The organism is Brevibacterium sp. AGC70, from assembly GCF_057334195.1.
The window spans coordinates 190,685-234,948 of record NZ_JBHFIH010000017.1 but is presented as its reverse complement, the minus strand read 5'-3'; the positions used below and the strand labels follow the sequence as shown (position 1 = coordinate 234,948).

At 63.9% G+C, this 44,264-nt stretch carries 38 protein-coding genes, 1 pseudogene and 1 riboswitch; of the genes and pseudogenes, 18 read left to right on the top strand and 21 right to left on the bottom strand.

The window, feature by feature from the left end; translation table 11 throughout:
• On the bottom strand, nucleotides 1-642 hold a 642-nt coding region (locus ACE03M_RS15340; RefSeq protein WP_485934890.1), incomplete at its 3' end, for an MFS transporter.
• A 66-nt stretch (nucleotides 643-708) separates the two neighbouring features.
• Nucleotides 709-1,185 carry a MarR family winged helix-turn-helix transcriptional regulator gene (locus ACE03M_RS15335; RefSeq protein WP_485934552.1) on the bottom strand — a complete coding sequence of 159 codons (477 nt, stop codon included), beginning with the start codon at nucleotides 1,183-1,185 and terminating at the stop codon, nucleotides 709-711.
• 174 nt (nucleotides 1,186-1,359) lie between these two features.
• Nucleotides 1,360-1,488, top strand: a riboswitch (FMN riboswitch).
• 114 nt (nucleotides 1,489-1,602) lie between these two features.
• Between ACE03M_RS15335 and ribD the strand changes: the two genes are divergently transcribed.
• The 5 genes from ribD (at nucleotide 1,603) to ACE03M_RS15310 (ending at nucleotide 6,789) form a co-directional block, all read left to right on the top strand.
• Nucleotides 1,603-2,673: a bifunctional diaminohydroxyphosphoribosylaminopyrimidine deaminase/5-amino-6-(5-phosphoribosylamino)uracil reductase RibD gene (gene ribD / locus ACE03M_RS15330; RefSeq protein ID WP_485934889.1), complete on the top strand. Its 1,071-nt coding sequence runs from the start codon at nucleotides 1,603-1,605 to the stop codon at nucleotides 2,671-2,673.
• Nucleotides 2,674-2,715: 42 nt separating this feature from the next.
• Nucleotides 2,716-3,507 carry a riboflavin synthase gene (locus ACE03M_RS15325; RefSeq protein ID WP_485934888.1) on the top strand — a complete coding sequence of 264 codons (792 nt, stop codon included), beginning with the start codon at nucleotides 2,716-2,718 and terminating at the stop codon, nucleotides 3,505-3,507.
• A complete protein-coding gene (gene ribB / locus ACE03M_RS15320; RefSeq protein ID WP_485934886.1) occupies nucleotides 3,500-4,822 on the top strand; it encodes a 3,4-dihydroxy-2-butanone-4-phosphate synthase in 1,323 nt (440 codons plus the stop codon). The genes ACE03M_RS15325 and ribB overlap by 8 nt, the downstream gene beginning before the upstream one ends.
• A gap of 75 nt (nucleotides 4,823-4,897) precedes the next feature.
• Nucleotides 4,898-5,368, top strand: coding sequence for a 6,7-dimethyl-8-ribityllumazine synthase (gene ribH / locus ACE03M_RS15315; protein ID WP_485934885.1), 471 nt, complete (start codon nucleotides 4,898-4,900; stop codon nucleotides 5,366-5,368).
• A gap of 521 nt (nucleotides 5,369-5,889) precedes the next feature.
• Nucleotides 5,890-6,789, top strand: coding sequence for a hypothetical protein (locus tag ACE03M_RS15310; RefSeq protein WP_485934884.1), 900 nt, complete (start codon nucleotides 5,890-5,892; stop codon nucleotides 6,787-6,789).
• A 157-nt stretch (nucleotides 6,790-6,946) separates the two neighbouring features.
• Here the strand turns inward: ACE03M_RS15310 and poxB are convergent, their stop codons facing one another.
• The 6 genes from poxB to ACE03M_RS15280 all read right to left on the bottom strand — a co-directional run bounded on the left by poxB (nucleotide 6,947) and on the right by ACE03M_RS15280 (nucleotide 17,029).
• A complete protein-coding gene (gene poxB / locus ACE03M_RS15305) occupies nucleotides 6,947-8,662 on the bottom strand; it encodes a ubiquinone-dependent pyruvate dehydrogenase (protein ID WP_485934882.1) in 1,716 nt (571 codons plus the stop codon).
• Between the two features lie 186 nt (nucleotides 8,663-8,848).
• The gene (locus tag ACE03M_RS15300; RefSeq protein WP_485934881.1) at nucleotides 8,849-10,012 is read right to left on the bottom strand and encodes an MFS transporter; all 1,164 of its coding nucleotides are present in this window, start codon (nucleotides 10,010-10,012) and stop codon (nucleotides 8,849-8,851) included.
• Nucleotides 10,009-11,346, bottom strand: coding sequence for a Wadjet anti-phage system protein JetD domain-containing protein (locus ACE03M_RS15295; protein ID WP_485934879.1), 1,338 nt, complete (start codon nucleotides 11,344-11,346; stop codon nucleotides 10,009-10,011). Before ACE03M_RS15295 ends, ACE03M_RS15300 begins: the two co-directional genes overlap by 4 nt.
• A 15-nt stretch (nucleotides 11,347-11,361) precedes the next feature.
• Nucleotides 11,362-14,829, bottom strand: a complete 3,468-nt coding sequence (locus ACE03M_RS15290; RefSeq protein ID WP_485934878.1) for an ATP-binding protein — start codon at nucleotides 14,827-14,829, stop codon at nucleotides 11,362-11,364.
• Nucleotides 14,826-15,569 (bottom strand): DUF4194 domain-containing protein, encoded by a 744-nt coding sequence (locus ACE03M_RS15285; RefSeq protein WP_485934877.1) that lies wholly within the window; start codon nucleotides 15,567-15,569, stop codon nucleotides 14,826-14,828. The genes ACE03M_RS15290 and ACE03M_RS15285 overlap by 4 nt, the downstream gene beginning before the upstream one ends.
• Nucleotides 15,566-17,029 carry a DUF3375 domain-containing protein gene (locus tag ACE03M_RS15280; RefSeq protein WP_485934875.1) on the bottom strand — a complete coding sequence of 488 codons (1,464 nt, stop codon included), beginning with the start codon at nucleotides 17,027-17,029 and terminating at the stop codon, nucleotides 15,566-15,568. The genes ACE03M_RS15285 and ACE03M_RS15280 overlap by 4 nt, the downstream gene beginning before the upstream one ends.
• Nucleotides 17,030-17,264: 235 nt before the next feature.
• On the opposite strand from ACE03M_RS15280, the gene ACE03M_RS15275 reads away from it, so the two are divergent.
• Nucleotides 17,265-18,326 (top strand): phosphatase PAP2 family protein, encoded by a 1,062-nt coding sequence (locus ACE03M_RS15275; protein ID WP_260847917.1) that lies wholly within the window; start codon nucleotides 17,265-17,267, stop codon nucleotides 18,324-18,326.
• A 22-nt stretch (nucleotides 18,327-18,348) separates the two neighbouring features.
• Here the strand turns inward: ACE03M_RS15275 and ACE03M_RS15270 are convergent, their stop codons facing one another.
• Nucleotides 18,349-18,777 (bottom strand): MmcQ/YjbR family DNA-binding protein, encoded by a 429-nt coding sequence (locus ACE03M_RS15270; RefSeq protein WP_143920885.1) that lies wholly within the window; start codon nucleotides 18,775-18,777, stop codon nucleotides 18,349-18,351.
• Between the two features lie 83 nt (nucleotides 18,778-18,860).
• Between ACE03M_RS15270 and ACE03M_RS15265 the strand changes: the two genes are divergently transcribed.
• Entirely contained in the window at nucleotides 18,861-19,850 is a 990-nt protein-coding gene (locus ACE03M_RS15265) for an asparaginase domain-containing protein (protein WP_485934873.1), read from the top strand.
• A gap of 3 nt (nucleotides 19,851-19,853) precedes the next feature.
• Here ACE03M_RS15265 and ACE03M_RS15260 read toward each other — a convergent pair whose 3' ends face one another.
• Nucleotides 19,854-20,876, bottom strand: a complete 1,023-nt coding sequence (locus ACE03M_RS15260; protein ID WP_143920887.1) for an Lrp/AsnC family transcriptional regulator — start codon at nucleotides 20,874-20,876, stop codon at nucleotides 19,854-19,856.
• Between the two features lie 189 nt (nucleotides 20,877-21,065).
• On the opposite strand from ACE03M_RS15260, the gene ACE03M_RS15255 reads away from it, so the two are divergent.
• Together ACE03M_RS15255 and ACE03M_RS15250 are read left to right on the top strand one after the other, a co-directional pair.
• Nucleotides 21,066-22,388: an Nramp family divalent metal transporter gene (locus tag ACE03M_RS15255; protein WP_485934872.1), complete on the top strand. Its 1,323-nt coding sequence runs from the start codon at nucleotides 21,066-21,068 to the stop codon at nucleotides 22,386-22,388.
• Nucleotides 22,388-23,830 (top strand): amidase, encoded by a 1,443-nt coding sequence (locus tag ACE03M_RS15250; RefSeq protein ID WP_485934870.1) that lies wholly within the window; start codon nucleotides 22,388-22,390, stop codon nucleotides 23,828-23,830. Before ACE03M_RS15255 ends, ACE03M_RS15250 begins: the two co-directional genes overlap by 1 nt.
• A 5-nt stretch (nucleotides 23,831-23,835) precedes the next feature.
• Here ACE03M_RS15250 and ACE03M_RS15245 read toward each other — a convergent pair.
• Nucleotides 23,836-24,144: pseudogene (locus tag ACE03M_RS15245) on the bottom strand (substrate-binding domain-containing protein); the annotation flags it as partial.
• An 8-nt stretch (nucleotides 24,145-24,152) separates the two neighbouring features.
• Here ACE03M_RS15245 and ACE03M_RS15240 point away from each other — a divergent pair.
• Nucleotides 24,153-24,413, top strand: coding sequence for an FGGY-family carbohydrate kinase (locus ACE03M_RS15240; protein ID WP_485934868.1), 261 nt, complete (start codon nucleotides 24,153-24,155; stop codon nucleotides 24,411-24,413).
• Nucleotides 24,414-24,544: 131 nt separating this feature from the next.
• Here ACE03M_RS15240 and ACE03M_RS15235 read toward each other — a convergent pair whose 3' ends face one another.
• On the bottom strand, nucleotides 24,545-25,567 hold the full coding sequence (locus ACE03M_RS15235; RefSeq protein ID WP_485934867.1) for an NADP-dependent oxidoreductase: 1,023 nt from the start codon (nucleotides 25,565-25,567) through the stop codon (nucleotides 24,545-24,547).
• Nucleotides 25,568-25,644: 77 nt separating this feature from the next.
• On the bottom strand, nucleotides 25,645-26,445 hold the full coding sequence (locus ACE03M_RS15230) for a DUF402 domain-containing protein (RefSeq protein ID WP_485934865.1): 801 nt from the start codon (nucleotides 26,443-26,445) through the stop codon (nucleotides 25,645-25,647).
• A gap of 105 nt (nucleotides 26,446-26,550) precedes the next feature.
• Here ACE03M_RS15230 and ACE03M_RS15225 point away from each other — a divergent pair, with 105 nt between their 5' ends.
• Nucleotides 26,551-27,498 carry an amidohydrolase family protein gene (locus ACE03M_RS15225; RefSeq protein WP_143920896.1) on the top strand — a complete coding sequence of 316 codons (948 nt, stop codon included), beginning with the start codon at nucleotides 26,551-26,553 and terminating at the stop codon, nucleotides 27,496-27,498.
• A 36-nt stretch (nucleotides 27,499-27,534) separates the two neighbouring features.
• Here the strand turns inward: ACE03M_RS15225 and ACE03M_RS15220 are convergent, their stop codons facing one another.
• The 6 genes from ACE03M_RS15220 to ACE03M_RS15195 form a co-directional block, all read right to left on the bottom strand.
• Nucleotides 27,535-28,074, bottom strand: a complete 540-nt coding sequence (locus ACE03M_RS15220; RefSeq protein ID WP_143920897.1) for a DUF421 domain-containing protein — start codon at nucleotides 28,072-28,074, stop codon at nucleotides 27,535-27,537.
• Between the two features lie 42 nt (nucleotides 28,075-28,116).
• Nucleotides 28,117-28,902, bottom strand: coding sequence for an SDR family oxidoreductase (locus ACE03M_RS15215; RefSeq protein ID WP_143920898.1), 786 nt, complete (start codon nucleotides 28,900-28,902; stop codon nucleotides 28,117-28,119).
• Nucleotides 28,903-29,017: 115 nt separating this feature from the next.
• On the bottom strand, nucleotides 29,018-30,001 hold the full coding sequence (locus ACE03M_RS15210) for a hypothetical protein (protein WP_143920899.1): 984 nt from the start codon (nucleotides 29,999-30,001) through the stop codon (nucleotides 29,018-29,020).
• Between the two features lies 1 nt (nucleotide 30,002).
• On the bottom strand, nucleotides 30,003-30,647 hold the full coding sequence (locus tag ACE03M_RS15205; protein WP_009881760.1) for a response regulator transcription factor: 645 nt from the start codon (nucleotides 30,645-30,647) through the stop codon (nucleotides 30,003-30,005).
• Nucleotides 30,635-32,659, bottom strand: a complete 2,025-nt coding sequence (locus ACE03M_RS15200; RefSeq protein ID WP_485934862.1) for a histidine kinase — start codon at nucleotides 32,657-32,659, stop codon at nucleotides 30,635-30,637. The genes ACE03M_RS15205 and ACE03M_RS15200 overlap by 13 nt, the downstream gene beginning before the upstream one ends.
• Nucleotides 32,660-32,871: 212 nt before the next feature.
• Nucleotides 32,872-34,149 (bottom strand): trans-sulfuration enzyme family protein, encoded by a 1,278-nt coding sequence (locus tag ACE03M_RS15195; protein WP_485934861.1) that lies wholly within the window; start codon nucleotides 34,147-34,149, stop codon nucleotides 32,872-32,874.
• Between the two features lie 217 nt (nucleotides 34,150-34,366).
• Here ACE03M_RS15195 and ACE03M_RS15190 point away from each other — a divergent pair, with 217 nt between their 5' ends.
• Both ACE03M_RS15190 and ACE03M_RS15185 read left to right on the top strand, forming a co-directional pair.
• Nucleotides 34,367-34,735, top strand: a complete 369-nt coding sequence (locus ACE03M_RS15190) for an ArsR/SmtB family transcription factor (RefSeq protein WP_143920902.1) — start codon at nucleotides 34,367-34,369, stop codon at nucleotides 34,733-34,735.
• The gene (locus tag ACE03M_RS15185) at nucleotides 34,732-35,223 is read left to right on the top strand and encodes an SRPBCC domain-containing protein (protein WP_485934859.1); all 492 of its coding nucleotides are present in this window, start codon (nucleotides 34,732-34,734) and stop codon (nucleotides 35,221-35,223) included. The genes ACE03M_RS15190 and ACE03M_RS15185 overlap by 4 nt, the downstream gene beginning before the upstream one ends.
• 30 nt (nucleotides 35,224-35,253) lie before the next feature.
• Here the strand turns inward: ACE03M_RS15185 and ACE03M_RS15180 are convergent, their stop codons facing one another.
• Nucleotides 35,254-36,786 carry an acyltransferase family protein gene (locus ACE03M_RS15180; RefSeq protein ID WP_485934857.1) on the bottom strand — a complete coding sequence of 511 codons (1,533 nt, stop codon included), beginning with the start codon at nucleotides 36,784-36,786 and terminating at the stop codon, nucleotides 35,254-35,256.
• Between the two features lie 292 nt (nucleotides 36,787-37,078).
• Between ACE03M_RS15180 and ACE03M_RS15175 the strand changes: the two genes are divergently transcribed.
• The gene (locus ACE03M_RS15175; protein WP_485934855.1) at nucleotides 37,079-38,113 is read left to right on the top strand and encodes an NAD(P)H-dependent flavin oxidoreductase; all 1,035 of its coding nucleotides are present in this window, start codon (nucleotides 37,079-37,081) and stop codon (nucleotides 38,111-38,113) included.
• Nucleotides 38,114-38,166: 53 nt separating this feature from the next.
• Here the strand turns inward: ACE03M_RS15175 and ACE03M_RS15170 are convergent, their stop codons facing one another.
• Nucleotides 38,167-38,928: a response regulator gene (locus ACE03M_RS15170; protein ID WP_260847921.1), complete on the bottom strand. Its 762-nt coding sequence runs from the start codon at nucleotides 38,926-38,928 to the stop codon at nucleotides 38,167-38,169.
• 168 nt (nucleotides 38,929-39,096) lie between these two features.
• On the opposite strand from ACE03M_RS15170, the gene ACE03M_RS15165 reads away from it, so the two are divergent.
• The 4 genes from ACE03M_RS15165 to ACE03M_RS15150 all read left to right on the top strand — a co-directional run bounded on the left by ACE03M_RS15165 (nucleotide 39,097) and on the right by ACE03M_RS15150 (nucleotide 44,219).
• Nucleotides 39,097-40,026 (top strand): hypothetical protein, encoded by a 930-nt coding sequence (locus ACE03M_RS15165; protein WP_485934853.1) that lies wholly within the window; start codon nucleotides 39,097-39,099, stop codon nucleotides 40,024-40,026.
• A complete protein-coding gene (locus ACE03M_RS15160; protein WP_485934851.1) occupies nucleotides 40,023-42,077 on the top strand; it encodes a sensor histidine kinase in 2,055 nt (684 codons plus the stop codon). Before ACE03M_RS15165 ends, ACE03M_RS15160 begins: the two co-directional genes overlap by 4 nt.
• A gap of 106 nt (nucleotides 42,078-42,183) precedes the next feature.
• A complete protein-coding gene (locus ACE03M_RS15155; protein ID WP_485934850.1) occupies nucleotides 42,184-43,554 on the top strand; it encodes a sensor histidine kinase in 1,371 nt (456 codons plus the stop codon).
• On the top strand, nucleotides 43,551-44,219 hold the full coding sequence (locus ACE03M_RS15150; RefSeq protein ID WP_143920909.1) for a response regulator: 669 nt from the start codon (nucleotides 43,551-43,553) through the stop codon (nucleotides 44,217-44,219). Before ACE03M_RS15155 ends, ACE03M_RS15150 begins: the two co-directional genes overlap by 4 nt.
• Nucleotides 44,220-44,264: the final 45 nt, after the last annotated feature.

Here is a 44,264-nt window from a genome sequence, read left to right as displayed (position 1 = left end):
CGGCTCGGGCGAGGTCTTGATGCCGGTGTCGGTCTTCCCGCCGGGCAGCAGGATCACGATGGCGATGAAGCCGATGGCCATGAGGACAGCGGTGCCGAAGAACGGTCCGCGCCAGGAGATTCCGCCCAGCAGGCCACCCAGCAGAGGTCCGGTCGCAATGCCGATGCCCAGAGCCGCCTCGTAGAGGATGATCGCCTTGTCGGCGCCACCGGAGGCAGCACCGACGATGGTTGAGAGCGCGGTGGAGATGAAGAGGGCGTTGCCCAGCCCCCAACCGGCTCGGAACCCGATGATCTGGTCGACGCTGCCAGAGAAACCGGCCAGGGCAGAGAACGCGACGATGAGGATGAGGCCGATGAGCAACGTGGTCTTCGCACCAATCCGGGAGGACACGAAGCTCGTGAAGAACATCATGCCGCCGGTGATGAACAGGTAGCTGGTGAACAGCAGCATCGACTGCGACGGGGATGCGTGCAGTTCGGCGGAGATCGCGGGCAGAATCGGGTCGACCAGACCGATACCCATGAACGCGATGACCGCGGCGAACGCGACTGCCCATACTGCTCGTGGTTGACGCAGAATAGATGGTTCCGCGCCCTCCCCATCCTTCGTCTGTGGTTCGTTACCTGGTGACACGCTCATTGCTGTTCCTGCGCACCCTTTCGTCGATATTTCGTGTTTCGCTGTTGTTGGCCTGATGTGTGTTCGTCAGCCGGTGTGCGTCTCGTCTTGTTGGACTTCGTCAACATCCACGGGATGCTGTTCCTGCAGATACTTCGAGACCAGTCCCAGCGCCCGATGGACGCTGAGCCTGTCGTCGGGAGTCAGAGCCTCGAAGTAGGGCTCCATCCGCTCGACCAAGATGGTGCGGTTCTCGGCCAATCGTGCACTGCCCGCCTCCGTCAGTGAGAACTGTGAGGCCCGCCTGTCACTCGGGCTGACTTCGCGAAGGACGTATCCGGCCTCTTCGAGTCGGCCCAGGACTTTGGTCGCAGCAGGCTGCGAGCACAGGTATCCCTGCGCGAAATGCCCCACCCGGACAGGCTGATACTGCTCGACCACGCTGAGCGCACGCAATGCGACAAGGTCACTTTCATTGCCGACAACTCGCCTCATCGCTCTGGTCAGACGCGAGGAGACAACGACAAGGTCAGTGACGAGCTCCGCAGAATCAACATCATCCATAACTCCTTTATATACCTTAGTTATGCAATTCCACAAGGACTGCATAGCAGCGACGGTGCCGCCGCCCACGACCGCACCCGCGATGCTGGCCCGGCAGAACTGCGGCAGGGCACCTGCGCTTCTCATGTGACGGACATCATGGCCACCTCGGCGAGGGGCATGCTAATCTGTGGTCACATGTTCCGGGGACGGTGAAAATCCGTACCGGCGGTGATAGTCCGCGAGCCGACTGCATTCGTGCAGGAGGTTGACTTGGTGAAATTCCGAGACCGACAGTCAGAGTCTGGATGGGAGGAGCATGGCGACCGCGGTCGCTGTGATTCGGTGCATCCCAGTGCACTGTCGCACACGTCCGCACGCTCTGATAGTTGCACCCGCAATATCCTCCCTCCCGGCATCAGTTCGGGAGGTTTTTTCATGCACGCGGGGTTCACCGATCTCGAAACGACCGCGATGTCCGCTGCCCTGCAGGCCGCGCGAAACGGTCACCGGGGCGCGAATCCTCTCGTTGGAGCCGCAATTCTGACGAGGGACTCGCAGATCGTCGTCGGCCATCATGCAGGCGCAGGCAGTCCCCACGCCGAGGTGGACGCCATCACCACGGCCATCGACCTCGGCGTCGACCTCGCCGCATCCACCCTGTTCGTGACCCTGGAGCCATGCAATCACACCGGCCGGACCGGGCCGTGCGCCCAGGCGATCATCGAGGCCGGCATCCCCGACGTCGTCTTCGCACTGCCCGATTCCAACGGCGTCGCCGCCGGTGGTGGGGCCACCCTCGCCGAGGCGGGGGTCCGGGTCCGCTCGGGCCTTGGCCGTGACGAGTCCTCGGCTCTCAACGCCAGGTGGCGTCGTGCCGTCGATGCCGAGCGTCCCTTCGTCACAGTGAAGATCGCGCAGAGTCTTGATGGCATGGTCGCGGCCTCCGATGGTACCAGCCAGTGGATCACCTCGGCACAATCGCGAGAGCATTCACATGAGTTTCGGTCCCGAGTCGACGGGATCCTCGTCGGCACCGGAACGGTCCTGGCCGATGACCCCCGACTCAATGCCAGGGGACCAAGCGGTGAACCGCTGGAAACCCAGCCGATGCCCATCGTCCTCGGGCTGACCTCCCTGCCGCCGGAATCTTTCCTCGCACTCAATCCCGACACGATTCACCTTCGCACACGCAACATCACTGCAGCACTGGGCGAACTGCATGCCCGCGGTCTGCGCCACATCCTTGTTGAGGGTGGGCCCAGCGTGCTCGGCGCCTTCTTCGCCGCCGGTGCAGTCGACGAAGTCTTCTGCTATCAGGCTCCACTGCTGGTGGGCGCGGGGAAATCCAGCTTATCGGGCCTGGGCACGTCGACGCTGAGTGAGGCGGTCGGTCTGGTTCCCGACGAGACCGCCGAACCTGCAGTCGCGCAACTTGGACCCGACGTACTTCTCCACTTCGTCACCGGCGACACCAGTTTCGGCACCACTGACAACTACACCATCTGACGCACCATCTATTCACTGATCGCACACTCACTCGGAGGGCACATGTTCACCGGCATCATCGAAGAGCTCGGCATCGTCGCGGCCATCGACCGCAGGGACGATTCGGCTGTCATCACCATCGACGCCAAGGGACTCGTCTACGACCTCGGCCTCGGCGGGTCACTGGCCGTCAACGGCGTGTGCCTGACCTCGGTCAGGGACGAAGCATCCTCACCGCCCGACGGTGCGCCTTCCGAGTCGCCGGGTGCCTTCACCGGCGAGGTGCAGGGACCCTTCACCGCCGAGGTGATGGGCGAGACCCTGCGACTGACCGGGCTGGGAGCCTTGCGCACCGGGGACCGGGTCAACTTGGAGAGGTGCACACCCGCCTCGGGGCGCTTCGATGGGCATGTGGTGCAGGGACATGTCGACGGGTGCGGTGAACTGCTGAGCCGCGACGACTTCGATGAGTGGTCGACATTACGCATCGGCATCCCGAACTCTCTGGCTCCCTACACCGCCACCAAGGGTTCCATCGCCCTCAACGGCGTCTCACTGACGCTGACAGCCGTATCAGAACCCAGCGAGACCAGCGCCTGGGTCGAGGTCGGACTCATCCCGGCCACGTTGACTCACACCACGTTCGGCGATCTGGCCCCCGGCGACCCGGTCAACGTCGAGGTGGACGTGCTCGCGAAATACACCGCCCGCCTGCTCTCGTTCCGCACAGAGGTCACCGCTCCTGCGGACCCTGACGCATCTGCCACATCAGCGACATCAGCGACATCAGCCGAGACAACCACTCTCCTCAACTCAACTGACAGCAGCACTCGACAAGGAGCCGACAATGCCTGATACCGACCCAACCGCTGCGCGGCTCGATCCGATCGAGGACGCGATCGCTGCGTTCGCTGCGGGCCAGCCCATCGTCGTCGTCGATGATGAGGACCGCGAGAACGAGGGTGACCTCATCATGGCAGCCGAGTTCGCCGAGGCAGCCACTATGGGCTTCTTCGTCCGTTACACCTCTGGAGTCATCTGTGCACCCATGGATGCCGAGCGTGCCGCCGCACTCGAACTGCCGCCCATGGTCTCTGCGAACGAAGACCCGAAGGGAACCGCCTACACGATCAGTTGCGACGCGGTCGGCGTGACCACCGGAATCAGTGCCGCCGAGCGTGCCCTGACCGGACGCCACCTTGCTGCGGCAGCCCCCGATCCGGCATCGATCACACGCCCCGGGCACGTGTTCCCGCTCATCGCAAAGTCCGGTGGAGTCCGTGAACGCCCAGGCCACACCGAGGCTGGAGTCGAGTTCGCACGGCTGGCCGGGGCTACTCCTGTGGCGATGATCGGCGAAGTCGTCCATGACGACGGTTCGATGATGCGCTTTGACTCCCTCCGCGAGTTCGCCGATGCCCACAAGCTGGTCATGGTCTCGATCGAAGGACTCATTGACTACCTCAACGAGACCGATACGAACCCGCGAGCGATCGAAGCATCAGCAGAAGTTCCGCTGCCGACCAAGCACGGGAGCTTCAGAGCACGTGCATTCACGATCGACGGTCACGACCACCTCGGCGTGTTCTCCCGGATCGAGTCTGCCGCTGTTGCCGACGAACCGAGGGCTCAGGAGTCGTCACCGCGCGGGCCTGCACCTCTGGTTCGGGTGCATTCGGAGTGCCTGACCGGGGATGTGTTCGGATCTCACCGCTGCGACTGCGGGGAGCAGCTGGATCTGGCACTGCAGCGCATCTCCGACGAGGGTGGTGCCGTGATCTATATGACCGGTCACGAGGGCCGCGGAATCGGGTTGAGCAACAAACTCCGCGCCTACGCCCTGCAGGATCGGGGGCTGGACACTGTGGATGCAAACCGTGAGCTCGGCTTCCACGACGATGACCGTGACTACCGTGCAGCCGCGGAGATCCTGGGCTCCATCGGCCTGACTCGCATCCGTCTGCTGACGAACAACCCGGACAAGACCCGGGCGCTCGAAGCCCTGGGAATCACGATCGAGGCCGTCGTTCCGCTTGAGATCCCCGCGCGGCCGGAGAACTCGAACTACCTGAACACCAAGCGTGAGCGCATGCACCACAAGCTGACTCTGCCCTCTGTGGTCGGCAGTGCTTCTGCCTCGGCGACCATCGCTGAGAAGCACCACTGCTGAGCGGCCGCTTCAAACACTCCCACTTCTGACCACTGACTCTTCCGGCCACCAGGGCCGGCACGAAAGGACTTACCCATGGCACATTCCGGAGCACCCGACCTCGCCGTCTCCGCGGCCGATTCTCGAGTCGCCATCATCGCAGCATCATGGCACACACAGATCATGGACGGCCTGGTCGACGGCGCCCAGCGGGCGGCCACCGAGGCTGGAGCCCAAGCCACCCTGGTGCGAGTCCCCGGCAGCTTCGAGCTGCCCATCGCCGCAGCCCGACTGGCACCGCACTTCGACGCGGTCGTCGCCCTCGGCGTCGTCATCCGTGGCGGCACCCCACACTTCGACTATGTGTGCCAAGCAGCCACCGACGGCCTCAACCGCGTTGCCATCGACTCCCGCAAACCAGTCGGCTTCGGGGTGCTCACCTGCGATACCGAGCAGCAGGGACTCGACCGTGCCGGACTCGAAGGCTCTCAGGAAGACAAAGGCCACGAGGCCATGACCGCAGCGCTGGTCACCGCGCAGGCTCTGGCGGAGTATCCGATCGTGTGAAATGTGAATCGTCCGATCGCCGCGGCGAATGTGAGCGCGGCTAGTCAGACCGCAGTGAGCGCGACACGGGCTTCCTGCGCCAACAGGACACGGGCTTCCTGCGCCAACGGTTGGTAAGTTCGTCGCGATCCTGAGCTCGGGCCCCCCACGAACCTACCAACCGTTTCAGCAAGAGTCCGCAGGTATGTCGGGATTACGTCTCGTTGGACATGCGAAAGTCGACTCATGCGCTTTGCAGTGTGGATGAACCCCGAGCTTTGGAACGTTATGAGACCGAGAGGTTCGTGCTGGGGCAGCAAGCAACAGCTACGATCACAGGAATACCGCTCAGGGGCAACGGAAATCGCTGCTCGAACCGAGTGCGAATCTGTCCACAGCTGGACCTGACTTAGACGTAGTTCCCCTGGGGATGCCGGGTCGTTATCCCCAACGCTCCTGAGCCACTTGGAAAGCGTGCCGTTGGCCGCCCGATACTGATCAGCATGTCGTATTGGCGCTCGAAACCGATGACTTTCAGGCAGATGCCGACCCCATTCACCCGCGCCGATTTGGCCGCTCGGAAGATCACTTCGTATGCGTTGCAGCATGATCCGCGCTATATCCAGATGGTCCATGGCGTTTGGATCGACAGTACCGAGGACATCGTGGCTCCCACACCGGTCTGGGCAGGAGCCGAGTGGCAGAGAGTTGCGACGCAGCTGCGAGGCTTTCGTCTGCGACGCCCTGACGTGGCCGGCACATTCTGGACCGCTGCTCGCCTGTATGGTTTGCCGATGCCGAATCGAATCCGGGACCAGGATCTTCACGTTGCCGGAGACACAGCCTGCACCCGAGTCAATATGCGGCAGGTCATTCTTCATCGACATCGTCAGCTCAAGCAGATCGACTTCTTCGACCTGCAATTGGTCACGGTTCCACACCTACTCGTCGAACTCGGCTCTCACCTCAGTCTGCTCGAACTCGTGCAATTCGGCGATGCGGTGGTGTCGAAGCGATTCGGCGGTCCGAAGACCACTGTCGAATCGCTTCACACCGAACTCTCCACTCGTCGCCAAGTCCGCAGCCGCCGAAGGATAGAGAAGGCGTTTTCGCTCATTCGCCTGACCGTTGACTCCCCTCGTGAGACCTGGCTACGGCTATGGCTCATCGACAACGGCTTTCCCGAACCTGTAGTTCATCCGCGGGTTCTCTGCAGGATCAAGAATGTGATCCTGCAGCCCGATCTGGGATATCCAGAGCTCAAGCTGGCAAACGAATATGAGGGAGACCATCATCGATCGTCAGAGGGACAGTTCAACACTGACATCGAACGGCAACAACTGTTGGAAGCCGAAGGGTGGACCGTCCTCCGAGTCACGAAGAAGACAGATATGGCGACCTTTGGGAAGCTCCTCGACACCCACCTGAACAATCCTGCCTGAATCTGCAGCTGGCGGCAGCTGAACTGGCGGCAGCTGAAGAGGTAAACGGTTGGTAAGTTCTTCTCGATCCAGAGCTCCGGGTCGCGAAGAACTTACCAACCGTTGACGCGGACAGGCTTCAGCGACAGCTCGGCAGCCCGACAGTGCCCAGCGACCCTCAGAACAGCTGGCGGATGTTCGTGCGCGCCAGGTCGATGAGTTCGTCGCCCTTGCCGGAGAGCACCGTGCGGACGGCGTAGAGCGCGAAGCCCTTGGCCTGTTCGGCAGTGATCGTCGGCGGCATGGACAGTTCCTGGCGTTCAGTGACGACGTCGAGGACGGCCGCACCGTCGTAGGCGAGGAATTCCTTGACGACCTTCGGCAGGTCCTTTGACTTCTCGACGCGGAAGCCCTTGATGCCGACCGCCTCGGCGATGGTGGAGAAGTCGGGGTTCGAGAGCTCGGTACCGAAGGTGACGAATCCGGCGGCCTTCATCTCCAACTCCACGAAGTTCAACGAGGAGTTGTTGTAGACGACAGTCTTGACCGGCAGCTTGTTCTGCGTCAGGGTGATGAGCTCGCCCAACAGCATGGCAAGGCCACCGTCGCCGGCGAGCGCGATCGTCTGCCGATCCGGATGAGAGGCCTGCACGCCGACGCTCTGAGATAACGCATTGGCCATGGAGCCGTGGCTGAAGGACCCGATCAGCCGGCGTTTGCCGTTCATGGTCAGATACCTGGCAGCCCAGACCACAGGTGAGCCGACGTCGGGGATGAACACGGCGTCCTCATCGGCCATCTCGTCGATGAGGCGAGTCAGGTACTGCGGGTGGATCGTCCGCTTCGACGGGGTGGCGAGTTCATCGAGGTCCTTGCGGGTCTTGCCGTAGTGCTTGGTCATCGACTTCAGATGCGCGCTGCTGCGGCTCGGTTTGATCAGCGGCAGGAGCTCGCCGACAGTGTCGGCCACTGTGCCCACCAGTCCGATGTCGACGCGTGTGCGGCGTCCGATCTGTGAACCTCTGATATCGGCCTGGATGACTGTCGCGTCATCGGGATAGAACTGCTGATACGGCAGGTCAGTGCCCAGCATGAGCAGGGTGTCGCAGTCTTTGAGCGCATGGTAGCCGGAGGAGAATCCGAGCAGCCCGGTCATGCCCACGTCGTAGGGGTTGTCGTATTCGATGAACTCCTTGCCGCGCAGCGAGTGCACGATCGGTGCCTGGAGCTTGGCAGCGATGGCGATGAGTTCGTCATGAGCGCCCTGCGTTCCAGCGCCGGCGAGGATCGTGACCTTCTTGCTTTTATTCAGCGCCTTCGCAGCCGCTTCAAGCTGGGATTCGGCAGGGATCACACGGGGCGCATAGGACCGCACCACCTCGGCGGCGGCAGAGATATCGGTCAGCCCGACGTCACCGGGGATGACGAGAACGGCAACACCGCGCTTCTCGATGGCCTCGCGCATGGCGATGCGCAGCAGGCGCGGCATCTGCTCCGCGGTCGCCACGTGTTCGACGTAGACGCTGCATTCGCGGAACAGCTCGGTCGGGTGGGTTTCCTGGAAATAGTTGGAGCCGATCTCATCGCTGGGGATGTGAGCGGCGATGGCAAGGACCGGCACCCGGGAGCGCTGGGCGTCGTAGAGTCCGTTGATGAGGTGGAGGTTTCCCGGTCCGCAGCTGCCTGCGCAGACGGCGAGTTCACCGGTCAGTGCGGCCTCGCCGCTGGCGGCGAAGGATGCCGCCTCTTCATGGCGGACGTGGACCCATTCGAGCTGAGGGTTGACGCGCAGGGCATCGGTGAAGCCGTTGAGCGAATCTCCTGGGATCCCGTAGACCCGCTTGACTCCGCTGGCCACGAGCGTATCGACAATGTTTCCGGCGACGGTGGGCATAGGATTCCTTCCGTTGGAACACATGGAGCTCTCACAGCTCCTGGGTGGACCTCCATCAGCATCCCAGTCAGAGTGCTGACACAGGCTGGTACCGCGGTTTCAGTCTATCCCCGAGGTCAGCGGTCGGGCATGTGAAGTCAGAGACAGCGGACATGTGCACGGGCGTCGTTGACGTCCGCGCCGAATTCACGTCCGCGCCGACAGCACCGTCGCCCCGGTCAGCAACGCAGCCATCACGATCGCCATCATCGGATAGCCCCCGACGACCCCGGCCAGCGCGGGACCGGCGACCGGGGCCAGCGCGGTGCCGACGGTGATGGGTGCGACGAATACCCCGTTGATCGCACCGAAGTTGGTGGTCCCCCACCTGTCGGCGACGGCTGTCGCCTGCAGCAAGGTGATGCATCCGCGCACGCCGCCGGTGAGCATGCCGATGCCGATGAGCAGCCAGATCGGGCCAGAGACGAACGCCAGCAGCCAGAGCCCGATCGCTCCGCAGGCGAACAGCAATATGGTTCTGGCCCGCGAGGTGGTGTGGCGTTCGAGTGCGGGGTAGAAGAACCGGCCGGCGACCTGCCCGAATCCGACGGTCCCAAGAGCGATTGCGGCGAGCGAGTACCCGGCTCCACGCTCGATGATGAGGGGAATGATGTTGATCGTGACGGCGAAGAGGGTGAAGGTCGCTAGCGCGACGGCGAGTTGGAGGAGGACGAACTTCGGGGATCGAGTGATGCTGCGGATCTCCGCGCGCGACGGCACCGTCGAATTCCGGGACATGTCATCAGTCCACCCGCGGTTGAGGAAGAACCAGTGCATCGGCAGAGCCGTCACTGCCAGGATGCCGGCAAGGATGACATAGGCCGGTCGCCAACCCCACGAGTCGATGAGCCAGGCGATGATCGGGGCGAACACCGTCGAGGCGAGGCCGCCGACCAGCGTGATCGTTGTCAGTGGCTTGGTTCGCTCAGCTCCGTACCAGCGGGTGACGACAGCGAAAGCCGGCGGATAGAGGGTGGCAGCCTGGGCGAATCCGGCCAGCACCCACGCGAAGAAGAAGACGAGGAGATTCGGTGCTGCTGCCACGAGCAGCAGCGCGACGATGCCGATGAGAGTGCCGATGCTCATGAGTGTTCTGGGTCCGTGAGCGTCGAGCAGCTTTCCGACGCGGACACCGGCGAGCGCGGAGACGATGAGCCCTAGGGTCAGTGCCGCAGTCACGGTGGTGTGGCTCCAGCCCATATCGGCAGAGATCGGAGTCACCGCCACCGGCAGCGAGTAGTAGAGCAGTCCCCAGCTGGCCAATTCGGCAATGCAGAGGGCGGCCAGCCCTCCGCGGGGCCGGTCGGTCATCCTTGTGCCTTTCGTGGGGCTGCGGGTTCGCTCGCCGAGGTTGTCGGCTCCCCTTGCGAGGCCGAAGACTTATTCGACGCGTCTGCAGACTCCCCCGCCGAGGCGGCCGTTTCCTTCAGTGCGGCGAGCGCGGTGACCCACGGAATGCGCTCCTGCTCGAGTCGAACGTCGCCCTCGGCACGCAGGCGGGCGAGCGCCCGCGTCTCCGTCCCAGTCAGCTCCGGGAACACTCCTGTGTGGGGTTTCGGCTCCTGGACCCACAGGTCCTTGTGGTCGATGAGAGTGCCCTCGGCCATGAGCGTCGAGTTCACGTGCGGCAGGTGCTTGCGCAGCCGAGAGAGGATCGCGAAGCCGTGCGAGTCGAGATCGCCCCAGTAGATGACTCGCGCTCCGTGCACCCAGGCCAGACGGGCGACGTTGTCCACCGCGTAGCCCGATCCGTGCACAGCCACAGCATCGGCCCAATCGGGCATCGCGAGCACAGATTCCAGGTTCTCGAACACGAAGACCAGCCGTGGCGCAATTGCCAGCTCACTTAATTGGGGCACCGGCGCGGTGACGTCGCTCAACCCCGAGGGAATGAGCTCCGGGTCGAGGATGCGCAGCCGAATCCGAGGTTCGGCGTCAAGGACGTCGACGGCTTCGGGTCGCCCAGTTGCCTCCAGCAATGCTGTGACTAAGGACCTGTGGGTCTCGAACCATTTCGAGTCGACCCCGCGCATGGGCAGTTGCCGTGGCCGCAGGGTTCCCACGGGATTGTCGTGCAGCCAGTCGACGACGTCGAGGAGTGTGGCGAACTCGGCCTGGGCCAACCCGAGGATCCGTTTCGCGTGTGCTCTGATAGCCGAGACGAGAGGATCCACGCGCGCCGAGGTGGCCGCGTTATTCGCCACGACGTCCTTGACGCGCGCCGAGGCGGCCGCGTGCTGGTCGTCGAACCGTGACCGGATCGTCGCGGTCCGGTCCCGCAGCCGACGCCACCATCGGGCCTCGTCGCCGCCGACGAAGTTCGCCACCGCGTCCGGTGTCCGCAGACGAAGGCGGAGCGGGATCTGTTGGCGGCCGACCCGCGCCCAGGAGCGTTCAGCCCAGTCAATATTCGGGCTATTGAGGTTCTCCGGCTTCGAGTCACTGGCTTCGGGGGCGGCGATCTTCCGCCAGGTCCCGGCCCATTCCATGGCGACTGCCTGGTCCTCGAGCACCTGTTTCTCAGTGGGTGGGTGCAGGGCGATCTCGACTACCACCGGGTCGGACTGCGTGGCCCAGGTCGACATCGACGAGCGCAGGCGGGTACGCGCCTTCGCCCGCGCCTCGGCAACGGAGAGCATCGTCATCGACACCTCACCCGGTCAGCTCTCATCGTCGCTCTCACCTGTGCTGGTGCTAGCGCCGTTAGGCACTTCATCAGCGACGGCAGCCCCTTCCTCGCCGACGGCTTCACTGCTCGATTCTTCCCTGACTTCGGTGTCCCAGACCATGGTCGAGGCCACGGTCTTCTGTCGGCTCGGGTTCTCGATCGAGGTCGCCGCTCCGACATAGGGTTCGATGGTCTGCAGGAGTTTCTGCGGGGTGGCCAGGACCATGTGGAACCCGAACTCGATGAAGATGTTCAGAGCCATGCGCGTGTACCTGGTGTCGGCCTTGTCGAAGGCCTCATCGAGGATGATCGTGCCGTACTTCGAGATCGCCTCATCGGGGTCGGCCAGCTGGTAACGCAGGGCGGCCGCGAGACAGAAGATGACGAGTTTCTGCTGCTGGCCACCGGACATGGCCGCGCCCGAATCATAGGTGGCATGTGCTCGCCCATGGTCGTCGATCTCCTCGGCCAGGAAGGTTACGTGCAGACGGGTGTCGAGGCATTGGTTCTTCCACACCTTGTCCACGTGCTCGCTCGAGGAGAACCGACGCATCACCTCGGCGAGGGTGTCGTATTTGTCCTCCGCCGTGGTCATATCCTCTTCACCCCAGGTGCCGCCGGCGACCCTGCGGAGGTCGGCGATGAAGGCGTTGACGGTTTCACTGCGCCGAGTCTTGACCTTCAGTCGCAGATAACGGCCTTCATCGAACTGGGACCGCAGGAGCGAGGAGTTGATCGGTGCGACCCGGTCCTCGATCTCACGTGGGGCGGCATGGATCTCGTTGAGGAGTTCGCCGATGAGGTCGCGGGAGCGCTCACTCAGCAGGTCCCGGAACCTGTTCTCATGATCGGGCAGTCCGTTGGCCAGGATCTCGTCGAGCATCATCAGGTAGTCGTGTCGGTCGGCGACATCGGCGGTGAGATCGGAGGCAACCGAGGACCACGCGGCCTTGAACTCAGCGGCCAGCCTGGTCACGGCCTGACCGGCTTCGCTCGCCACGGACTGTGCTCTGTCCTTCTCCGACTGCAGAGTCTGAGATACCTGCTGGCCGATTTCGGGCAGAGATTCGCGCTTGATGCTGCGCTGAATACGCGTGAATCGGGCCTCGAGCTGCTCGGCAATCGTCGGATCCACTTCTGGGATGTGTCCGGCGCTGACGTCATCCTCGAGACGGCTGAGACCTGCCCGCAGACCGGTGATCTCTTCGTTCGCCCGACGCAGGGCATAGTCGCAGTCGCGGGTGGCGACCTCGGCTGATTCCTTCGCCGCACGGGCTTCGCGTTCGGCTCCGATCGCCTGCTGCAGGTCACCGTCTGCGTCCTCGAGTTCGCGCAGCGCCTTCTCCAGGGTGGCGATCGTCTCCTTGGCCCCGGCCAGGTCCACATCTCGCCAGGACTGTTCACGGATACCGGCGAGGATGCCCTTCCGTCGGTGAGCCTGTGCGGTCTCCGCGTTCGCGGTCTCGACGATGGCCTGCGCCTCGGCCAGGTCCGCCTGGGCGTCTTTCAGTGCTGTGATGAGTGCTTCGAGTTTGTTCTCCCGGTCACCGAGCACCCACTGGCTGCGATCGTCGATGCGACGCCGGTCATCCTTCTCATAGCGAGTCCGTGAGGTCTTGACCTGGCCCTTCATAGTCACAGCACGAGGATGGTCATCGAGTTCGTCGGGGCGCTCGACACAGGCGAAGTCGAAGCGTTCGGACAAGGTGGAATGCACCCACTCCCCGAATCCGGTTTCGGCGACAGTGACTTTGTTGACCAGGGACTTCGTGCTGTTGACGGGTCGTGGTTTCGCGGCGTGCGCGGGGATCTCCTCAAATACGAGTCGCCCCTTGATCCGATGGGAGTCGACCCAGGACCGGACCGCACCGAGGTTCTCGCTGCGCACGAGGACCGTGAGAGCCAGCGGACGCAGCACACGTTCGATCGCCCCGGTCCAGGCAAACTGGTCGGGGTCGACTTCGATGAGTTCGGCGGCGAAAGGCAGCGCCTTCTCGCTCAGCCCGGTGCCTTCTGCCAGTTCCTGACGGATCTGGAGCAGGTTGCCCGGCACGGTCGAACCGGAACGACGCAGGGAGTCGATCTCGGCTTCAAGGTCCCTGACACGTGCCCGAGCCTTCGAGAAGCGGTCGTGGTCGGCATGGCTGGGTCCCGCGGCTTGTGTCTCGTCATCGAGGGTGGAGGCGATCCTGGCCTGGAGTTCGGCGAATTCAGTCGCCGAGGTGGGCACCTGCTCGATGTCTGCCTGCTTCAGCTGTCGCTCCAGGCTGGCCCACCGGTCGGCGATGGCCCTGCGTTCGGTCTCGGCCGTGTCGATGCGCTGTTGCAGGTGTTCGGCTTCCGAACCGCCGAGGTCGAGGGTGGCCCGACGGGCAAGGTCGTATTCGTCGACGGCAGCGTCGTAGTCCTTCTTGGCCCGGTCTGCCGCGACTTCGATTTCGACGAGCTCCCTGCGCTGGGATGAGAGATCTGAGCGGATGAGGTCGAGTTCGCGCCGCTTCTGGAACGGCAGCAGGGCATCGTTGAGGGCGATCGACTTCGCTGCGGACTCGTGGGCGAAGTCGTATCGGTTCGAGGCCTCGCGGAGTTGCAGAAGGTGGTCGCGTTGACGGCGCAGTTCGACCACGTGGTCGTGGGCGTCCTTGAGGTCTCCGAACTGGTTGACCGCGGTCTCTGCCAGGTCGAAGGTGACCGGCGGTTCGAGCATGTGGTCGCGGAAGAGGCGGTCGAGACTGTCGAGACTTTTGGCCGATTGGGTCTTGTGCAGCAGCTGCAGCGCCGATTCGCTGGCCATTCCGAAGACCTTGCGCATCCGGGCGTAGAACCTGGCGTGTGAACCGTTTGAGGTGATGAGTGCTTCAGGATGCTCGGTCTTGAGCTTTCGGGTCTCGAGACCGGACCGCGCGTACTGCTGCAGGTCGGCGAGGTCGAGGCCTGCCCGTTCGAGGATGCAGACATCGGACAGGTCGGTCATCTTCGTGCCCGAGCCCTTGATGAAGAAGAGCCTGGCCAGCGACAGCGGACGGTCCGTGCCATTGTCGTAGCGGAGGATGATGCCGCTCCACGTGGCACGCGGACGCAGGTACTTGCTCACGACACGGTCCTCATCGGAATCCGCCGTGCGGGTCCACGCGCCGCGGACATAGCTGACGAGACTGCGCTGATCGACCCGACTGCCCGCAGTCTGGGCTGCGACGTTGAAGCGCAGCCACTTGTCCGGGGTGAGCACGGCGGCGATGCCGTCGAGCAGTGAGGACTTACCCGAGCCCGAAGGTCCGGTGATCAGGTGGCCTTTGTGGGAGACAGGGATGCGGTGGATGTCCGCGTCGAAGGTGCCCCAGTTCGCGATCTGTATCTCGGACAGCCTCCACTGGCTGCCGACGTCGGGACGATCGGTGCCGCGGGCGCGGGCCTGGTCAGCGATGAGCGCGGCATCGAGCGGGAAGAGGGCTTCGGTCACGCGTCGTCCTCCTCGGAGTCGTCGGTGCCGAGTCCGGAATCAGGATCGGAACCTTCGGGTTCGTCAGGATCGTCGGTCGCATGGGAACTGAGCCCCGCCTCGGCGATGGAGCCCTTGGCCTCTCCCGAGGCGATGCGTTCGTAGACGTCGATGAGCTCACGCACCTGGTCCTCGTCGATGAGGAACTTCACCATCGGCGAGATTTCGAAACGCTCCTCGCCTGCCTTGTGAAGGACGCGCAGACGGTTGCTCATCCGGCTCCAGGCACCATTGAGATTGCGCTGGAAAGTCGACTCGTCGCCTGTGCAATAGATCGCGAGGCGTTCGTAGACCTCCTCGCGATCGACGATCACACGCCGCTCGCCGGGTGCGGCCAGCAGCAGCTGCCGCAGGACGAGAAGCATGGCGGTATCGAGGAAGGTCAGCCGCTCGCTGCGCACCGCAGCGGGCACGTCGATCTCCTCGGAGACGACCTTGCGGGTGAAGGCGAATTCATCGAGCTTGTCGATGACGAGCTCCAAGAACAGGTCGTGCAGCCGTGATCGCACAATGGACTCGTCGGCGACCAGAGCCGACCACAGCTGCGGACTCTGTGCGCCGGAGACATAGGGGCCCTTGAGCAGTTCGAGCAGAACCCTGCGGGTGCGCTCACCCAAGGTGCCTGTGTCCTGGAACCACAGCCCACTCGGATTCTGGGCGGACTCCTCAGACTCGATAGGTGCGTCTGCGGAATCGTTCATAGTGTGATGCCTTCGGTGAAGTAGTGGCGGCGGATCGTGGCGCTGCGTCCAATTCCGTCGACCCCGGCCCATTCGAGTCGGTCTCGCGCTTCGGAATCGATGTGTCCATAGGTGCTGGCCAGCGACAGGAGACCGACGACGCTCGCCAGGCCCTGTGAGGCCGGGAACTGGTCGAGCACCTCGGCGACGGAGATCTGCTCGGCTCCGTGGATGGCCTGATTGACGTTGTCGGAGAGTTCGGAGAAGTCGATCTCGGATTCCCTTGCGACGGCGATGAGTTCAGCGAAGTCGACCTCGGTCTCGGTCGCCTCGCCCAGTTCGGCGCCGGCATCGAACTCGGTGGGGTCGTGGAGGATGACCTCCCCGACGCTGGCCAATGCGACGCTCGAAAGCTCGAGATCCACGCCGAGGTTGTCGTAGGGTTTGCGGACCTGTGAGACCGGGGCTGCCGCGGCCAAGGCATCCCGGATCAGGGTGCGCATGACGCGATCGCGTTGGAATTCGTGGGAGTGGACGTAGCGGCGCAGACCGCGGGCGAATTCGGACAGGATGTCGGAGACTTCGCGTGAGCCGTCCTTCATCTGCCGCATGAGGGTGCGCAGTGAGCGGCGGGTCTCGGCCGTCAGCGTGGCTGAGAAGTCGCGGTCGAGGATCGCTGCGATATCTTCGTCGAAGGCCGAGGCCTGCTCGGGATCGCGGACGAGTTGAGAGAAGGCGGAGAAGGTTCTGCCCTCATCAGAGGATTCGATGAGGTCGACTCCGCGGAACACCTCGTCAAGCACCTGGGACTGTGAGTCCTCGGCGGCGAGGATCGAGATCCGCAGGTCCTGGTTGAGCTCTTCGAAGCGGGCGCGAACACGTGCGAAGTCGGCGGGCAGACCCTGCGCCTGTTGGAGGATGTCGCCGACGCGCTCATTCGCCCGGCGCCGATCGAGGACGATCGAGCGGGGGTCTCCGCGGCGGACGCGGGCGATCTCAGCATCGATGCGGTCACGTTCGGCTCGCAGGGATTCCAACCGACGGGAGCTGTCCGGGTCGGTGTCGATGGCCAGCTGCCGCACCGATTGGGCGAGGCTGACCAGTCGTGATTCAGTCGCAGTCTGCGGTGGAGTCCGCAGCTGTTCGAGCATTCGGATGGCCTCGAACCCCGCCGCGGAGAGTTCGTAGGTCTCGCCCCTCGCCGAGGTGGCCGGTCGGCGGACGAGGATCTCCGCCCGACGCCAATCGTCGCAGTAGGCCTTGGCTGTCCGCGTGGACAGCTCGAAGTGGTCGCGCAGCTCCTCGAGGTCCGAGTCGATGGACTCGTGCAGGTCTTCAGTGGAGATTCGGGTGCCGGGCTTGCCAAGGTGAGTGCCCAGTGTCGCTGCCATAACCGGGAGATGATCGGCCCGCAGCATGCGCATGGTGGCATTCGTTTCAAGCAGTCGCCGGTAGGCGAACGCGGAGCTGAGGGCGGACATATCACCCATTCTCTGCGCCGGTGGGGCCCGTTGCCAATTTCGGGTGCACGGACCACGATGATCGAAGCTTGCACGCCTCTCGCATCGCGCACGATTCGTCGTCGGGCGGCGCACAGGTCGTATTCGGACTGCGCACAAGTAGTCGATTATTGGGTCATTATTCATGTTTTGTTCAGCTCGTGACACCGGCCACTGGATTCGGCATAACGATACCGAATTGTTATACCGTGTGCCGATGACTCGGATACGACGATGGCCCTACACCTTCGCCATGCTGCTCTCTATTGTTGTCGCCATGGTTGCCCTTGCTTCTTCGATCTACCTCGGTCGGCCGCTCCGGGACCCGGACGGCTTCCTCGGACCCGCCTACATCCGGATGCCGTTGTTGGCGCTGCTGTTCTTCGGCGTGGGCATCGTCGTGGATGCGGTGAGGACGAGCGGTTGGAAGCATCTGCCCAGCGGGATGCTCGAAGTCGTGAGAAACGAGTGGAGTCTCCGTCGTATCCTGTGCATCACCGCGGGCATGATGAGTTTCTACATCTGCTATCTCAGCTACCGAAACCTCAAGAGTGACCTTCCGACCTACCGGGAGGGAGTTCTCTACGACCAAGAGCTTTCGCATTCCGATCTGTGGTTCAGCGGGGGAATCAATCCCGCTGTGTTCCTGCACGATCTGTTCGGCACCGGGTTCATGGCCGAAGTGTTCTCTGTCGTCTATCTCGCCTATCTCCCGCTGATCCCCATCAGCCTCGGGGCAGTGCTCATCCTCAATCGCAACCTCGCCATCGGTGCCTGGTATGCCACAACGCTGTGTCTCAACTGGGTGCTGGGCACGGTCAGCTACTACATCATGCCTGCTCTTGGGCCTGCATTTGCCCGGCCTGAACTCTACCGCGGCCTGGCCGATACCGGGGTCACCGAGTTGCAGCAGTCACTGATCTCCACTCGTCTTGATGTTCTTGCCGACCCGGTCGGCAGCGGACAGATTCAAGGCGTGGCGGCGTTCGCCTCGTTGCACGTCTCCGTGACATTCGCAGCGGCCCTGTTCATGATGCACACCCGGCAGAAGCCTGTGATACAGACGCTGATGTGGATCTTCTTCGGGGCCACGGTAATCGCCACACTCTACTTCGGCTGGCACTACATCCTCGATGACATCGCCGGCATCGTGATCGGCTGGGCCGCCGTCACTCTGGGTGCTTGGGTCACTGGGAACCGGAGAAAGCGACCTCAGCAGAGCGCAGAACCGGGCGCCGTCGAACATCGCGAGGAAACGGCACTCGTCGACGCCGCCTGACGGATGCGGGGCGCTGACCGATTCATGTCGCGTCCCTCCCACCGAAGGTCTTCGGGTCGACGGGTCGGTCCTTCTTCGGCAGCTTCGCCACAACGAGGCAGTAGGACTCGAGGACGAGATCATGGAGCAGGTCAGCGTCGAGGATGTTTCCCGCCGCACCGTCTGGGCTCTCGCTTTCGGCCGTGCCAGCACCCGCCACGGTGATCCAGTGCTTCTTGCTCATGTGATATCCGGGAGTGATCTCCGCATAGGCATCACTGAGCACCTCCCCGTCCAGCGGATCGATCTTGAGATTCATGCTGGGCACACCGCGCAGCTCGAAGGTCATCATGAACATCTTTCCGCGCACCTTGTACACGGTGTTCTCCGGCCCGAACGGGTGGTCGATCTCCACCGACGGATACTGGATCGCCTGGTCATGAGCGAGTGCGAGCACGGTGTCAGGGTCCATGCCTGGAGATTAGCAAAGGGCCATGACACCGAACCCGCTCACCAGCGCCGAACCTGCAGAGCAGTGCCGATAGAATCTTGCCCATGTCGCAGAATGCTCCCCACCTCCTTGTCGCCGCCCTCGGCGGAACCATCGCATCGACCTCGAACCAGTCGGGAGGCGTGGCCCCGGCCCTGAGCGGAGCCGAGATCGCCGCAGCCGCCGGCTTCGACCAGATCTGGCCGGACCTGCAGGCTGACTTCACCCAGGTGTCACAGGTCTCGAGCGCCAATGTCACCCTCGATATGCTCTTCGAGGTCCGAGAACTGGCCCGCGCGACCGTGGCCGACGGCATCGTGCTCACTCAGGGCACCGACACTCTTGAGGAGAGCGCCTTCGCCCTCTGGTTGCTCAATGACTCCGCTACTCACATCGCAGCCACCGGAGCCATGCGCAACCCGACTCTGCCTGGCGCCGATGGACCGGCAAACGTGCGCGCCGCCGCGCTGACGGCGCTCTCTCCGTTGAGCGGTGGACTGCCCTCAAGTCTGGTCTTCAACGACGAGATCCATGACCCGCGTTTCGTCCGCAAGTCCCACGTGACCTCGACAGCAGCATTTTCCTCCGGCCCGGTCCTCGGCGCGATCGGGTGGATCAGCGAGGACACAGTCCGCCTCCCCCACGCGCCCGCCGCGAGTGTCTCCCCGTTCGCAGGACTGCCCCGTCCGGACACGGTTGCGAAGGTCGCCCTCGCCGAGGTGGGGATGGGCGAACCCGGGGAGACACTGACCCAGCTCCTCGGCTCCGGTTTCTCCGGTGTCGTCATCGCCGGTGTCGGTGGCGGCCATGTCCCTGAACATCTGGTGCCGGCGGTGACCCGCCTCGGCGAAGAAATGCCCGTGATCTTGGCATCGCGGCCAGGCTCGGGCGCGAGCCTGACCCGCACCTACGGCTACCCCGGAGGCGAGATCGGGTTGCTCGAATCTGGCCTCATCCCGGCCGGGATCCTCGACGCCCGCAAGGCCCGCATCGTCCTCAGCCTGGCGCTGAGCTTCAACCTCGACCCCGCCGAGGTGTTCGCCTTCTTCTCTTGAGCCTCAGACCTCGAATTGGATGCGGGAACGCTTTGCCGATCTCAGCACGACCGCGGTCTCGACGCGATCGACGTGCTTCATCATCGGATGGTTCGCGAGCACGGTTCGCAGGTCGGCCCGTGAAGCGACGTCGAGTTGGATGAGGATGTCGAACCGGCCGGTTGTGAGCATCGCATTGCGAATCCTCGCTTCGGCTGCCACCATCTGACTCACCTGAGTCAGATGGCGCGGCGTCACCGACAGACGCATGACTACCGTCATCGGCAGCCCGACGCGACGTGGTGCGAACACTGCACGGATCGCTATCTGGCCGCCGGCGACGAGTTTGGACATTCTCCTCCGCACGGTCGATTCCGAGACGCCCGTGGTCCGGCTGAGGTCGACGAACGTCGCGCGTCCGGACCGAGTGAGCTCGGCGCAGAGCTTCTCGTCGACCGTATCGAGTCCTGGTACGTTCGGCCGCACCTCATAGGCTGGGGTGACGAACTCGTTCTGCTCGGCCAGGTTCTCCGACTCCGCTGGTGCGAGGACCCCCGGATCCCAGTCCTTGGCTACTCTCAGGTAGTCGAGCGAAGGATTCGTCCGCACTCTTCGCGCACCGGGAATGGCCTGCAGTTCGTCGATGACGACCTCAGCAAGACCGATGTCGGGAACCGTGACTTCGCCGACGAGGTCCGATCGTCCGGTGGTGAGATGGAGCCAGCTGACATCCGGTCGATTCGCGAGCGCCTTGGCCGCCATCCTTACCGATCCCCGCTCTGTTTCGACCTCGACGATGGTACCGGGTGCTCCGGCAGATACGGCCACCACGCGCACAAGACCGCGATCGATCATCTCCTGCCCCCGTCGCGCGACGGACCTCTCGTGCAATCCCAGTGCTTCGGCGATCTGCGGCCAAGAAGCGCGGGGGTGTATCTGCAGAGCGGCAAGGATTCGCGCCGAGTCCGGGTCATCGATCGGCTGGAGGGACCGACGGCCGAGCGGATGACGAACTTCCGCCACCGGGTCCTGCGATGTGGGCGACATAAGTCATCATTCTGTCAGATTCCACCACTGGCTCCCACAGTCATGTCGAATATCGGCCACTGACCTACGGTGGGGACACAACTTTCCGTCGCAAGGAGAACTCGCACTCCACCGGCGCGGGTGCGTCGATGGCACCGGTGCGGCAGGAGCATCTCAGTAACACCACCGATCTCAGCAAAGGAGCAGATCATGAGTTCAGGGACGACACCGATCACCGGCGCCGAGGTGCCGACGAAGTCACGAGTAAGCGAACCTCCGCGAACCTGGGCGGGCAAGATCCGCATGATCGGACCCGGCATCGTGCTCGCTATGGCCAGTGTCGGTGCCGGTGACATGGTCACGACGCTCAATTCCTCCTCCCAGTTCGGACTGGGTCTGATCTGGGTCTTCGTCGTCGGTCTCATCCTCAAATACGGCCTGACCGAGGCCATCGCTCGGTTGCAGCTCACAGGCAGTCGCACCTTCCTCTCCCACCTCACGGACCTCGGCGGACGTTTCCTGCCTGCAGTGTTCCTCGGCATCGTCTTGCTCGTCGGGTTCTTCTACGGCTCCGGACTCACCGCCATCACGACGCTGACCATGCAGGCGCTCATTCCGGGTCTGCCGTATTGGCCGACCTTCGTCGTCATCGTGGCCTCGGCTGTGGTCCTCATCGGGATCGGTCGCTACAACATCGTCGAGTCCTCAATGCTCGGGTTCGGCGTCCTCATGTTCTTCGGCATGATCTGGATTGCGGTCGCCTCGGCGAAGGTGGACGGAGCCTCCCAGGCAGCTGTGGAGACGATCGCGCCCACTCTCCCTGCCGGCTCTTTCATCACAGTCCTCTCACTCATCGGCGGTGTCGGCGGTGCTGTCGGAATCATCGCCTACGCCTACTGGATTCGGGAGAAGGGATGGAACGGGCCGCAGTGGAAACCCGTCGTCCGGATCGACACAATCTCCAGCTACATCTTCATCGGCGTCTTCGCAGTGGCGATGACCGTTGTCGGGACCTTCCTCCTCCACACGACGAAGACGTCGATCGGTGGAAGTGATGCGATCATCCCGCTCGCCGACTCGCTCGTCCCTCTGGCCGGCGACATCGGCAGGCTCGCGTATCTGCTCTGCCTGATAGCCATCGTCTACTCTTCGATCCTCGGTGGCTTCTCGGCGATCGGGTACCTCATCTCCGACGCTGTTCGTGTCCTTCGGCGCATCGATGACTCAGAGGCCGATCGGTCGATGGCCCCGTCTTCGCTGCCGTACCGGCTCACGCTCGTCTACGTCCTCATCTGCTCGCTCGTCGCCTCGACCCTCGGCGAACCGGTCGCCCTCGTCATCGTCTACGCAACGGTGAGCGCATTCGTTCTGCCGATCCTCTCGATTGCTCTGCTCTTCTTGCTGAACCGCCGCACGGTTCCCACAACACTGCGCAACGGCTGGCGGTCGAACACCATCCTCGGTGCCTGCTTGGCACTGTTCGGCTTCCTGGCGATAGTCCAAGTTCTCGAAAGCTTTGGAGTGACACTTTGATGACCCGCACACCTGCAGATGCCCTCGCCTCTCCGTCCGAGCTCGTCGACTCGACCGCAAGCAACCTCGTGGCGCTCATGAAACGTGGAGAGGCCTCGGTCGTCGAGGTCCTCGAAGCACATCTCGCACGTATCGATGAGACGAACGAGCGCGTCAATGCGATCGTCGCGCTCGATCCCGAGCGGGCGCTGGAAAACGCACGGCAGCTCGACAGAGCGTTCACCCGCGACCGGGAAGAGCTGCCTGCTCTGTACGGGTTGCCGATGGCTCACAAGGACACTCTCCCCGTGGCTGGCTGGGTGTCGACCTCGGGGTCGACGGTGCATGCGAATCGTGTTCCTGCGGTGGACCACATCGTCGTCGAGCGCGAACGTCGCGCCGGTGCGGTGACCATCGGACGCACGAACGTTCCCGAGTTCGGCCTCGGATCGCACACGTTCAACCCCGTCTACGGGCAGACGCACAATCCGTGGAATCTCGCACGCAGCGCCGGCGGCAGCAGCGGTGGAGCGGCAGCGGCGCTGACGGCACGCATGCTGCCCATAGCCGACGGCTCTGATACAGGCGGTTCGCTTCGCACACCCGCATCGTTCTGCAATGTCGTGGGTCTGCGGCCGTCCGTCGGCACCGTCCCGAGCTGGCCGGATCCCACACCCTGGTCGCGGCTGTCGGTCAAGGGCCCGCTCGCACGAACCGTACGCGACCTCCATCTCCTCCTCTCCGTCCAAGCAGGTGAGGATCCACGCTTTCCAGGTGGTCGCCACGTGGCTCTGGGACCGTTGCACCACAGCCAGTCCATCCGCAGCGTCCGTGCAGGCTGGAGCACCGACTTCGGCCTCGGACTTCCCGTCGAACCCGAAGTCCGCATGGCACTCGGCTCTGTGATCGAGACGATTGCGACCGCCGGAGCCGCGATCACAGAGGAGGTTCCCGATCTCTCGGGGGCACCGCATGCCTTCTCGGTGCTGCGAGCCTGGCAGATGGAGGCGACGCTCGGACCAATCGTCGATGCGCATCGTGAAGAGCTCGGCGCCGCGGTCATCTGGAACGTCGAACTCGGCAGAGCGCTGAGTGGGCCCGAGGTGGGCGCGGCAGAACTCCACAGCGCGGTGATCAGCGAGCGGATGCGCAGGTACTTCACCGAGTACGACTTCCTCCTGAGCCCCGTCGTTCAGGTCGCCCCATTCGACGGCCGTCTCGACTACCCTCACGAAATCGACGGGGTTGACATGCACGACTATCTCGAGTGGATGACTCTGCCGTCGACGATCACGATGACCGGCTGCCCTGCTTTGTCATTGCCGGTCACGTTCACGACTGACGGGTTACCGGTCGGTCTTCAAATCGTGGGTCCGCCGGGCAGCGAGCAGGGGCTCCTGGAGTTCGCCGCCGCAGTCGAGGAGATCTTCGACGTCACTGGCCGCCAACCGTCGATCGCCTGAGGTCCTCAGACAGCTCGGGTCGACTGCCGAACGACGAGTTCGGGTGTGAACTTCTCGTCCCGATGGACCTGCTCACCCGAAGCGTTCTCCGCCAGCAGGGATTCGACGGCGGTGCGTCCGAGCAGGTCCGCCGGCTGCCGAATCGAGGTCAACGGCACGATCGTCGAAAACGCGTAGTCGATGTCGTCATAGCCGATGAGCGCAAGATCCTCAGGGATGCGCAACGCGGAGAACATGATGACCGCCTGCATGAAACCCACAGCAAGCAGGTCGTTGGCACAGAAGACAGCATCGGGTCGCTCGCACATCCACCGGCGATGAGGTGGTCGAGCGCCATTCGTCCGCCTGCGACACCATCTACGTCGTCGGGGGCGGATCGCAGAACGCACTGCTGTGCCAGCTGACGGCGAACCGGACGAGCCGCCCTGTCATAGCCGGACCAGTCGAAGCGACCGCGATCGGCAACCTCCTCGTCCAAGCCCGAACCATGGGCCTAGTCGAGGAGGACGCCTCATTGTCGGATCTGCGTGAGATCGTGCGGCGCTCGTTCCCAGTCACGAAGTACCTGCCTGTGACGACCTGACCCAAAGGCGACATTCGGGCACGAGAGATGGCCTGAAACTGAAACAGTTGGTAAGTTCTGGTCGAAAATCATACGAAATTCGACCAGAACTTACCAACTGTTGATGTTGCCTGAAGCGCCGCGGGGCTGATTCAGCTCTCGGCGCCGACGGCCACGACCATCTTGCCGAAGTTGCGGCCGTTGAGCAGGTCGTTGAAGTACTCGGGAGCCTTGTCCAGTCCCGGGCGAATGTCCTCGCGGTAGCGGACCTTTCCTTCCTTGATCCAGCCGCTCATGTCGGACAGGAAGTTCTCATGGTGCTTCTCGACGAACTCTGTCTGGATGAAGCCGCGGACGTTGAGTGACCTCGTGAGGATGTTGCCCATGAGCGCACCTGAACGGTCCGGGCCTTCGGGCAGTTCGGTGAGGTTGTAGTTGGCGACGAGTCCGCAGACAGGTACGCGTGCATAGGTGTTCAGACGTGGCAGCACTGCCTTGAACACGTCTCCGCCGACGTTCTCGAAGTAGACGTCGATGCCCTGCGGAACCGATTCTTTGAGCTCGTTCTTGAGGTTGCCCGTCCTGTGGTCAAGTGCCACATCGAACCCGAGCTCGTTCAGGTGGGCGACCTTATCGGGCCCACCGGCAATGCCGACGGCCTTCGCGCCCTTGATCTTCGCGATCTGGCCGACGACGGAGCCGACGGGGCCGGTAGCAGCAGCGACGGCCACAGTCTCGCCTTCCTGCGGGCGCCCGATCTCAAGGAGTCCTGCGTATGCGGTGAAGCCAGGCATGCCCAGCACACCCAACGCGGTGCTGACGGGGGCGACTTCGGGATCGAGGCGGCGCAGGTATGCAGCCTTCTCAACGGAGTACTCCTGCCATCCGCCATAGCCGAGGACTGTGTCTCCGGTGGAGAAGTCTGACGAGTTCGATTCGACGACCTCTGAGACTGTGGCGCCAACCATTACATCGCCGACCTCAGCCGGCTTCGCATAGGACTTCGCATCCGACATCCGACCGCGCATATAAGGGTCGAGTGAGAGGTACAGGGTCCGGAGCAGAACCTCACCGTCCTGCGGCTTCGGCAGTTCTACCTCGTCGAGCAGGTAGTTCTCAGCAGTGGGTGTTCCTACTGGTCGGGAGTTTAGGAGAATCCGGTGGTTAGTCGTCATGGACATGATTCCTTTCATCGACGCCGTGCACTGTCTGCGCACGGTCGCTGCTGGTCTGCGGGCTGGAACTGTAGTGTTCAGATCCAGTCCTTGGTGTAGCAACCACTTCGAATCCGCTGATGTTCCTGATTCTGCGAAGAATTCGTTGTCGTCCGCGACACCAGACTGCGTGCCATCGTCTCCCACTTCGAATCGAATGCCCAGGTGAACTCGCCGAGGTGGTCAAGCAGCTTCGCACCATTGCTCCGGATGATGTCCGTCCACTCACGCGGCCAAGCACCGTAGTTCGCTGCGGCGGCGAGCTCGTCGACGTCTTTGAACACCGCCCCGTTCGGGTTGAGGCCGGCCGTATTGTGCAACGGCATGCTCGCGACGGGGAACGTGATATCGAGGATGTGATCGCTGGTGTACAGGGCAACACTCGTGCGGCGATGGGTGGCTTCGAGGTTGACATACCAATCCGCACGAACTGTGCCATCGACAGCCGGTTTGAGCAGCACCCACACGGAGAACGGAACTCCGGGCGGGACGATCTTGAGCACCCCGAGCCCGCGCCACCTGCCGGGAACATTGATGCGCCGAGGCGCCTCGGCGGGCGGGCGGAAACGGGCACGCAACGGAACGTCGTGGGGATTCGAATCCTCCCAGCCGACGATCCTCGTATCGGTGGTCTCGGTTCCTCCGGCCGTCCACAGCACGGCACCGTCCGGCCCGTCCTCGATCACACGCATCGGCCGGCGCACCTCGGCGTGGTCGCGGTCGAAATCGAATCGTCGAAACGACCACGTCACGGTATCGCCGGGCCTCCAGAAGGGCCCCTCACCCACGTGACGTGTGCCGGGTGGGACGTCGATCTCGTACGGATCGGTGAACTCCATACCGGCAGTCTAAGTTCACGTCATGAGTGAGGGCTGGACACACACGAAAGCTCATTTCAGCCACCGTTTCAGCCCGCTCAGCGGCCACCGCCTAAGGTGGTGGGCATGGACGACTTCACACTTCCCGATCGCAAGGACGCGACTGATCACAGCGAGACGACCGCGGCCGAACCTCCACGCACCGATGCCGACATTCCGGGCTACCTCGAGACTCTGGGCATCCCCGGCCTCGCCGATATCCACATCCACTTCCTGCCGACCAACGTCCTCGACAAAGTGTGGGCATACTTCGACGCCGCCGAAGCCAGCTATGGCTATCCGTGGCCGATCCACTACCGCTATGACACGGAGACCCGCCTCCAGATCGTCCGTGACCTGGGCGTACGTGCCATCCCGGCACTGACCTACCCGCACAAACCAGGCATGGCCGCCTGGCTCAACGAGTGGAACCGCGAGTTCGCCGCCGCCCACGATGACGTCATCCACTGCGCAACGCTCTATGCTGAGCCGGAATCCGCTGGTTATGTGCCCGAGGCGTTGGCGGCCGGAGCCCGGCTGTTCAAGGTCCACATCCAGGTGGGCGGCTTCTCCCCCGATGACCCTGTGCTCGATCGCGCATGGGCTGCACTGGCCGAGGCACAGGTGCCCATCGTCATCCACGCTGGCTCCGAGCCGCTGCCCGGCACCTACACCGGACCGCAGGCGGTGGCCAAGGTGCTCGAGCGCTACCCATCCCTGCAGCTCGTCATCGCCCACATGGGCATGCCCGAATATGGTGCGTTCGCGAGCCTGGCCGAGGATTACAGCGGAGTCCACCTGGACACGACGATGTACGTGTCAGGGTTCTTCTCCTCCCCCGCCGAGGTGGACCCGGCTTACCGTAATCGCTTGGCTGGTCTGCAGGACAAGATCATCCTCGGCTCGGACTTCCCGAATATTCCCTACCCCTATGCGGATCAGATCTCGGGGCTGGCAGGGCTGAGACTCGGCGATGACTGGATACGCTCGGTGCTGTGGCGCAATGGTGCGCGGGTCCTCGGGCTCGATCGCTGAGCGGCAGAGATCTCAGTCTCTGCGTGGCCGCGGGGCTCAGCTCTCGTGGGGAATTCGCTCAGCTCCGATGACGCCGCGCAGCATCTCGTCATCGATCGGCACCCCTCTCCGGGTGACGCTGATCTGACCTGTGGGCTCGAGGATCACGCATGCCACCTCGGCGCGCTGTCGGATTCCCGCCATTCGCAGCTTCGAATACACTTCGGCGGGGTCGACATGGGCCCTGGCAAGGTTGTCGAACAGCAGCTCGCTGCCTGCCATGAGTACAATCGCGGGACTGTTGACGACGCCGGCAATGCGATGGAAACGGCGGGCCTTTCCGGTCAGAGCCTGGAGGATCAGCAGAGTGGCCAGGGCCAGGAGACCAGCAAAGAGGGTCGGAGTGTCACCGAGGATCGAACGACCGACGATCGCACCCAAGGCGATGATGGCGGCAAGGTCGAAACTCGAGAGGCTCGCGAGCGTCCTTTGGCCGAATACGCGGACGAGAATAATGATGCCGAGGTAGAAGGCAATGCAGGATACGACTATCCTCACCGCATCGGTGCCGTCGAGTCCGAATTCCAGCCAGTCCATGTATTTCCTCCCGACTGGATACTACAACTTCATGTCTGCAGCTCAGCGGGAACGGATCCATTCATCGACGGTGACGGCGGAGAGCCTCGGCGAATCGGGGATGAGGCCATTGCCGGACATCGATCCTGGGATCGGAACGGAAACGATCTTCGGGATACCTCTCGTACGGGGTCCCCCACTCGGACCTGCTCCGTCACTTACGGCCGAGTCTGCGTCGGCCGCCGCGGTCCTGCGCGCGATCGTCGGAAAGTCGCTGACCTCGGGGCCGGCGACCTCGATGGTTCCGCGTTCTCCTGCATCGATGGCCTCGGCCATCATTCGAGCGGCCTCGTCCGCGGCCAGGGCCCGGACTCGCATCTTCGGCACGAATGCCACCGGACCTGCGGTGAACGTCATTGTGTCAACAAGCTCGAACCATTGGGCTGATCTGAACATGAGCAGCTGGTCGGCGGGGATCAGTCTGCGATAGACCCGTTCCTGCAGCTCTTTGGCCTGGTAGTAGCCGAGCAGCTTGGACTGGGCGACCTCAGGCTTGAAGGCGATGGACAGACACACCATCGCTGCTCCTGGGTTCTCTGCCGCGGCCAGGGCGATCGACCGGGAGCTGCGTGAGAAGAAGTCAAGTGCCTTGTGCCGGTTGTTCGTCATGAAATTGACGCAGTCGACGAGGACATCGCTCCCCTCGGCAGCCTCGGTGACTCCCTCTCCGGCATAGGTGTCGACCCCGATTCCGCGGTGGGCCGCGATCACCGAGTGCTCACGTTCACGCAGGTGTGCCACGAGTCTGCGGCCGAATGTGCCGGTGGCTCCATAGACGGTGATCTGCATGTCTCATCCCCTGGATTCGGTATATCGGCGACTGTCGAGTCACAGGGCCAGCGGAACGCTGACCGAATGGCGGTGCCCGCCGGCGGTTGCGCCGACGGGCACCGTAGGCACCAGTCTAGTTCTGCTCGATGGTGATCGTACCCATGTCGGCGCTTGCGGAGACGGGGATGACCGTTTTGCCCTCGGCACCCTTCGAGGCCCTCGCAGCGTCGTACTTCTTGAGGTCCCTGGCCAGATCCACGCTCCCCTCATTCGAGTTCGCGTTGATGCGGTAGAACAGATCCTTGGAGTCAGCGGCACTGCCGTCGTCATCCTTGGAAGCGGCGGCCTCGGCGGCCATCCTCTCCTGGGCCAGGTCCAAGCGCGGCAGGCGGATGTCGATCGTGCCTTCGTCAGCCTTGGCAACGATGCCGGACATCGGAACCATGTCGTTGGAGAAATCGAGATCGATCGTACCCGTCGAGGTCACCGCGTCGACGTGATCGCGAACATTGAGATTCGAACCGTTGAGTGTGCCCACACCGGTCTTGGATTCGATGGTGTCGAAAGTCCCGCTCAGGTCAGTCATTCCGTAGTCGGTCGACGTCTGCAGACGCTCGGCCGAGCCGCTGACATCGACGGCGCCGCCATCTGTCTTCGCGACGATCTCCAGGTAGTCACCTACGACGTCGATGGCACCGTAGCCGCCGTTGAAATCGAGTTTCATCTCCTTCGAGGTCTTGGCAGGAAGGGTGACCTCGATCTGGGCGTTCTCGAGGTTTCGCTGATCGTCGACGGACACTGTCGACGCGTCCCCGGTCCCTCTCACCTGCAGCGTCGGTGCTTCGTCGCGGGGCCCGGTGGCGGTGAGCCGGACAGTCGGCTCATCGGTCTCGGTGGTCTTGACGGTCACCGATGCGGTGGTGTCGAGGAGGAACTTCAGGTCCGTGACCGAGGTCGACAGCGGCTTCGAGACGTCGAGCTTCGCGTAGTTCAGACGAGAGGCTCCGTGCGCGACGCTGAAGGCGATCGGGACGAGGAGGACGACGAGCGCGGCGATCGTGATGATCACTCTCATGCTCGCGCGGGTGGATTCGCTGACGTGGACTGTGGCAGGCATTCTATGCTCCGAGGAATGTGAGGACGGCGAGGATGCGTCGGTTGTCCGAGGTGTCGGCGGTGAGGCCGAACTTGGTGAACACCGAGCTGATGTGCTTCTCTACTGCTCCGGCGCTGAGGTAGAGGGTGCGGGCGATTGCGGCATTCGATTTGCCCTCGGCCATGAGCTGGAGGACTTCGAGTTCGCGCGGGCTCAGGGTTGAGAGCCCGTCCTTCTTGCGTGTGCGCACGAGGATCTGCGAGACGACCTCGGGGTCGAGGACCGTACCGCCGGAGGCGACCTCGTCGACTGCGGCGAGGAAGTCCTCGACATCGGCGACCCGGTCCTTGAGCAGGTATCCGAAGCCACCGGTGTTCTCAGCGATGAGTTCGGATGCGTACTGCTCCTCCACGTACTGGCTGAACACGAGCACCTTGACGTCGGGGTTCTGCTTGCGGATGAGGACTGCGGCGCGGATGCCTTCGTCGGTGAACGTCGGCGGCATGCGCACGTCGATGATGGCGAGGTCCGGCGGAGTGTTGTGGACCGTCGCCAGGAGCTCGTTGGCATCGGGGACGGCGGCGATCACTTCATGCCCGGCATCGACCAGAAGCCTCTCGAGTCCGGCTCGCAAGATCGCAGAGTCTTCGGCAATTACGATGCGCATGGCACCTCCACAACGACAGTAGTTGGCCCACCTGCGGGGCTGGTCAGGTTCAGTGTCCCACGAGCGGCTTCGACGCGATCGACCAAACCGGCGATCCCGGTGTGGCGGCCCGATCGGTCGATGCGCGCACCGCCCTGACCGTTGTCGGTGACGACGATCTGCAGGCCGGCCTCGATCGGAGCGATGAAGACTCGAGCATGTGTCGCACCCGAGTGCTTGGCGATGTTCGTCAGGCACTCTGCGACGACGAAGTACGCAACGGCTTCGGCCTCCCGATCGATGCGCCCAGCGAGTCGAACGTCGACCTCGACGGGAATCGTCGAGCGTCCGGCCAATGCGGAGACGGCCGCGTCGAGGCCACGGTCTGTGAGCACAGCAGGGTGGATTCCACGTGCCAGTTGGCGGAGTTCATTGACGATGCCCTTCGCCTCTGCGTGGGCTTCGGAGACGAGCTCTTTGGCTCGTTCTGGATCCTTGTCGATCTTCGACTTCGCCATGCCCAGCGTCATGCTCAGGGCGACGAGTCGCGGCTGGGCTCCGTCGTGGAGGTCGCGTTCGATGCGCAGTCGCTCCGCACCCGCGGCTTCGATCCCGGCCATACGGGCCCGGTCGAGATCGGTGACCTCGGCCTGCAGAGCAGCGGTGCGTGCCGGTGGCAGGAGGCTGCGGTCGAGTGCCCTGTCGAGGTACGGGGCGAACCACAGGATCGCCAGTGAGCTGGCAAGGACGATGAGAGATCCGATAGCGACGCCGGTGCGCCCCAGCCCACCGGTGGTTCCACGGAAGAAGAAGTCGGTGATGCCCTCAGGATTGATGGCGCTGAAGATGCCGATGATTGCCCCGCAGATGCCGGCGATGGTGCCGCCGACGATGATCGCGCCGAGCAGCATCTTCACGTAGTGGTGGGCAGTCGATCGCCAGAAGGACCCGGATTTCACGTGCAGCCAACGATTGTGGAAGAAACGGCCGAAGGCTGATTCTCGGGTGCTGCGTTCGATCTTCGGGACCGGGATCCGGTCGCCGTAGATGAGCTCGGCCCGGTAACGTTCGAACACGTTCGCGCCCTGTTGGACGACGACCCAGGCAACGAGCGCGAGCACGCCGAGGCCGAGGGCGAATATTCCGCCGAAGCCGGTGAACAGCAGCCCGAGCGGGATCCAGGCCCAGACCACAGCCATCACGGCGGAGAGCACGAGGTTCGCGACGCCGACGATCCCGACTCGCTTCTGCGGCCATTCGATCGGACCGTCGGCGGGAATCTCGGTGCCTTCCTCACGCGTCAGCGGCATCGCCCCGGTCGCAGGTGCGTACGTGACGTTCTCCGACTTCGGCTTCTTCCGCCGAGGTGGCGGCACCGGCTGCATCGGCATCTGGCCGTTGGCCCCGGGCACGGGCGCAGGGAGCTGCTTGGGGTGCTGGCCCTGCTGTGGGCTTTGCTGCTGGGTGGAGTAGGTGCGCGGCTGGTAGCCGGGCTGCTGCAGGGTGCCGGGCTGTTGGAGTGCGCCCTGTTGCTGGAGATTGCCAGGTCCGGAGGAGTGGGTGCTCTGGGACGGGTACGCCTGAGTGGGGTGCTGTGAGGGTGTCTGCTGCGAGAACCCCTGCGGGGAGTTCGCATTCATCACGCGGGTCTGGGGATAGGCCTGCGTGTACTGCTGCGTTGGGTGGTCAGTCGCCGGCGATTCCTGATGGTGAGCCGATCCGTATTGCTGAGCGGCACCGCGGCTGAAGGGAACCTCCAACTCCATCGGAGCCGTCCGAAACTGTCCGGCCTCCGTCGCCAACGGCGCGTCTGCGGACTCGTCGGCCGCGCCGTTGCCCGAAGGCTCGGAGCCGTTCGCGGTGTCGGGGGCCTCCGCAGCCGCGGGAGTCTCTGCGGTTGGGGGTGCGTTGACGATCGCCTCGGCGCCGATCGGCCTGTCCGATTCCGGTGCTGCTTCTGGTGTCTGGGACTCCAGGGAATCGGCGCTCTGCGGCTCCGATTCGTGTGGGTTCGTGGGGGTGTTCTCACTCATAGCAATAACGCTACGGGAGACGGCAAGCTGCCGACAGCACGTTGACCGCCTACCCTGCGTCGGGTTTTCCCCACGCCCCGTGACCACGCGCACACGCGCCACGCACCGCCAGCTGCGATTCCTACCGCCCCACCACGCACCGCTAGGCGTGAATCCTACCCAGAGCTCCACGCGCCACCGCTGGCACTGTGCGTGGCACTGCGGGCATCAATTCATACCGTTGCAACGGGGTGTTGAAGAGTTGACGGTGAGGGATCCGCAGTTGGAAAATCCGCACCCAGCACCTCCGCATCGGAGCTCACGCCGTCCGGCTTCTGCGCGGCCGCGGCGAGCGCCGATTCGAGGTCGGCGAGGATGTCGGCGATGTCTTCGATGCCCAGGGACAGGCGGATGAACGTCGGCGAAACGCTGAGTTCGCAGTCGGCAACCGCCAGATGAGTCATGGTCGCAGGATGATCGATGAGGGACTCGACCCCGCCGAGCGATTCGGCCAGGGTGATGAGCTTCGTGCTCTTCACCAGCGACAGAGCTCGTGCCTCGGTGTCGGTGCGGAATGAGACCACTCCCCCGAAGCCGCTCATCTGCTTCTTCGCGACCTCATGGCCCGGGTGAGATGACAGACCTGGGTAATACACTTCAGCGACCTCGGGGCGGCGCTCCAACCACTGCGCCACGGCCTGCGCGTTCTCACAGTGCTTGGCGATGCGCACCGGCAGGGTTTTGATGCCGCGACGGGTCAGCCACGCATCGAAGGGGGCGATGCCCAATCCGACGGATGCGAGGTAGGACTCGAGTCGTTCGACAACCTCGGCGGCACGGGGACAGGTCGAACCGTCACCGGCGAGAACGGCACCGCCGATGACATCGGAGTGGCCGTTGATGAACTTGGTCGTCGAGTGGATGACGATGTCGGCGCCGAGCTCGATGGGGCGCTGCAGAATCGGGGTGGCGAAGGTGGAGTCGACGGCGAGGATGGCGTTCGCTGCGTGGGCGAGCTTGGCCGTCTCCTCGATGTCGACGATGTCGAGACCGGGATTGCTTGGGGTCTCGACCCAGACGATCGCGGTCTTGGCCGAGATCGCGGCGGCCAGCGCCTCGGTGTCGGTGAGGTCGACGGTGCGGATGTGCACACCCCAGCGCTCGTATTCGTTGACGAGCAGCCGGTAGGTGCCGCCGTAGATGTCGCGCGGGATGATGATCTCGTCGCCGGGACCCAGCAGCGCGGAGAAGACTGCGACCTCTGCAGAAGTCCCCGAGCTCACCGCCGCCGCGAAGGAGGCGTTCTCCAGTTCGCACAGCACCTGTTCGAGGTCGCTGCGATTCGGGGTGCCCGTGCGCGCGTAGTCGAAGCCTGCGCGGGTCTGGCCCGGGGTGTCCATCATGAAGGTCGAGGTCTGGAAGATAGGGGCGACGACCGAACCGGTGTGCGATTCAGGGTCGGCGCCCGAATGCACCGAGCGGGTTGAGATTCCGTTCTGGGTGATGCTCACGGCGGGTCCTTCCTTCACTGATGACGCTTCGACTTCGCTGCCGAAGTTCCACCAGTCTCAACCGCTCGTGGGCTCGTTGTCTTCGAGCACGACCTGGGATGTCACCAGCCGTCATGTGAGGGTCTTCCGGCGTCATCTTCTGTCACGAAAGGGTCTGAGCCGGAAAATTCCTCGATCTGTGGGTCTTTTATCTCCGAGCCATGCGATACTTAGCTTCATGGCTAAGTATTCGGAGGAGCTCGATGCGATGTTCACCGCACTTGCCGATCCCACGCGGCGCACCGTGATTCATCGCCTCGGCCACGGACCGGCGAGCATCGGAGAATTGGCAGAGCCCTTGTCGATCTCGCTCCCGTCTTTCATGAAGCATGTGCGCACCTTGGAATCGTGTGGGCTGATTCGGACACGGAAGTCAGGACGAGTGCGCACCTGCGCACTCAACCGCGATCGCCTGACACTGCTCAATGATTGGCTCGCCGAGCAGAGACTCATCTGGGATGCCAGCACAGATCGTCTCGAGCAGTTCGTCACCGGCGACAGCGACACCGGCGACAGCGACACCACTCACAGTAGGGAAGACTCATGACCGCACATCTCGCTCGCACCCGACACATTGACCCCGATCTCGACCTCTCGATCCGCCGAGTGATCCGGGCACCCAAAGACACCATCTGGTCCGCGTGGACGGATCCCGAGAAGCTGGCGAAGTGGTGGATTCCAGAACCGCTCACCCTCCGCGTCGAAGCGCTGGAGCTGCGCCCCGGAGGGGCCTTCTCCACCATGATGAGCGAGGACGGCGAATCGTTTGTGCCGCACGTCGACGCAGTCTTCCTCGTCATCGAGGACTTCAGTCGCCTCGTGTTCACAAACGCCGTCAACAGCTCCTGGCACCCGGCCTTTCCCGACCCTGTCTCCATGACCACTGAGATCATCTTGAGCGACCACGCCGACGGCACCGACTATAGGGCGATCGTCCGCCATGGCAGCCCCGAGCAGCGCGCCCGTCACGAGGAGCTCGGCTTCTTCGACGGCTGGGGCACCGTCACCGAGCAGCTGGCGAAATCGGTGGAGTGAGCTGAGCGGCGATGCGGTCCCGATCACTCCTCAGCCGAGACTGACAATCGCTTTGCCACGATCCTCCGCCGGCATCTCCGTCGCTGCAGCCCCCTTAGACCCCGTTGCCTTCATGGTGGCTGCCAGCACCAGTGAAGTCAGGAGCGCCGAAACAGAGACGAGCGTCCAGATCAGTGGAGCGATTCCCACGAGGAGTGCGATCGCGATGCCGCCCATTGCCAGAGCGACCGCGGTGAGGGCCCGAGGCACAGGACGCGACAGACGCTGACCCACTCGAGCCTCGGAAGTCGAGAAGATCTCCCGCACACCCCTCGCCGCTGCGCGCCCGAACGTGGCCAACCTCGCCTCCCTGGGGAACGGGATCTTCGACATGGCCATTGCCAATAGCGCAGCCAGTCCCATCACCGTGATCAGCCATGGCAGCCTGGTCAGCCACCACCAGTTCGATTCGATCTCAGGGAGCATTATCCCAGCCGCTGACAGCCCATCTCCTGCCGGCACCCCAGACAGCAGCTGAGCTGCGTAGCCCAGAGCTCCGATGAGGGTGATGACGATAGGCATGTGCCACAGGTAGACCTGAATGCCGTAGGTGTTGCCCCAGGAGATGACACGTTCCCAGATGCGGGCACGGTATTCGTGTCCGGCCGCAGTCCGATCCGAACCACCGGACACGATCTCGTTCAGACGCGCATGGCTCAGTCGCAGGATGCACATCTGCGCAATGCCCAGCAGCACCAAGGCACCGGTCGGCGGGTTGAGGTTGATGAGCATGTTCGGACTGTAGACCCCGAGTCCGACGAGCACTCCGAGGCTCACCAGGGACAGCACCATCATGGTCCAGGCCGACCAGGTCCGCACGGGACGATGAATGGCGTCGGCGTAGAAGAAGCCGAACTGCTGAATCAGGGGCCATACGAACAGGAAGTTGAGATACCCCAGTCCGTTCACTCCCGTGAGTGCGACCAAGCCATCCACCGCGACCACAGCACCGGCGAGCGCCGCGATCGTCCTCCTCGGCGCCCTTTCGTGAAAGTGCACCGCCAGGGGAACCAGGGAGGTCAGCCCGACATAGACGGCGAGGAACCACAGGGGCTGCCCGATGCGAGTGCTCGCCTCGGCGAGCAGGTCTGCGGGAACGCCCAGTTCCGAGGCGATCGACAGTCCCGCGCCGGCGAGGCCGATGAGGGTGGCGACCGGAATGACGAGGCGGCGCAGACGGGCGCGAATATAGTCGGCCCAGGTGCCTCCGGTGGCTTGGGTGCGTCGCCACCCGTTGATGGCTGCGTATCCGCCGATGAAGAAGAACAGCGGCATGATCTGGAAGAACCACGAGGCGGCTGTGAAGCCAGCGGTATGCAGCAGCGCCACCGTGGGCACAACGTCACCGTCTGCTCCGAGCACAGCTGCGCTCATCATCGAATGCAGGATCACCACGACGACGAGGCAGCCGAAGCGGATCAGGTCGATGGCTTGGTCCCGGTGCGGTCGATGAGTGGTGTCGCTGGGCGGGACGGGCAGGTTGTTCGCCCCGGCCTCGGGCGACCTGCTGAGGGTCAGTGACATGTCGGCTCCTTGTCGGATTGAGCTCCGCTGATTGCACGGAGTGCGGAGCTCGTCGTTCGATATATCCGAAGCTATGGGCGCGATCGCCGCCCACACATCACCTCTGAGTTCCGATCTGAGTCCGTCCAAGCACTACTTTCGGGTGAGTCGGTACGCCCCGACTCCGTACCCTCATCGACCCCGCCCGCCCTCCGAGTGCTTCGGCCCAACGTGAGTGCAAGAATGGCAACGAGAGCATCACCCGATCAGGGACTCAACTCGTCCCGAACGTCCTATTGAGGAGCACGCAACGATGACGACGATCGCCTTCGAGACCACCGACCTGCCCATCATCGGAGCCCCGATGGCGGGCGGAACGACGACGCCCGAGCTCGCAGCCGCGGTCGCCCGTGCCGGCGGATTCCCCTTCGTGGCCGGCGGCTATCTCAGCGCCGAAGCATTGGCCCCTCTGGTCGAGCGCATGCGGGAGACGACCGAGAACTTCGGCGTCAATCTCTTCGCCCCGAACACTGTGCCCATCGATCGCGGTGCCTTCGACGCCTTCGTCTCGGCACTCGAGCCCGTTGCGGCCGATCGTGGCGTCGCCATCGATCCCGAGCCCGTTGATGACGACGATCATTACACCGACAAGGTCGACTACCTCGTCGACAACCCCGTGCCCCTGGTGTCGATGACGTTCAACATCCCCACCGCCGAGGTGGTCGATCGTCTCCATTCCGTCGGCACTCAAGTGGTGGCCACCGTGACGACCGCCGCCGAGGCCCGTATGGCTGCCGATCGCGGCATCGACGCTCTCATCGTCCAGGGTCCTCGCGCCGGCGGGCACTCGGGCACCGCCGATCCGACTCGGTCCATCGAGGATCGGGCCACCGTCGATCTCGTGAAAGATGTCCTCGCCGAGGTGGATCTGCCCCTGGCCGCCGGAGGTGGAGTCGACAGCCCGGAGTCCGTCGACGAGCTGCTGCAGGCTGGGGCGAGCGCCGTGGTCGTGGGCACACTATTGCTTCTGAGCGATGAGGCAGGCACTGCGCCGACTCATCGGGCGGCCCTGCAGTCCGCGGACTTCGACGAGACACAGCTGACCAGGGCATTCACCGGCAGACCAGCTCGTGCGCTGGTCAATGACTTTGTGCGGAAGTTCGATCCGATCGCAGTCGATGCCTACCCGGCTCTTCATCACCTGACGAAGTCATTCCGCACCCAGGCGAAGAAGGATGATGACCCGCAGGGCCTGCACCTGTGGGCCGGCACTGGCTATCGCGGCGCCCAGACAGGCTCAGCGGAGACGATCGTCAAAGAACTCGGCGCCCCCTTCACCCGGAACTAGGCGCCCGCTTCCCCCGCGGCGGCCCTGCAGTCCGAGGTCCGAGGCTGCTGCGCTCAACTGCCGGCGACGACCAGCCCGGATTCGTAGGCGGCGACGACGATCTGGGTGCGATCGCGCAGTCCCAGCTTCGACAGGATTCTGGACACGTGGGTCTTCACCGTCTGCTCGGCCAGGAACAGGTGCGCAGCCACCTCGGCGTTGGCATGGCCCTTGGCCACCAGCGTCATGACGTCGATCTCACGGTCGGTCAGCTGCCCGAGGACGGCAGTGTCCTTGGTGACTCTGGGCCCACTCACGTACTCGGAGATGAGGCGGCGGGTCACGGACGGCGCCAAGAGCGACTGACCGTCGGCGACCACGCGCACAGCGGTGATCATGTCTTCGGCTGTGGCGTCCTTGAGCAGGAACCCGCTCGCTCCCGCGCGCAGTGCCGAGAACACGTACTCATCGGCATCGAAGGTGGTGAGCATGATGATCTTCGGGTGGTCCCCCGGCATCGAGAACACCGCACGGGTGGCATCCAAGCCGTTGAGCTTCGGCATCCTGATGTCCATGAGAATGACGTCGGGCGAGGTTCTGCGCACGAGGTCGACGACCTGCGAACCGTCTTCAGCACTGCCGACGACAGTCATGTCCGGCTGTGCATCGAGAAGGGCTCCGAACCCCTGGCGAACCATGGCCTGGTCATCAACGATGGCGACCCGCGTCGTCTCAGACGAGGGCGGCGGCACCCCGTCGCGCGCAATCGATCCCGGCGCGGGACTCGGCGTTGGGCGCGGTGTCGGACTCGGACCTGACGCTCCTGCTTCTGGCATGCTCTTACGCTACCCGACCCGCACTGTCAGAGCCCCTCGAATACCCGTGAAATCAGGCGGACGACTCCCTGCCTGCGCCGATTTCATCCTCAAGTAGCACTTCCGCGTCGGCACAATCACTCCTTCGTATGATGCGCCCCATGACACCGGGTCCTTAGCGTGCACACCATGATCATCACCGCGATAATCCTCGCCACGCTCGCAGCCTTCTGCTTGGCACTCGGCACGCATTTCCAGCAGTACGCCGTCGCCACCATGGCGCCCGGGCCCAAACGTCGGGCAACCTGGGCCGCCGGCCTGGGGCTGATGGGCATGGTGACCGTCCTCAACGTCGTCGCCCTGGGACTCGGCCCCGTCGCCATCGTCCAACCCATCGGCGCGATCTCCCTCGTCTTCGCCGCGCTCATCAGCCGCCGGTACTTCGGCCTGCAGCTCGGCGCCCCACTGCTCATCAGCATCGGGGTGACGATGTTCTCGATCTTCGCCTTCGTGACCACCTCGGCGCAGTTCTCCCACGAACTCGTCGCCACCGAGGAAGCGGTGACCTGGCTGCTGGCACTCCTCGTCGCCCTCAGCGTCTTCGGCGCGCTCTTCGCACTCAGCCGGGCCGGGCACATCCCACGAGTCATCATGACCGGCATCATCTTCGGCACCGTCGCCGCCGCGACCCACGTCCTCGCCAGGACCGTCGTGACCGAGGGCCTGCCCGATTTCGAAACATCGGGCTCGCGGTGGTGGATGATGCTGGCAGCCGTGGCCCTCGCCTCGGCGGTGGGATTCTGGCTGGTCCAGACCGCCTACGCCTCTGGCCCTCCAGAGACGGTGCTCGCGGGGCTGACCGTCATCGACCCGATCGTGGCGGTGGTCATCGGCGCCGCCTTCTTCGGCGAGTACGCGGGCCTCACCCCCATGGCCATCGGCCTGCTGCTGCTCGCTGCCGGCGGTGGGATCGCCGGGGTCTGGATGCTCTCGCAGTTCCATCCCCGCGTCCTCGAATCGAAGTCGGTCCCCACAGGGCGCATCCCAGCAGACGTTCCTGCACCCCTCTCACCAGAGCCGCGAACACCGGCTCGCAACAGCCAAGGAATCCGATCATGAACCAGACCCTCGAATCCTCATACACTGATGCGCCTTCGGGGCCGAGCACGTATTCTGAGAACGTGCCCCGTCCCCCAGATACGCCGCCGCAGACCCGGTCATGGTGGTCGCGGATGTGGCACAACCTGGGCCGGGATGCCATCCTCGTCCTCCCCGGATTCTTCATCTCCCTCATCGGGTTCATCGTTCTCATCACGATGTTCTCGGTCTCAATCTCCACCATCGTCATCTGGATCGGCGCTCTGCTCCTGCCCGTGACTCTCTACGTCGCGACCGGGTTCGCGAACCTCTCCCGGGCCCGCGCCCGGCAGTGGGGAGCCCCCATCGCCGAGGTGGTCCGTCGTCCCCGTGGACGCGGAATCAGCGGGTGGTTCGGTGTCATGGCCGAAGGACGACGCTGGCTCGACCTGCTGTTCGAAGCAGTCTTCGCCCTGCCCATCCGGCTCTTCACCTTCTCCGTGGTGATCCCCTGGTTCTTCGGTGCCCTGGGCGGGATGACCTACTTTTTCTGGGGACGCTTCCTCCCCGACGACAACACCGATCTCATCAGCTTCATCGCCGCATGGTGGAACGACACCCCCGTGGTGGCTCTGGGATTCGGCGCCGAGGCGACCTTCCAGTTCATCGCGGGAGTCATCCTCCTCGTCACCTTCCCCTTCGTCCTGCATGCCATGGCCCGGTTGGAGATCGCAGCGATCACGGCAGGGCTGGCGCCCGGCCACGATGAGGTGACCGCGGCGGGAAAAGCACGAGCCGGTGACTTCACGGGCTACGCTCCCGACGGGACCGCCTCGGCGACTTCCTCGGGATCGAGAGCCCCGGGGTTGCCGGCAGCCAACTCGTTTCTGACGCGGGCCGCCGGAGAGGGCTGGTTCTGGCTGATCAGCATCTTCGTCGGCGTGGTGCTCGTGGCCGTCGGATGGCCAGTGACTGCAGCGCTCTATGAATCCTCGACCGTCATTGCGATGCTCGTCGCCCTCGGCCAGAGCGGCGCCCTGGTCCTCGCCGTGCGCAGACCTGTCACCGCGATCGTCGTCGGGCTGGTCTCGGCTGCGGCCGGAATCATCCTCACCGCAGACTCCTTCGGTCTGGTGTGGCCGTGGACGGCGACGTCGATCCTCTCACTGCTCTTCCTCCACCTCATCATCGGGCTGCGGCACAGCTGGCTCCACCTCGTCATCCTGTGGTCACTGTCCACGGTGCTCGGCGCGCTGAGCCTGACCTTGCCCCATGCGGGAGGGCTGTCGGGGGCGCTGGCGAATGTCATCACGACGGTCTCGCTCACTGCAGGGATCTCGATCGTCGCGATGATCGGCAATCTGTGGATTCGCGGTCGCACTCAGCTGGCCACGGAGCGACAGCTCAGTGCCGAGGAGCTGGCCAAGCGTCAAGAGCTCGAGGAACGCAACAGGATCGCCCAGGAACTCCATGACGTCGTCGCTCACAGCATGTCCGTCATCAGCGTCCAGGCCACCACGGCCCGCTACCGACTGCCCGAACTCGATACTCGAAGCGTTGAGGAGTTCGACTCGATCGCCGGCTCCGCTCGACAGGCGCTCAACGAGATGCGCGGTCTGCTGGCGATTCTGCGCGGTGGCCGCGATGCCGATCTGGCTCCGCAGCCGATGATCGATGACATTCCCGACCTCGTCGAGGCCACTCGCGGTTCGGGCGCCGAGGTTGAACTCGAATTCCCTGCGGGACCGATCTCGCTCAACCCGACGACCGGACTGACCGCGTTCCGCCTCGTCCAGGAAGCACTGTCGAATTCCCTGCGCCACGCTCCCGGAGCCCCGATTCGGGTATCCGTTCGCATCGATGAGCGGCAGCTGTGGGTCGGTGTCGTCAACGGGGTTCCGGGTTCGAACCAGCCTGACGAGAGCTTGGGCCTGTCCGACGGGGGCTCGGGCCAGTCCGACGGAGGACACCTCGGCGGAGGATTCGGTCTCAAGGGTATGCGCGAACGGGTCGAGGCACTCGACGGAACGCTGCACGTGGGGCCGACTGCCGAGGGCGGGTTCGAAGTACTCGCTACCTTGCCCGCAGGCTGAAGCCTCGGGGCGGACGGGTGTCGGCGAGGGCCGTCGGCCATCGGAGCGGTTGATCTCATCCTTTCGGGCGACAGCGTCAAGCGAGCGTGAGCGGTAGCCTCAAAGGGTGAGACTTCGACCCGACCGGCGCGCCCTGACCCATGCCCTCCTCTGGACGGGCATCTCGGCGGCCATCGGCGTGTTCGCGCTCATCGTCATCGTCGGAACCGAATGGCCGGATTTCGAGGAGGCGGGTGCCCGCACCGGAGCGCTCGGTGCAGAACTGTTCATCCACATATTCTTCGGCATCATCTCTTTGGCCTGCCTGCCCGTCGTCCTTGCCTTCGACGGACGGACGATCCCCCGCAGATCCCTGCGCCCCAAGGTGATTGCGGCAGAGAAGCTGCGTGATTTCCTCACGAGCACTGGTCGCGGCGGCGTAGAATTCCTCGCCTCGGACGACTCCGTCGAGTCCCTGCAGCGTCGGCCCGGCGGCTGGGTTCCGGTGGCGGTCGGATTCCTCGGCATCGTCACCGGTACGATCGGCGTCCTCGGCGCGTTCGCCGGACTGCTCATCCTCATCACCCTCACGTCCCGACGCAGCTGGTCACTCGACTTCACCTGCCTCGCTGCCGCGATCATCTCCCAGGGTCTGACGTACACGCTCACCCCGACGGCGGTCGGAGCGTTCGAACTTCCGCTGTTCCTCGTCAACGGAACCGTCTACGCAATGATCGTCGTCATCGGCGTCATCCGCGGATCCCGCGAACAGGGGCTCATCGACACCGCCGCGCAGACACTTCTGCGCGAACGCTCGCGCCAGGACCGTGCCGTCGCTGAGGTGCGCCGCGGCATCGCCCGCGACATGCACGACTCGCTCTCGCACCACCTCAGCGTCATCGCCATGTACTCCGGTGCACTGTCTGTCAGGCGAGACCTCGACCCCGAGTCCGTCCACGAGAGCGCCCGACTCATCGCCAGCAGCGCCCGCCGCTCGGGATTCGAGCTGCGAGAGGTCCTGACGATGCTGCGCGGAGACGACCAAGGCACAGTGATCGACCCCGATCTCGACCGCCTCGTCGCCGATCGCCCTGAGTCGGTGACTCTGATCTACTCCGAGCCGCTCACCTCCGAATCACTGCATACCCTGGGCAGCCTCGAACGGATGACGATCTACCGCTTCGTCCAAGAGACCATGACCAATGCTCTCAAACACGCGCTCGGTGAGATGCTCACCATCACCATCGGCGGCGAGGGCGGCGACGCCGTTCGATATATCACGATGACCGCGCACAATCACTACCCGGACAGCCTCCTCGGCGCCCCGGCACACGGCGAACCCCACCGCAAGCAGTACATCGCCGGCTCCGGCCTGGGAATTCTGGGCATCAAGGAGAGGGTGGAGGCGATGGGCGGTGACCTCGAGGTCAGCCACTATCCTGACTTCGAACTGCGAGCTCGCATCCCCGTCCAGAACACGGAAGAGATCAGCGCATGAGCATCAGAGTCATCATCGCCGACGACGAGTCCCTCATGCGCTCGGGTCTGCGCCTGCTCCTCGGCGCGGCCGATGACATCGACATCATCGCCGAGGCTGCCAACGGTGCCGAGGCCATCGAACTTGCCCGAGAGCTGAGTCCAGACCTCATTCTCATGGACATCCGCATGCCCGTCATGGACGGACTCGAGGCCACCCGTGCCCTCATGGCTCAGACTCTTCATCCGGAGGTCCTCATCCTCACGGCCTTCGGCACCGATGAATTCGTGCTTCAGGCACTGCGCTCGGGAGCGGCCGGCTACATCCTCAAGGACACTCCGCCAGAAGATCTCATCCACGCGGTTCGGGCAGCCGCGAACGGCACACGAACCTTGTCACCCAGCGCGGTCGAGTCTCTGCTGGGACGAGACACCACCTCGGCGACAGGGATGGCCGGTGCTTCGAATTGGAACAGTGCCCCGATCGGACCCGATCCCTTGGAGCCCCTGACCACACGGGAACGGGAGATCGCCGAGGCGGTCGCTCAGGGGATGACGAACGCACAGGTGGCGCGGGCGCTGTTCGTCTCCACGGCCACGGTGAAGACCCACCTGGCGCGCATCTTCTACAAACTCGACGTCAGCACCCGCGTGCAATTGGCCCTGCTCGTCAACGAACGGCGCTGAGCGGCGAGGGACGGACTCCGAAGCACAGAACAGAAACGGGGGCCG

What these genes read in the sequence shown, in the direction of transcription:
- ACE03M_RS15250 (WP_485934870.1), top strand. Translation starts at nt 22,388, where the DNA reads ATGACCCGCACACCTGCAGATGCCCTCGCCTCTCCGTCCGAGCTCGTC.
- ACE03M_RS15175 (WP_485934855.1), top strand. Translation starts at nt 37,079, where the DNA reads ATGACGACGATCGCCTTCGAGACCACCGACCTGCCCATCATCGGAGCC.
- ACE03M_RS15335 (WP_485934552.1), bottom strand. Translation starts at nt 1,185, where the DNA reads ATGGATGATGTTGATTCTGCGGAGCTCGTCACTGACCTTGTCGTTGTC.
- poxB (WP_485934882.1), bottom strand. Translation starts at nt 8,662, where the DNA reads ATGCCCACCGTCGCCGGAAACATTGTCGATACGCTCGTGGCCAGCGGA.
- ACE03M_RS15180 (WP_485934857.1), bottom strand. Translation starts at nt 36,786, where the DNA reads ATGTCACTGACCCTCAGCAGGTCGCCCGAGGCCGGGGCGAACAACCTG.
- ACE03M_RS15235 (WP_485934867.1), bottom strand. Translation starts at nt 25,567, where the DNA reads ATGACGACTAACCACCGGATTCTCCTAAACTCCCGACCAGTAGGAACA.
- ACE03M_RS15215 (WP_143920898.1), bottom strand. Translation starts at nt 28,902, where the DNA reads ATGCAGATCACCGTCTATGGAGCCACCGGCACATTCGGCCGCAGACTC.
- ACE03M_RS15230 (WP_485934865.1), bottom strand. Translation starts at nt 26,445, where the DNA reads ATGGAGTTCACCGATCCGTACGAGATCGACGTCCCACCCGGCACACGT.
- ACE03M_RS15225 (WP_143920896.1), top strand. Translation starts at nt 26,551, where the DNA reads ATGGACGACTTCACACTTCCCGATCGCAAGGACGCGACTGATCACAGC.
- ACE03M_RS15150 (WP_143920909.1), top strand. Translation starts at nt 43,551, where the DNA reads ATGAGCATCAGAGTCATCATCGCCGACGACGAGTCCCTCATGCGCTCG.
- ACE03M_RS15310 (WP_485934884.1), top strand. Translation starts at nt 5,890, where the DNA reads ATGCCGACCCCATTCACCCGCGCCGATTTGGCCGCTCGGAAGATCACT.
- ACE03M_RS15295 (WP_485934879.1), bottom strand. Translation starts at nt 11,346, where the DNA reads ATGACGATGCTCTCCGTTGCCGAGGCGCGGGCGAAGGCGCGTACCCGC.
- ACE03M_RS15325 (WP_485934888.1), top strand. Translation starts at nt 2,716, where the DNA reads ATGTTCACCGGCATCATCGAAGAGCTCGGCATCGTCGCGGCCATCGAC.
- ACE03M_RS15255 (WP_485934872.1), top strand. Translation starts at nt 21,066, where the DNA reads ATGAGTTCAGGGACGACACCGATCACCGGCGCCGAGGTGCCGACGAAG.
- ACE03M_RS15280 (WP_485934875.1), bottom strand. Translation starts at nt 17,029, where the DNA reads ATGTCCGCCCTCAGCTCCGCGTTCGCCTACCGGCGACTGCTTGAAACG.
- ACE03M_RS15220 (WP_143920897.1), bottom strand. Translation starts at nt 28,074, where the DNA reads ATGGACTGGCTGGAATTCGGACTCGACGGCACCGATGCGGTGAGGATA.
- ACE03M_RS15160 (WP_485934851.1), top strand. Translation starts at nt 40,023, where the DNA reads ATGAACCAGACCCTCGAATCCTCATACACTGATGCGCCTTCGGGGCCG.
- ACE03M_RS15285 (WP_485934877.1), bottom strand. Translation starts at nt 15,569, where the DNA reads ATGAACGATTCCGCAGACGCACCTATCGAGTCTGAGGAGTCCGCCCAG.
- ACE03M_RS15210 (WP_143920899.1), bottom strand. Translation starts at nt 30,001, where the DNA reads ATGCCTGCCACAGTCCACGTCAGCGAATCCACCCGCGCGAGCATGAGA.
- ribH (WP_485934885.1), top strand. Translation starts at nt 4,898, where the DNA reads ATGGCACATTCCGGAGCACCCGACCTCGCCGTCTCCGCGGCCGATTCT.
- ribB (WP_485934886.1), top strand. Translation starts at nt 3,500, where the DNA reads ATGCCTGATACCGACCCAACCGCTGCGCGGCTCGATCCGATCGAGGAC.
- ACE03M_RS15265 (WP_485934873.1), top strand. Translation starts at nt 18,861, where the DNA reads ATGTCGCAGAATGCTCCCCACCTCCTTGTCGCCGCCCTCGGCGGAACC.
- ACE03M_RS15165 (WP_485934853.1), top strand. Translation starts at nt 39,097, where the DNA reads ATGATCATCACCGCGATAATCCTCGCCACGCTCGCAGCCTTCTGCTTG.
- ACE03M_RS15170 (WP_260847921.1), bottom strand. Translation starts at nt 38,928, where the DNA reads ATGCCAGAAGCAGGAGCGTCAGGTCCGAGTCCGACACCGCGCCCAACG.
- ACE03M_RS15300 (WP_485934881.1), bottom strand. Translation starts at nt 10,012, where the DNA reads ATGACCGACCGGCCCCGCGGAGGGCTGGCCGCCCTCTGCATTGCCGAA.
- ACE03M_RS15190 (WP_143920902.1), top strand. Translation starts at nt 34,367, where the DNA reads ATGGCTAAGTATTCGGAGGAGCTCGATGCGATGTTCACCGCACTTGCC.
- ACE03M_RS15185 (WP_485934859.1), top strand. Translation starts at nt 34,732, where the DNA reads ATGACCGCACATCTCGCTCGCACCCGACACATTGACCCCGATCTCGAC.
- ACE03M_RS15275 (WP_260847917.1), top strand. Translation starts at nt 17,265, where the DNA reads ATGACTCGGATACGACGATGGCCCTACACCTTCGCCATGCTGCTCTCT.
- ACE03M_RS15200 (WP_485934862.1), bottom strand. Translation starts at nt 32,659, where the DNA reads ATGAGTGAGAACACCCCCACGAACCCACACGAATCGGAGCCGCAGAGC.
- ACE03M_RS15205 (WP_009881760.1), bottom strand. Translation starts at nt 30,647, where the DNA reads ATGCGCATCGTAATTGCCGAAGACTCTGCGATCTTGCGAGCCGGACTC.
- ribD (WP_485934889.1), top strand. Translation starts at nt 1,603, where the DNA reads ATGCACGCGGGGTTCACCGATCTCGAAACGACCGCGATGTCCGCTGCC.
- ACE03M_RS15270 (WP_143920885.1), bottom strand. Translation starts at nt 18,777, where the DNA reads ATGGACCCTGACACCGTGCTCGCACTCGCTCATGACCAGGCGATCCAG.
- ACE03M_RS15260 (WP_143920887.1), bottom strand. Translation starts at nt 20,876, where the DNA reads ATGTCGCCCACATCGCAGGACCCGGTGGCGGAAGTTCGTCATCCGCTC.